Source organism: Arcticibacter sp., from assembly GCF_053551015.1.
Genome location: NZ_JBMQOB010000010.1, coordinates 1 through 55,573 on the forward strand (window position 1 = coordinate 1; position 55,573 = coordinate 55,573).

Sequence of the window (55,573 nt, forward strand, 5' to 3'; positions counted from 1 at the left end):
TACATTGAGCAGTAACACTCAGGCGAACATATTTCGGGGAAACAAGCCCGCGCTTTTCCGACAAGCTCATTTCCCCAAGACTTTTTTTAAGAAATCCACCTGTACCTGTAATTCCCCGATCTTTGAATATAGCTCCTTTTCTTTGCCTTCGTCCTTTTCGGTAGGCTTTTCTGCTCCGAAGGCCGCTGAAGCATTTTCTAAAAACTCCCGCTTCCAGGTGGTAATCTGCGTGGGATGTAACTGGTACTTTGCTGCTAGTTCCTGAAGCGTACTCCGCTCCCTTATCGCTTCCACGGCCACCTCCGCTTTGAAGCTCGCACTGAATTTACGTCTCTCTTTTTTCATGTTCAACTGTTAAATTTAAGAATTTAAGCAGTTGTCCAGCTTTCGGGGAGTACTATACAGACTATCCAACTAAAATTCATAAACAACTTCAATCTACACGGTAGTACCTTTCTTCGAGGTGATTTCTGATAGTTCGCAGGGGACTGTAGAAGCCTAGATTTCCAAACTATAATCAGGTCGTCCCTTCCCAAAGCTATGCCCTCTAAAAAGCTCTAAATCAAACTCCAGTTAATCAGAAAGATATTCAAGCAACTCTGCTGTAGCCGCAGTTTTATTAATCGTGCTCTTACTGCGCCAGCATTATAAATTCTATCCGGCTCAATTCAATTTGACCTGTTTCCATCCTCTAATAGTGCGGGAGTTTTGTCTTTGAAATTAAACTATTCCGGAGAACATCTTCTTTAACGTTCTTTATTAAAGCTACAGTCGAGTAATTTACCTAAACCGGCTATAGCGAGCCAATTCTGAATGTAGCAGTTCGTAAGACATCTCCGAGCAAACGTAACTACGCCTGACAAGGATGCCGCTACCCTTCAAAGCGGCTTCTCGTTGTTTCAGAAATTTCCCTGTATATTTCCAACGCTCTGCAACTGCTTCATCGTTGGTTCCTTCCCCTCACTTAAACGCCTCCCTATCTCATCAAACACCGAATAGAAATTAGCACCCTTCAACTTTGCAATCTCCCGCTGCCTTTGGAAAGCAGACATAATATCTGCACCATCCGCTAAACACTGATTGTACAAATTAGTAACAAAATCGAAAGCAGTAATCCATTGAGTATCCTCATCCACTCCAATTTTATCAAATACGTCGGGCATTTCAATCCGGATTTTACGGGTAAGCTCAGCTTCGAACTTACAATAGCTTTCATCAATATCAACCTTGTTATTGATGCAATAAATGATATGGTCTATTTTGTTGCGCTGTGCCTGACTTACAACATCACTCACAAATACACCCAGCTTTTTATAGTAATCGGAGCGGCGGGAAAAGATTCTCACATTTTCAGCAAGGTTTGTAAAATCGGCAGACTTTACTTTATTCTTCTTTTGCAATCGCTTCTTTAGGTCTTCTTTGGAAAGAGAATACTTTTTCATCACCTTAACGAAATCTGGTGCAGAGGTGAATGCTTTTATTTCAGTCGAGCCCTGAACTTGTTCCCATAGTTCTTTTCGCTTTGAGAACTCTCCATAGTCATCACTGCTAGAGTATTTCTTAATCAGCTCATTCATTAACTCCATTAGTGAGGTTAAGACGTCTTTCAGATCCTGTTCAATGCCCTCGCGGTTCCAAACTTTAATAAGGTCGAAGTCGTCTGAGCCCTTTGCTCCAGTGGTATGTGTAAATAATATTGAGAGCGTGTACGGAACCACCGCAGACCTCAATTGTCCTATCGCGTTTTTTCCCGCCCCATATATATGCTCCAGTGACTTAAAGAGTATGATTTTTGCTATTAGTTCTTCGTAAAAATCCCGATCAATCACAGGTCCCTTTCCAGCTTTTTCAGAACCAGATATCTTTTCTATAAAGGAACGGAATATTTTATCCCCTCCTTTTTTCACCATGTAAGGATGTTCATCCCACGACATATAATACTTCGCCAGCTCTTCTTTGGTATACCTCCGTTCTTTAGGATACTCATTGTTGATTCTGGTTTTCGCCTTGGGATTTTTTCTAATGAGAGTATTGAATTCACCCTTAAATCGCTCGAAATACCATTTCTTTCCTGACGGGGTCAGTATACTTTCCGACAGCGATTTTAATTTTATCAACTGCTCATTTCTGGATCGCAGATCAGCATTACTAACCTTTGATTGAGCATTAGAAAATTTACTTATATTGCTTATGAGTTCATTTAGTTTTTCTTCTTCGGCGTTCCGGGCGATATTTATTTTAGCCATAACCCTTATGCTTGAAATATCTAACCCTTCCTTTTGAGAAAAATAAATTGTGGCCGTGGTTTGCCCACCATTAACAATCTGAAAATCTGTTAAAGAGTTGATTTTAGTCACCTCTCCTACATTAACAGTTTTGGCCCCCACTGCGGTGATTGTTAACCCATTGTTATAAGCAATAAAATACTCAGGATTCTTTCTTATCGTTTCCTTTATTCCTTGGTTGACTCCTTTAAACTGCAAGAATGATCTAACATTCTTTTCAAGCATTCTGGTGCTGTAACGTCTATAAAGGTCTGAAAGAATGTTTGCCGGAAGCACACACAGATAAGACTCAAAATGCTGTTCATCTGCAGCTTTAATTGCCTGTATACCCTGCCCGAACAATCGTTCAAAGTCAATTTCGAGAACTTCTCTGTTCCCTTGAGATATTAGAACGTTGTACAGAAAGTTCAGATCAATAAGCCTCTTGAAGACACTTATTTCTTTTTTTCTGCCCGTGCGATCAGCGTTGGTAACAGTAACAGTGATGCTTTCATCTTCAAATTCCAATAGCTTGGGCTGCGGTTCCGATCCTCTTTTCTCAACGGTAGCCGTAGCCGAAATTAAAAATATTTCAATAACGTCAATCTGGGCCAGGCCGAGGGAGGAGGAGGAGATAAAATTTATAAGACTCTTCACGGTACTTGAGTCCTGTAGTTCGTCGTCAAGATGCTTCTTAATAGACTTCGATATAAATCTTGTAGCCTTCGAAAATTGACTGTCATAGTAGTTTCTATGAGAAATGAGCAGGTCTTCTGTGGAAGCATTAAGACGTAAAGACTCCTCATTAACGACAAACACTTGTAATCGTTCTTCAGACTCGTTAATCTTATACCCGTTAATCTTGACATTCTCCTGTTTAAGGAAGAAATAACAATCAGTATAATCGTCGGACTCTATAAGTTTGGCGTCACTTAATGAAGGTAAGCATATATTAATAAATCCAGATTCTGTGATATAGCCATCTTCGTCTTTTGCTTCATCAAAAAGATCATTCCGGTAAGTCAGAAATTCACTTATCTCCATTAGAAGGTTTCGTTTTTTGAAATAAATCGACTAATTAACTCCAGACTCAATGTATACGTTACCCCTGCTATTGCGGGAGCTATTTCAGCACGAATGAGTCTTGGAAAACGGCTGTCTGCACATCTATAATGCGTAACTTGCTGAGTTACGTAACGAATATTATCATATTCCTCCAGCAACCTCAGGCTCAAGCCTTTCTGGGAAAGCGTCTTAAGGAGTATTGTATAATCTCCCAACTTCGAAATAACATGATCCCGGATCTGTAACACTAAACTTTTGACAGAATCTCCGTTGGTCTGGTCAGCAGCTATTGTTACAACAACAAGATCAAGATCCTTTCCGGGTTCTTCCTGTAATTGATATTCACTGGATATTCTGATATGTCCCACTGTGCTCAAGCGGGTTTTTACTTCTGTATTTTTGAATTCACCAATGAAGTCATGTCCTGTATCATACGGACCTTTCCATGAACTTAAAACAGCGTTGGTCTCAGTTGAGCTAACACCTTTCAGCATCTGAAATAATACGAAAAGCTCTCCGAAGATACCTTTCAAAAGTTCTGCAGAAATAGTGGCACCATGGCTGTCCTGAAAAAATTCGCTCCACTTGTAATAAGTCTTAAGAAGCTCTGGCACATAAACTGAGGGTTTGGACAGCACACTAATTTTTGTATAAATAGAAAAAATCAAATCATCAAAAAGGTCTGTGTACTGACTATCTAGTAAAGTAAGAACAACCCATCTGCTTTCCGCAAAAAGCTCAAGCGACAAATTTTGCTTAACAGATGACTGGAAGTCTGGAAGATATTCTACTGGAAGTTTAAGAACAAGGCATCTCTTGGTGTCGGGATGCAGTCCAAGATATAGTTCTGGTATAGAGTCGCTATCAATTCTTATTGACCTGATTTTTTCGCCTGCCGTCAGACGCTCCCATTTATTAGCAATTTGTTCAATATTCATGAGAGCTAATCTTCGTTAGTTTCAAGCGATTCATCCCATTCTTCGCCTGCGACTTCTTCCAGATCATATCCGCCATGCACATATTCCCCCCCCGGATCAGGCGAAATTGGAGGGAAGCCAATCGCATAGCCGATCAATGGGACTTCCATGCTTATCCCCCACTCTTTAGCTTTGTTTAGTAGCTCTACATCATCTTCCTTTTTTCTGAAGACAGTCCTTGTATCCATCAAATAAACAACCAGTAGGCCTTGATTGTCTGTCATTGCCTCTCGATAGACTCTCTCAGGAACGGTTACCGAGACAGCTTTCTTTTTGTAATCAGAATACTTCTTAGATTTATAAAACGACTCGCGCTCGTCCCTGAATTCTTTCTCCGCTTCATTTCGAACAGCTTCACTAAGCAGAATATTAAAATCGCTACCTGAAGACACAATATTCGCAGATTTTCCAGATGCTGAGAAGATCCCCTTCTTTAAAAAAAGGCTCCGGTAAGCACCAGCCTTTTGTGGGCCGGATCGTACAGACAATTCTAGGTCAGCAGGAAGATGTGTTACTTCCCTCTTTAGCGACTCTCCTTCTCCTTTGGCTTTAATAGCTATTGTCCAGTTTTCCAACTTATTTTTTCCATTGCACAACTCTATGAACTTTATAATCGCGTTCATCTCGAATTCATCGAAGCTTGTGGGATTGTTAAGAAAAGAAATTAGTTCCGGTGCTTTTAAGTCTATAAGAAAGAACCCTCTGTCACTATCGTGCGTTATGTTGCTTTTTTGCAGTTCTATGAACCTTAGAAAACTCTCCCATGCGGAGTTTAGGACATCAGCATGCTTTACCTTAAATCTCGTGGATTGAACCAGCTGATCCTGATATGACCACTTTACAGTTTTCGTGTCTTTAAGGATAGCAGGCCTCGTTATCTTCAACGTTCCAGGATGCTTTCTAACCCTGAGCACAAAATCCTGCGGTGACCTGTTTAGCCGGTTCATCTTTTTAAACTCAGCTTCCAACTCCTCTATCGCACGGGTAGTAGAATCAAATTTTTCAATGGCATCGGCCGTAGTGAACACTTTGCAACAGTCAAGATAACCGGGTCTGTACCCAAACCATCTGCCCATTTGCAGCAAAGTATCCGAATAATTTGTATTTCTAATAAAATAGTTAATTGTTAGCCCCTCCAAAGTAAAACCTCTGGACAATCGGTTTCCACCCACTGCGATTACCTTCTTTCCGTTTCCTGAGCTATCTTTAACATACAATAACTTGTCCCGGGTATCACTATTTATCGCCTTTACCTCGATACCACTAACAGCCTGAACCAGGAGCGCTTTAATCTCCTCAAACCGCTTTGAAACCAAGAACTCATCCTGGTAACCATCCGGAAGGTAGGTACGAATATTTTGAACTATATGAGCGTAATATCGATTCCAAACTTTCTCCAATTTCCCATAAATCAGCTCCTTATTGTTTGGAAGATCGTTTTTTATATCATCTTCCAGCTTTGTCAGATAAACCCGTATAAGCTCCTTGGTTCTATTTTGCCACGTCATGAATCTTGACACATGAACTAGCATAGTATGATGAGGCATGATCATGCCTGAATCTGCCATTTCATCAGCCCGGCTTAGACGAAGAGCTATCGTTAAAACAAAACACTGAATTGCATCCTCCAGAGACTTGGGTAGCACGACGGGATACTCATCACCCTTGACGGCTGCCCTCTCTGATCCATCTTCTCTGCAGACTCTTGAAGGAAACTGGTCCTCTGCGTCTGTGATAAGTTCGATGAGGGGAATCTTTACACAGTCGTCAAGTACCGTTTCAAAGATCTGCTTCGCTCCTACATAGTTACTTGGTGGATTCAATAGTTCTATAAAGTCCTCTGGAAAGATGTGATCAACCTGAGTGAATTCTTTTTCAACCAGATCACCATTCAATTTATAGCTGACCGGCCATCTAACCGCACTCGGACCATTTCGATCCTGCAGAACATTTGCAAACGGGGTTGCTGTATAACCGAGATATGTTCTTCTTGAAAAAAGATCGAGAATCGCCCGAATATGCCCATTGATTTTACTTGCATACTCCGCTCCGGTCTTTCCCATATTGTTCAAAGATGCGTTGTCTGCTTCATCGTCAATTATCAAAAAAGGGATATTATGTTTTTCTTTATTTTCATTCAAATATTCGCTTAACCAGATCAGAAGGTTTTTTAATACACCTGTGTTCTTTTTACAAACGAGTATATTTTTATTATTAAGGGAGAAATCTGTTTCTTTAACCGACTTTTTGAAGTCTGATTTGTAAGACGTTATGGAGAATAACTGAGCGACACTCTGATCTCCTGATTCACCAAATTTCCTAACTTTTCCTACGCCTTTCTCTCCTTTAGTATCCCTTATCATATCTGTCACCCCTTCTCCAATAACGTCTTCCTCTATGCGTAGCTGGGTTTGACTTCTTAGATCCTCCATAATTCCCGAAAGAACAATGATCAAGCTATAGCCTGCATCAACTGCACGATTTATTACCGCATTGAAGTTCCCCGTCTTTCCGGATTGAACACTCCCAACAACCAAGCCCCTGACGTAAAATGGCTTATCAGATCTGGGGTCTCCGAGCTTCCCAAGAATATTCTCGCTAGATGTTCGAATTTCTTCAATAACTTTTTCTGACCGGCCCCTTTTTCTCAAAGAGGTTAGGTAACGATTTATATAATTGTCAGAAAGACTTTTTCGTCTTTCTTCAGTTAACCAAGTTCTAAAGCCCTTTTTTGTGAGGGCAGTAGATGGATCTATATCAATGGGATAAACGGATTGGTATTCCTTCACCGCCACTGAAAAAAGTCTTTCGCGAGTTATCTCGTCAAATTTGGATAACCCTGGCAATATGTTAAACAAAGCCAAAATTCCTGGTTTAATTTCTGAAAAGAAACTGTGGGTAATGGTTTCTCGTTCCTTTGCCTTTTCCTTTATAAAGGACTTAATGATCTCTATGCTTTCGGAATGGTTCATGTGGTCAGTTCAACATTTCGTTTATATTGTCAGGAATTGTATCTATTCTGTAGCCTAGTGCCGGCAGTATGGTCTCTTTAATATTTTGTTTACTGGTTCCGCTGGTTAGAAGTTGGCTGATTGTTGCTTGTAGAGCATCTGCGTCACCGGAAGAGGATAGACCGTTATCTACGTACGAATAATCATCATGCACATGCCGGATCTTATTGACCGTCGTGTTAATCATTCTAATTAGTACCTTCAGGATTTTTCGCGATTCAGCATCAATCTTGCTCTCAAGAACTTTGACCAGTGGGAACTCTGAGTTAACTTCCAACAGTGTTCCTTTATTTGAGGCGATCCTTTGAAAAAGCTGCGCTATCGTGTCAGCTTCCTTTGACGAGATTTTTCGAATACCTCTGTTGAAATATTCCTTTTCAGCCTCACCCTTCAGTTCTGATATATACTTCAGAAAGCCAAACCTGAGATCATACGGTATAGTAATCTGAGATTTTGCAACATTCAAGTGTAAAAGGTTATCGACCTTGTTACCAACCTCGACTTTTAATCTTGCAAGTTGAAGCCGGGGAGATTTGCGAATGATCCCATTCCACCCTCCAAACAAAATTACCCTGTCTGATCTGTAGATGTACATTCCCTCCATATCCATCAGACCTCTGCTTTTTGTAGTCCAGACATTGTTAGCTTCTTTGCTTTCTTCTATACTCCGTACTGGGAGCACGTACCCCTCAAGCTTGATCACATCCGATTTAAAGACTCTCTGTCTCGACTCAATTAGTCTGACATCTGAAATGGCCGTTGGGAAAGGATTGAATGGTTTTATAAGTGCATTATTAACTCTGATGAAAAGGGGATCTATTTCTCTTTCCATGAATCGGTGAAATACAAGCGACAAATATTCTGTGGTAGTCTCAGATATCTGATTTTTTAATGAATTGCTTCTATCCTGCAGGTCGAGATATTCTTCAAACTTGTATAATCCTTGCCAAACCACTATAGTACTCGGCCAAAAGTCGGCAAAGTGGTTTAGATATGCAGAACTTAGTTCTGTATAATCGTTGAGCAACTGTGCAATCTCCTCAGGCGAATTGATAATGATCTTCCACTTCTGTTTCTCCTTTAGATAAGAAACATCCCATGTGCGTGCAGAATACGCTTCTGAGCTCCCTGACCGTGACAATACTGTAAATCTCCTTGTTTGAGCAAAAGATGCAGTTTTTAGTCCAAGACCAAATCGACCCAAATCACTATCAATCCTTTGAGCCTCTAAGGAGGAACTAGGAAATTGCATACATCTCTTTAATCTTTCTTCGCTCATGCCATGACCGTTGTCGGCGAGAAATAGAGTGAAGGGGCTTTGGTCGGGATTGATAAGTATCTCGATCTTGTTAGCAGATGCTGAAATAGAATTATCAATCAGATCCGCCAGAGATGTTTCCAATGAATAACCCTGTTCAGCAATCGATTTAATCAGGTGTTCCGGGGATGGAGTTGCGTCTTCCGTCTTTGTGTCAAGATCTTTAGTGCTCATAAAGGTAAAGGTAATTGGTTAGCTTAACTGATCTCAGATTCCAGCTGCCGGGCTATAGCCGCCTCTTCTTTAATAAAAATCCCCCGGACAACACCAGCAATTTGAAATGCCAGATATGGCGGAACCGCGTTCCCCACCTGGTGGAACTGATCTGTCCTACTTCCACAAAAGAAGTAGTTGTCAGGGAAAGTTTGGATCCGTGCAGCTTCTCTAACCGTTAGACTTCTGCATTGAAGAGGATCATAGTGAATAAAATAGTGACCGTCTTTGCTGATATGACTTGTGACTGTTGTCGCGGGGGTATCTGGAAGCTGTACTCTGAACCGATCCGTAAAATTCCCCGATTCCACATTCTTATGGTCAGGCAAAAGCGTCTCATCAAATGACTTATAGTCGTTTAGTTTAGGAAACTTACCATTTTTTCTGGTGTATAAAGCTGCAAAGAGATAGCGCTTTAGGTCTTGGGTCAGGTGTGTTCTGGATACGTGATGAGTAATTCCAGGTAATCTACCGTCGGAATACCAGTTAAAAAGGGGATGCCCGGGTTCAATCGTAGGATCGCTTCCTTCTATAAATTCCTTGCCTACACTGTCAGGGTGCTTAACTATTGGAACATTAACTGGCAAATCCAGTTCCATTCTTAATTCCTGGCTCCAGATGCCAATTAGGTTACTCCAGTTCTCATACGTGTTTTCTTGCTTTACGTAATGTCTTTTCCTTTTTATAGATCCATCCTCTTTGTAGATGTCCTCACTATGGGAAAACGACTTACTGATTCCACTACGAACTTTCGGAAGAAGCCCTATAACAGATTTTAAACTAACCGGGATCTCTGGAGAAAGAATGTCTGGTGGACTTTCGATATCCTCCCTAACTCCAAGCAAGATTACCCGATGTCTTTTTTGAGGGATTCCGTATTGCTCGGAGCGAATCAGATAATCAGAGTGTTTTGAAACTGTTTCCGTAACAAGAGAATGAATTCTATAACGCGGAGAGTCGTGTTCACCGAAGACTGAACTCGGATCTCTCAGGTCCCGTAAAATCCATTCAAATATTCTTTCGCCGTTCAAACGAGCAGACAGAAGTCCCTCCACATTTTCCATCACAAAAACAGCGGGATGATGCTTCGCGATTATTCTCAGATATTGCTTGTAGAGATAAACTCTATGATCCTCTTCAAAAACTCCTCCAACCCGGGAACGTCCGGCATTGGAATATGCCTGGCAAGGTGGACCTCCAATTAACACCCAGTCTCTTTCACCTTCAAGGGCGAGTTCGATCCTGGAGTCGACTTCCTCCTCCGGAGTAACGCCCAGAGTCGCTTTCCATGCTTCCTTAGTTGCTTCTTTGAATTCCTCTGGATACCTGTTGTAAAGATCAGTTAGAGATATTTTGCCAGCTAAAAAATCATAATATTCATCAGGCAGTTGCCTGTGCGGAAACTGTCTTACAAACGAGCGAAGAGTTAAGGTTTGGTGAGCGAGATCATCCTTTTCAATTGAGAGCTTTATTTTAAAAAGACGCTCGCCATTCTCCTGTACGAGAGAACTAAATCCTTCAGCTAACCCTCCTGGCCCCGCAAACAAATCAATTACAGAAAAAGACATCTTAAATATGTAAGTGCCTAAGATAAGAAGTTTATAACGTTAACTCAAACAGTGGGCTACTTACCAAATTAAAGAATCAGTCTAGAGTAAATTATTCAGAGTGGCTACGCATTTTTCGATAGTTGAATCAAGATACTCACTTCTCAACTCACATTCCCACAGTATGATTGAAAGCCATCCCTGATCTTTTAACGCCTGAATAGCCTTTTCATCATTCAGGTTATTTCTACTGATCTTATTTAACCACCATTCAGTACGCGTTTTAGGAACTACAAAATATTTACAGCTTTTATGGCCATGCCAGAAGCAGCCGTTAACAAAGATCACAGTTTTATACTTAGTTAACACAATATCTGGCTTCCCTGGTAAATGTTTGACGTTGATTCGGAAACGGAATCCTCTTTTGTGTAAGTGTTTCCGAACCAAAACTTCAGGTTTTGTGTTCTTACTTCGTATTCGGGACATGTTGTAACTCCGAGTCTCCTTTGTATGCACATCAGCCATAGAGCTATAAATCTTGCTTTGATCTGCAGCACCTTCAATAATGTAAATATAGCACCTCCCACTGTCTGCAGTCTATTTGAATATGAGGGTTCTCATCTCTAATCTAAGATTATTTCCCGATATCTACATATGAGCTTTTGGCAAAATTCACAATATACATGTTAGCAGTTCGCGGAATTTAGTTTGGAAAAGTTTCTTTACTGCTAAATTCCCTTTCAAGAGAGGACATGATCAAATGCATTAACTGAAACGTTCCAAATGATAAGAAGAAGCAATTGAAATAATACTACGCCAACGTGAAGAAAATATAACGCCTTCGCTGAAACTCAACTAACATGCTTTCCGATACCTGAACACTCCGCGAGAAAAGGTTCAGTATAGTTTTCAGGTCAATAAAAAAGGACTCAGATCTTCAAATCGTAAGTCCTCATTTTCGTCGGGATGGCGGGATTCGAACCCACGACCTCCAGCACCCCATGCTGGCGCGATACCGGGCTACGCTACATCCCGAATCAGGCAGTTAAACGCACCTGCTTTCTTTTCTCTAGCAAAAATACAATCTCCCCTCAAATTTCCAAGAAAATTCCACCAAATCCTCCCCTGCCCAACACACCCTTGTATAACAAACCCCTGTAAAACACCAGTAAACAAAGCAAACTTTCAGAAATAATTTTGCGTTCCCCCTCCCTTTCCCCATCTTTAAATCGTGCTTTAATGAGGGCCCTGACAGCCCCGTACCAACGTCGTACCAACGTCGTACCAGCTTCGATAAAACACGTCGAAATTACGTAGCTGGTCGGTCCCTGATACGAGCCTGTTAAGACCTTGTTTAAAGCACGATCAAAACCAGTATAAATTAAATTACTAACTAAATCTTATTGAAATGGCAACGTACAAAAATGGCCTCCACGGCCCGTTCAGCGGAAAGGTCGGACCAACAATCGGCAGCAAATGGCGCGACATTGACTACTTCAAATCGCGAAGTTCAAAACCTGCCAAAGCACCAACAGCAAAGCAGTTGGCCTTACGCGCGAGATTCAAAACCGTCAACACTTTTCTGAACATGGTAAATGCAGCCGTTCAGATGGCCTTCATTCACAATCCGGGCAGAATGACCGGCAGAAATGCTGCACAATCACACATTTTAACGAAAGCATGGAAAGCAACTCCTGATGGTGGTGATATCGATTACCCTAATGTTCTGATCAGCTTCGGCGATCTCGCACCGGTTAAAGATACGGCAATAGAGGTTATGCCGGATGGAATCAGGATCACTTGGAACAAAAAAGAGGCAAATTCAGAACAAATGATTATTTGCCTGATCGATGAGCAGGAAGAATTGTGGTTTAATAACATCGCTGAAGTCAACAGACATGCGGGTGAATACACCTTAAACCTGGGCAATTACAAAGGACCATTTAACTTCCACGTCTATATAGGCACGGTAAGCAATGACAGAAAACGGGCGTCCAATAGCCTCTATCTCGGCTGCATACAATATCCGCGAGGCTAGTGCTCCTGATCAAACAGGCGGGGATCCTCGGCGAGGATCTCCATCTTCGGGTTCCCGATATAATCGGCATACCATCTGATGGCCTCAATCACTAATAGTGGGTCGTCGCCGTCATAGTCTGAGGTCTCAAAAGCCAGGAGTTCGCCGTTGTCATTTGCATAAAACTGGAGCTCCCCTTCTTCGGGGTCGAATTTGACTTTTCCCAAGCAGTAAACCCTGATCCTCAGCGATCCGTCCCGGTGTCTGATAATATCCTGACAAGCGTTATTAGGGTCTTTTACCAATAGAAAAACTGTCTGATCCATGTTATAATAATGACGAAAATGGGGTGTATGTTTTAAAAATAATCAGGAATGCTGACGTATCACCTGCTGCAACTGCGTGCTGGTTAATACGCCCGATTGCCTCCACTTGATCTCGCCGTTCTTGAACAGGATCAATGTAGGTACTCCCTGCACGTTATACGCTTGCGCGGCCGCAGGGTTCCTATCAACATCAATTTTTATTATGGTAACTGCATCATCCAGCGAGCCCTTCAATTCGGTCAGTATGGGCGACATCATTTTGCATGGACCGCACCATTCAGCGAAAAAGTCGACCAGCGTCGGCTTATCTGAATGTATGATATCTGAGAAGCTTGGTCTTGTGCTCATATGCGTATTTTCTTATACAACACTCCTTGCTGAATCTGGTTTAAAATAAATCTTTAAAAATTAATCTTTAAGCCATCATAAGCTAACTTGATGCCCCCTGGAAGCTCGGAACTTACTATTGCATGTTTTCCTAAAACATGGCTGATATGGGTAAGATAGGTCTTTTCTGCCCCTATTTCCTGGGCCAGCACAATGGCTTCTTCAAGCGTAAAGTGTGAAATGTGTGAAGTTTTTTGTAGCGCATTTAGCACCAGAATCTTCGATCCTTTTAACTTGGCCTTCTCCTCCGGGGATATGGTTTTACCGTCGGTGATATAGCTGAAGTCGCCGAAACGGAATCCCAGAATGGGTAGTTTATAATGTAGAACCTCGATGGGTTGCACATCTACACCGGCTGCTGTAAAGGGATGATCTTTATCGATGTCATGCAGTTCGAGAAGGGGAACCCCAAAATGTCTCTTCTCTGCGAAGGCGTAGTGGAAGTCGCGTTTTAAGGCTTCCTGCACGCGTGGATGGGCATAGATGTCCATTGCCCTCCCTTGCCTGAAATTAAAGGCTCTTACATCGTCCAGGCCGGCTATATGGTCTTTGTGTTCGTGGGTAAAGATAACTGCGTCGAGTGTCCGTACTTTCTCCCGCAGCATCTGATAACGAAAGTCGGGACCGGTGTCTACTACCAGGCGCTTCCCTTCATGCTCTACCATGATGGAGCTGCGGAGCCGCTTGTCTTTCGGGTCTGCCGACGTACAAACGGGGCAGTCACAACCGATTACCGGCACGCCTTGAGAAGTTCCTGTTCCTAAAAATGTAACGGTCACAGCTGCAGAGTTGATTGTTTCAAAGTATAAAGAAACTGTTTTTGTTTCTCATTCAAAGAATTTTCATCAACTTCAATTTCCTGCAGAAGTCCGGCGAGTACGTTTATTTTGCTTTCGAGCGTGGAGAAGCGGTTTACGACGACGACTTTATTCTTATCCAGAATGCAGGCCGCCGTCTTAAAATTTCCTTTTTCATAGCGCACCTTGTATTCCAGTTCTTTTAACAAGAGCTCTAGTTTCTCCAGGGTGTGCTGTGTATATGTAAGTGGCATTAATGAATGTATTTATCGCAAATCTACGACTTCTACTCCGGGGTATTGCGAAGTCTGAAACGCAAAAATGGATGGGGAAACCTTGGCTGGCGTAAGTGACTTGATCACATAGCTATAGCGGTTGCCGTTTTTGTCGAACACCATCGTTTTGGCGATCTGACTGGTGGCTTTATCGATCGTCAGCCTGATCTTAAAGAAGTTGTTTCCTTCTGTTGTAGGGGTCAGGTCGATCACGTGGAAAACTTTGCCGCTCTGTTTGATATCGGGTAGGGCAATGTATTTGTAGCCTTTCTCGTAAATGGTGAATACGCGGGCCGGGTTGAGCGAATTGGCGCTGTTATCCACATCACTTACATTCACTTCATTGTCCTGCTTCAGATAGGTCCACTGGGTCTTACCATCGCTCATCAGCTCCTGTGATGGGGTGATGATCTTGTATTTATTGGCTTTCGACTGGGTGTACAGGGTTCCGGATTCGGAATGCTTCATCTTACTTTTCGGGTTCTCGATGGTATAGGTGAAGTCGGCCTTAATCACCGGATAGGAAGCATATTTCTTACTCACGGCGGCCAGAATGCCTTTGGCTTTCGGGTCGGTCTGTGCGATACTCAGACCGCACAGTACGAATAATATCAAGCTGGTTAAGAATGTTCTTTTCATGTGGTATGTGTGTTTATACCCCTTATAGACTTTAAAAACGGCAAATGGTTTATCTATTTATCCAGATTATCGAGGAACTGCTCCAGGGCATAGTCGTCCGGCAGGAGTACTTCCCTGGCCTTACTTCCCTCAAACGGTCCTACTACTCCGGCTGCTTCCAGCTGGTCGATAATCCGCCCTGCGCGGTTGTAGCCGAGCTTCAGCTTGCGCTGGATCAGGGAGGTTGAGCCTTGCTGGTGCATCACGATGAGCCTGGCTGCGTCTTCAAACAACGGGTCGCGGTTGCTGGCGTCGAAGTCCTTCATTCCGCCTGCTTCTCCGTTCTCGTCCACGTACTCCGGCAGCATCCATGCGGATGAATAACCGCGTTGTTCGCCGATATAATCGGAGATCCGTTCTACTTCAGGGGTATCTACGAATGCGCACTGCAACCTGATCAGCTCACTTCCGGTAGCCAGGAGCATATCCCCTCTACCGATCAGCTGATCTGCACCTCCTGAGTCGAGGATGGTACGGGAGTCGATCTTCGAAAGTACCCTGAACGCTAAACGGGCTGGGAAGTTGGCCTTGATGGTACCGGTAATGATATTCACCGACGGACGCTGGGTGGCAATCACCAGGTGGATACCTACCGCACGGGCAAGCTGTGCGAGTCGCGCGATCGGGGTTTCCACTTCTTTACCAGCCGTCATCATCAGGTCGGCAAACTCGTCAATGATCAGCACGATGAACGGAAGGAAACGGTGTCCTTCTTCGGGGTTCAGCTTGCGGTTTACAAACTTCTGGTTGTATTCTTTCAGGTTACGTACCTGTGCGTTCTTTAGCAGGTCGTAACGCAGGTCCATCTCAATACACAGAGAGTTGAGGGTGTTGATCACCTTCTTGGTATCGGTGATGATGGCATCTTCTTCTCCGGGCAGCTTGGCCAGGAAGTGTCTCTCGATCTTACGGAACAGCGTAAGCTCCACCTTCTTCGGATCGACCAGCACAAACTTCAGCTGTGATGGGTGCATTTTGTAGAGCAGCGATACGAGGATGGAGTTGATACCGACGGACTTACCCTGACCGGTGGCTCCTGCTACCAGCAAGTGAGGCATTTTAGCCAGGTCGGCGATATAGACTTCGTTGGAAATGGTCTTTCCTAATGCAATAGGAAGGTCCATGGTGGTGTTCTGGAACTTCTCGGTGTTCATGATGGAGCGCATGGCTACCATCTCCGGATTGCGGTTAGGCACTTCGATACCAATCGTTCCTTTACCCGGCATCGGTGCAATGATACGGATCCCAAGTGCGGCTAAGCTTAGCGCGATATCGTCTTCCAGGTTCTTGATCTTGGAAATTCGGACGCCTGGTGCGGGAATGATCTCGTACAGGGTAACGGTGGGACCGATAGTGGCCTTGATCTTGTCGATCTCGATATTGTAATGGTTGAGGGTCTCAACGATCTTATTCTTATTGGCTTCGAGCTCGTTGGCGTCTACCTGGATCTTGTTGGACTTATAATTCTCCAGCAGGTCGAGCGGCGGATAGGAATAGGACGACAGATCGAGCTTCGGATCGTACTGTCCGAACTGCTCCACCAGGTGTTCTGCTGTTTTCTCTTCTTCGCTGCGGGTAACGGTAAAAGCAGGCTGCGCCTTCTCCTCCATCGGCTTTGGCTCTTCGTTGCGCTCCACATTCATCGGAATGGATGTAGCGGCGGCAGCAGTTGCAGCTGCAATGGCAGCAGGTGCCTCATCCATTGGTAGTGGTGTGGATACGGACTCGAACGGAATAACGGTCTTCGGCACAATAGGCTCGGGACGTGTTGGTTCCTGGTATTCTATCGGGGCGCTTACGCGTTCCTGCTTCAGCGGAGGGAGAGGTCTTTCGTCCTCTTCTACCTGCTGTTCGCGGTTGAAGCGGCTTCGCTTGTTGTCGAGAGGGAACTCCACGGGTTCACTTCTGTAATCGTCTTCGATCTCCAGATCGTCTGGAACCGGTGGTACGGGCAGTGATATCTTCTTCTTTCTTTCGGGGATTTTGAAGTCTATATTATAGGCAATGATCAGAGCGGTCAGTGCTGAAAATCCGAGGAGTCCGGCTATTCCGGCATTTCCGATCTGTCCCTGTAGAAGGCGATTGGTCCAGAATCCGAACTCGCCTTCAAGAAAGTGCGGGTAGTCGGATGTAAAGGCATGGAAAAATCCCAGGGTGATCGAGATAAAGATCAGCAGGAAGAATGAATAGGCGAGCGACTTGCCCAGCGGAAGGATCTTTACTTTAAACAGTAAGCGGTAGCCGATGATAAACAGGATACCGATAAAGATAAAGGAGGCTACGCCAAACCATTGATAAATAAACTGGTGTGACAGGAGCGCACCGAGGCGGCCCAGCCAGTTTTCTACCGGGAGTTCCTGAGGTCCTTCGCTAGGTGCTTGCTCGGGTGGATTGAAGAAGTTCTTCCAGCCACCATTAGCGCCTGAAACATAACTTTGGTCGTCCTGCCAGGTGAAGAGGTAGGATGTGAAAGCGATCAGGAAATAGATGGATAAGATGAGAAAGAACAGTCCCGCGATCTTCACCATTCTCCCATTGTTGAACGTAAAGGTCGGCAACGCTTCTGTTTTTTCCCTGATTAAGCGTCCTTTTCCGGCTGCTTTAGGCTTATCTTCTCCCCTGAATGAATTTGATCTGAACTGATTTCCTTTTACCGGCATCTGAAAGCGGTTTTGTACCGTTCAAATATATGAAAGATATTTTTTTCGAGCCTAAAAATCCCAGATGCGGATGCGGAGTTCAGATGCAGATTAATAAATGGAGATAACCACCTTAGATAGACACGAATGCCAACGCATTTTTTGAACTTAAAAATCCCAGATGCGGGTACGGATGCGCTTCATGTAGGTTCTGATGCCGAGCACAAAAGCGGCCAGGAAATAAAAGATCAATGGAAAACCTACAGCGAGAAACGAGGAATAGATAAAGAATAAGCGGATCTTGGAGATAGACATATCGAACCTTTCGCCTAGGTAAGTGGAAACTCCGAAAGAATATCGCTCAAAAAAGGCTAGGACGCGTTGTATCATTTTAAGCGGAATTTATAATTCTTGCTCCGACTGCACAATTTACGCATTTTTTCTGATCACAGTATTTTTTTTTCAATTGCAGCAATGCCTGGGAGCGGTCGGCACTCCCGGATTTCACACCTATTTCTCTATAACGCAGCACGATACGATTTATTTCAACCGGAAGGCTTTCGAGCAGGCTAATGGAGCGTGAAATAAATTGACTATTATCTGTGTAGCGCCCATAGCTGTACAAAGCCACGGAAACGGTATTGATCAGGATGTTGTTGACGGAGTCTTTTCCGAGCTGTGCTGCCATCCGGGCGCACTCTCTTCCGGGCTTATTGTGGGTCTCCCAATAGCTGCTCATGCTGATGCCTTCAAAGAGCTTGCTGAGTTCCGCCGCATTCCCGGCTTCGAGCGTTTTGGAGAAGAGGTGTACTGAGCGGTGTACCAGCGAGGCGAACTGGGCGAGCCTTACCGCGGGGAAGTTCTGCGGGCGGAGCCGGAGATGCTTCCAGAGGTATTGCTCAATGGATTTTAGGGCGTATTTATGACGGAGATAGCGGTATTCTTCCTGCAAGCTTTGGATGTATCCGTCGGCCGCAGCCTCCTCAAGGAAACCGGCCTGTCCGAACAGCAATGCTTCGAGCTGAAACAGGCTGTCCCGGTGTTTGTCGAGTATGCGCATCGGCAAGGATCTGGCCAGCAGCTCGAATGGTAAGGCGTTTAGTTTGAAGCCGAAGGTTCTGCAGAGCAGGATATAGAAGGTTTCAGACCAGTCGCCCTGGTTGTGCTTCAGAAGCTCGAGCACCTGGGCCGACTTCTCCTCCAACCTTTCCACCAGCATGCGATCCAGACAGTTCTGGATATGAATAGAGTCCACATGCGGCAGCTGCTTTTCGCAGGGAATCCAGTTCATATTTTCGATAAGCTGGCGATAACGCTCCTTGATATTTTCGGGAATGTAGGGTTTGATGATGAGCATGGAAGGTTCGGTACCGTCGGCCCTGAGTACGCGAAGGTCATTTTCGTACACCACGTGAAGGATCACATTATTATAGGCCTTGTCGGTAGAATGGCCATGGCGCTCCCAGTCGGACGCCCGGATATGGATCTCGGCACTGCCGGCCCAGGTAGTACTGCCGATACGGACTTTGACATCTGCAAAGTCCGGACCTGCATGACTGTTGTAAAAGCCGGGTGAAATGATCTCCACCGGCTCGTTTCTGGAGGTTACGAGGGCTTTTTGGTTGAACAGCCTGAACCTCCAGATAAAATTGATAAGGTCTTCATTCATTGTGCATTCAGCTATATACTAGCAGAATACGCACAACTTACATCGATTCAAGTATCAGCTTCATTTCGTTTTGAACGTTCCGTGCTTCTGCCGCTGCCGCTTCAGCAAAATCCTTTCCAGATGATGCATATATCACTGCACGTGATGAGTTGATGAGTAATCCGCAATCTTTATTCATTCCGTATTTACATACATCCTGCAGGTTTCCGCCCTGCGCGCCAACGCCGGGAACAAGCAGGAAGTGGTCTGGTGCGTGTTTACGTATGCTCAGGAAGGACTCCCCCCTTGTTGCACCCACAACGAACATGATGTTCTCGTTGGTACCCCAGTCGGCCGCCTTCTGAATAACCCGCTCAAACAGCATGGTCTCTTCGTCTGCAGGCAGGAACTGAAAGTCCTTGCTGCCTTCATTGGAAGTAAGTGCCAGGATGATCGCCCATTTATTTTCAAACTTCAGGAAAGGCTTCACGGAGTCTGTACCCATATAAGGTGCTACAGTGACCGAGTCGAAGCTCATTCCGGATGATTCGGCATTAAAAAAGGCCTTCGCATACATTTCAGAGGTGTTTCCGATGTCGCCGCGTTTGGCATCGGCAATACTAAAGGTGTCTTTGGGCAGGTAGTTCCAGGTTCGGATCAGGCTTTCCCATCCTGCAAGTCCACGGCTTTCATAGAATGCCGTATTGATCTTATAGGATACGCAATACTCTTTTGTTGCATCAATGATCTGTTTATTAAACTCGAAAACAGGATCTTCTGCGTCAAGAAGGTGTTCAGGGATTTTGGTAATGTCTGTGTCCAGGCCGATACAAAGGAAGGATTTTTTGGTCCGTATCTGCTCAATTAGCTCTTTACGATTCATAGTAATAATAAGCTTCAAAGTAACCAAAACATTAAAGGGCATTAAAATTTTTTTTCATATTTTTTGCTTTTTACGATTTAATGGCTTAGAATTGTGCTTTATCTCAAAAAAGCAGTCCCCTCTTTATTCAAAGAAAACTCATCAGCCTTATTTTTGCACATGATTTTCTTATTACGAGTGTGGATTAAACTCTTACAAAAAGAATCCTATAATATTTCAATTGAATGGAAATTACTGAATTGAACGACAAGCTTGTGTCCGAGCTTCGTGAGATTGCCAAATCCTTTGGTGTTGAAGGCGCCGATGCCTTAAGAAAACAAGAACTTATCACTAAAATAAAGGCACATCAATCACAAAGTACTGCTGCTGGCGAGGCTTCCGCATCAATTGATTCAAGTGCTGCAAACGGTGCTGCCGTTGACGGTGAAAAGCCGAAGAAACGCACCAGAACAATAAAAACCAAGACGGATTCAGTGAAAGCTGCTGCAGCAAGTGCTGCACAGGAAACACTTTTCTCTGCCCCGGAATCAGAATCAGAAGCAAACCCTACAGAAAATACCGCAGAAGCGGCAGCTGCACCTGTTGCAGATGCTACTGAAGCTCCAGAAACTGCACCTGCAGAAGCGGCTCCGGCTGCAGCACAGGAAGCTGCTCCGGCTCAGCCTGGTCAGCGACCAAGAAGACAGATCACCATTAAGACTGACAGGGCAATCACCCTTCCCGGCGATCAACAGCCTAGAAAGCGTGAAGAATCTCCTGTTAACGGGGAGGCTCCTGCAGCTGAACGTGCTCCGAAATTCGAGAAACGTTTCAACACGCCTACCGGCAGAACCGTTGAAGCGCGTCCTGTAGAAAGACCACAGGAACAGCGACTTTCTGATCAGAATGCGGCCGTAAATCTGGATTTTGACAATGTGATTGTGAACGAAGGCGTTCTGGAGATCATGCCTGATGGCTATGGCTTCCTGCGTTCTTCTGACTATAACTACCTGACTTCGCCTGATGATATCTATGTATCACAGTCGCAGATCAAACTTTTCGGACTGAAGACCGGTGATACCGTACGCGGAAGCATCCGTCCTCCGAAAGAAGGTGAAAAATATTTCCCGCTGGTACGTGTGGAAGCGATCAATGGTCGTATTCCTGCTGAAGTACGGGATCGTGTACCGTTTGACTTCCTGACACCGCTTTTCCCTTCAGAAAAGCTGAACCTGTTCATGGATACCAGTCATAACTCTACCCGGATCATCGATATGTTCACACCGATTGGTAAAGGACAGCGTGGTTTGATCGTGGCACAGCCTAAGACCGGTAAGACGATCTTATTAAAGGATGTGGCTAACGCGATTGCAAAGAACCACCCTGAAGTTTATCTGATCATCCTGTTGATCGATGAGCGTCCGGAAGAGGTAACCGATATGGCAAGAAGCGTACGTGCTGAGGTGGTATCATCTACTTTTGATGAGCCAGCTGAGCGTCACGTAAAGATTGCCAACATCGTTTTGGAAAAAGCGAAGAGAATGGTTGAATGCGGACATGATGTGGTGATCCTACTCGACTCGATCACACGTCTGGCACGTGCTTATAACACGGTTGCTCCTGCTTCCGGAAAGATCCTTTCGGGTGGTGTGGACGCGAATGCGCTTCACAAGCCTAAGCGTTTCTTCGGTGCGGCACGTAATATTGAGGATGGTGGTTCACTGACTATCCTGGCTACTGCGCTGATCGATACCGGTTCGAAAATGGACGAGGTAATCTTCGAAGAGTTCAAGGGTACAGGTAACATGGAGCTTCAGCTTGACCGTAAGCTGGCGAACAAACGGATCTATCCTGCGATCGATCTTACTGCATCCAGCACACGTCGTGATGATCTTCTTCATGACAGGGAGAACCTGCAAAGGATCTGGATACTTCGTAACCACCTGGCGGATATGAATTCGCAGGAGTCTATGGAGTTCCTGCTGAGCCAAATGAGAGGTACTAAATCGAATGAGGAATTTTTAGTTTCGATGAATAGCTAATTCAAATTAGTATACATGAAAAAACATATACCTAACGCCATCACATGTCTGAACTTATTCAGCGGGTGCATAGGCGTTACGTTTGCTTTCAGTAATGATCTGACCTTAGCTGTATATTTTATCGTTATTGCTGCACTGTTCGACTTTATTGACGGAATGATTGCGCGGGTTCTGCACGTGTATTCTCCTATGGGAAAAGAGCTGGATTCACTGGCGGATATGATCAGCTTCGGCTTGCTGCCGGCTGCAATTGTCTATCAGTTGTTCCTGCAGGCACCACAAGTGGGAGAAATGAGCGAGTACCTGAAGTTTTCGGCTTTCTTTATAGCGATGTTCTCAGCGCTTCGACTGGCTAAGTTCAATATTGATCCACGTCAGAGCGATCACTTTATCGGCTTACCGGTTCCGGCGAATGCGCTGCTGGTGGGTTCGCTCCCGATGATCATTTCGGCGGGAAGCGGGGCTCTGGATGCTTATATCCTGAATCCTTTCTTCCTCTTTGTGTTCAGTATCGGTACGGGATTCCTTCTCGTGATGGAAGTACCGCTGATCTCGCTGAAGTTTAAGAACTTCAGGCTGCAGGAGAATCTGTACCGCTATATCTTGCTGGGTTCTTCGATCCTGCTGATATTGCTGCTCAAATTCGTAGCGATACCGATCATTATCTTTATTTATATCGTGCTATCGATCATCCAGTTTACGCGGATGAGATAAGGTTTACAGGGATCTATTTTAAAAAATAGATCCCTGTTTTAATTATAGCTTAGAGGCAAGTTCTATACGTGCTTCCTTCAGGCCTTCATAAATCTGCATACAGGTTTGGTTGATTGCTTCAAAGTCGCCCGGAATCGTCTCCAGATTCACCTGTCCCCTGGCATTCGCCTCAATCCCTGCCATCTTCACGCGAAGGTCTTCTGCTCCGACAAATGCAAGCGTAGGTTTGATCTTGTGGGCCACATCACCGGTAAGCTTCCAGTTTTGCTGCTGTATGGCTCCGCCCAGCTCTTCGAAATATCCGGGAGTCTGCTCCAGGAAGATATCGATCATATCGATTACAAATTCTGCGTTTCCTCCGGCAATATCGTTTAAGTAAGTTAAATCGACTTTGAATTCCTTGCTCATGGTGTTCTTATTATAGATGACAGGTTTAAACTTTTTCAACAATTAGTGTGTCTTGCAAATGGCTATACAGCTCGCCGACAGTTTGCCCCAGCACGGGATGTACCAGTGTAGGCGCCAGCTCCATAAGCGGCTCGAGAACGAAGCGCCGCTCCTGAAGCAAGGGGTGTGGGATGATCAGGTTAGGTTCTGACACCTGATCGCTGTCGTAAAACAGGATATCGATATCTATCGTTCTTGAACCCCACTTCTCCTCTCGGGTGCGTTTCAGCTCTGCTTCGATTTGCTGCAGATGGCGCAGCAGATCCTGGGGGGCGAGTGCGGTTTGTACCTGAAGCACCTGGTTGAGGTATTCGGGAAGTTCTGTGCGTCCCCACGATGCCGTGCGGTAAACGGATGATCTTTGCAGAACCTCGCCAACCTGGTTTTCAATAGCCAGGAGGGCCTTTTCCAGATAGTACATCCTGTCGCCGAGGTTGCTGCCCAGTACTAAGTAGACTGCATGCATAAAACTTTGTTTGGCTGTAACGTTTCAAATATATTCATATCTAATTGCATATACTTGTATTACTATTAAGTTTTAATATCTATGAGAAGCTTTTTTAAGTTCGTTTTCGCTTCAATGCTGGGTTTCATCTTGTCATTTGTTGTGTTGGGCATCGTGATGGTCCTGCTAGTTGTAGGCATCGTGTCGGCATCCAAAGACCAGGAAGTACCCCTGGAAGCCGGCTCGATCATGCATTTTTCGCTCGAGCATCCGGTGACGGAGCGTACAGTCAGGAGCCCGTTTGACAATCTCGATGTTGCGGGACTGGAATCAAACAAAAACATTGGACTGAATGATATCCTTGCAGCACTGAAGCGTGCGAAGGAAGATGATAACATCAAAGGCATTTATCTGGATCTGTCGAGCATCCAGGCGGGAATGGCGACTGTAGAAGAGATCCGGAACGGCCTGCTGGATTTCAAGAAATCAAAGAAATTCATCATCGCCTATAGCGAGGTTTATACACAAAAGGCCTATTACCTGGCTTCTGTAGCCGATAAGATCTATATCAATCCGGAAGGCGTTCTGGAGTTTACCGGTATGAGCTCACAGTCGGTCTTCTTCAAAGGAGCCTTGGAAAAGCTGGGTATTGAACCGCAGATCATTAAAGTGGGAACGTTCAAAAGTGCGGTAGAGCCTTTCATCCTGGATAAAATGAGTGATGCGAACCGCAAACAGGTGGCTTCTTACCTGGGATCAATCTATGATCACCTGCTGACGAATGTCTCTGCATCCCGGAAGATCTCCAAGGATTCTCTGTTTGCTATTGCCAACCAGCTGAAGGTGCAGCAGGCTACCGATGCCGTGACCTATAAGCTTGCTGATGGCGTGCGCTATAAGGATGAGGTGATTGACGAGCTTAAAAAGCGGACAGATGTAGATAAAAAGGACGACATTAAATCAGTCACGCTGATGAGCTATATCAAAGGCAACCGCCCGGCAGATGGTGATATGGACTCGCGCATTGCCCTTGTTTATGCATCGGGCAGCATTGCGGGTGGAGAAGGTGATGATGAAAGTATCGGCTCTGAACGGATATCAAGAACTTTGCGCAAGGTGCGTACCGACAAAAAGGTGAAGGCTGTGGTTTTCCGGATCAACTCTCCGGGTGGCAGTGCACTGGCATCGGATGTGATCTGGCGCGAGGTGGCGCTGACCCGCAAGGTAAAGCCGGTCATTGTTTCCATGGGTGATGTGGCTGCTTCCGGCGGTTATTATATTGCCTGTGCTGCCGACTCCATCTTCGCTCAGCCGAATACCATTACGGGTTCTATCGGCGTGTTTGGCATCATTCCGAACATGCAGAACTTCTTCAATAATAAGCTGGGAATCACCTTTGATCAGGTGAAGACTGCCGAGCACGCTGATTTAGGTACACTTACCCGTCCGCTTACTGATGGAGAGCGACTGATCATTCAGAACGAGGTGAACCGCATCTACGGAACGTTCACTAAGCGTGTGGCCGACGGACGTAAACGCACTCAGGTTTATGTGGACAGCATTGGTCAGGGTCGCGTATGGAGCGGACGTGAGGCTCTGAAAAATGGCCTGGTTGACCGTCTTGGAAATATCCAGGATGCGGTGAACTCAGCGGCTAAAATGGCGAAGGCTAAAAACTATAAGCTGGTAGAATACCCTGAGGTTAAAGACGGTTTCAATTCGCTCTTCAGCAGTAGTGAGGACAAGTTGAAAGAGCACTTTGCCAAACTTCAGCTAGGCGAAAGCTACAGCTACTACATGCAACTGAAGACGATACTCGAAGGAACAGGCGTACAGGCAAGAATGCCTTATAACATCGACATTCGATAAGCTGGATCTTTTCAGCTATCGTGGAAGCGGAGCAGGCCTGGCCTACTCCGCTTCTTTTTTGAACATGTTTTTGATTTTGCTTACGAAACCCTTTTCTTTTTTCTCTTTGCGCTCACCGCCGATGAGGTAGGCATAAGGCTTTAGCGGCTCGACATTGTCGCATATAATTTTGGCTATACCCAGGAGCGGGATCGCGAGTACCATTCCGGGAATTCCCCAAAGCATTTCGCCAAGTACCAGGACGATGATGGTGAACAAGGGATTGATGTTGACCTCCGCTCCTACCACCAGGGGCTCAATGATGTAGCTCTGAATGAACTGAACGACAAAATAAGTGGCGAGAACCCCCAGTACCATATTGCCGCCACCTCCCTGGGAGATCGCCATCAGTACGGTGAAGCCTGTACCTGTCAGATTCCCTACAAAAGGAACGATCTCCAGCAGGCCGCAGAGCACGGCGAAAAAGATGGCGCCTTCTATCCCCACAATGGAGAAGCCAATCCCGTACATCACCCAGAGCATGACGACCATCATGGAAAGGCCTGAAAGATATTGGAAAGCGACTTTCGCCGACTCGTTGATCACTCTTTCGGTACGCTGCATGTGCTCGACAGGAACCAGCATGAGGATGAACTTCTTCAAGCGGCTGCGGTAGAATACGAACAGAAATGTATAGACGGTAACGAGCACGAAATCCACAGCGAGGCCCATCAGGGTGGTGATCACACCGGCCATCTGATCTGTTGTGGCAGCTTGCTGTTTGTCGATGATTTCGCTTTGTTTCTGCCGGGAGATGCCGACCGTATTGCTGATATAGCCTTCGATCTTGTCGCGGAGGTTGCCCAGATGGTGCTGCATCTGCGAGAAGTCTTTGGCCAAATCCGACAGCTGCCAGGCGAAGATGAGCACGAGTCCCCCGATAACCGTCAGCAAGATCAGGATGCAGAGTGCGGCGGAGACACCGCGGTGGAGACCCTTCGACTCGATGCGCCGGCAAAAGGGCAGAATCAGTGTGGCAATAATCCCTCCGAAGCTAAGGGGGATGAGAAATTCGGCAGCGAAGAAAAGGCCTCCGAACAATAAAAAAAGAAATGCAAGAACCTTAATGGAGTCGGAAAGAGAAACGTGAGCCATGCGTGTGAGTAGATGGTGTTTATGTAGAACAGAAAACGCAGGCCAGGGTTTTGAATAGTCTTTGCGAACATATTTTCCTATTTTTGACCGATGGAAAACAAGCCCATATCGCGCATTCTGCGGCTGCTGGCTCAGCTGCAGGAACTTCACGGAGAAAACTCTTTTAAGACCAAAAGCATTGCCAATGCGGCCCTCGCCATCGGGAAGCTCCCGTTTGATGTGGCTTCAAGGAGCCTTGCGGAGTTATCTGCTGTTCAGGTGATCGGCAAGAGCGTTGCGGCGAAAGTGAGGGAGCTGGTGGAAACGGGTACCATGAAGGAGCTGGATACACTGCTGGAACAAACCCCTCCGGGGATAGTGGAAATCATGAGCATCAAGGGTCTTGGCCCCAAGAAGGTGCTGGTGATCTGGAAAGAGCTCGGCATTGAAAACACCGGAGAGCTGTTCTATGCCTGTAACGAGAACCGTCTGATTGAAGCGAAGGGCTTCGGACTGAAGACTCAGGAAGACATCAAAAAAGCAATTGAATTTAAGATGGCCAGCAATGGCCGCTTTCTATATGCCCATGTACAGGGCTTTGCCGCAGGCCTGATGGAGGAGCTGCGGAAGCTCGCCGGTACGGAACTGCTATCTTTCACGGGAGCGTTCAGGCGCAAGGCGGAGATCGTTGACGGTCTGGATATTCTGGTGGGTGCAGCGGTTTCGGAAGCTGTTCTTGCCTGGCTGGAAGCTTCGGAGGATCTCCAGGTGCTGGAACATACTGCCGGGAGTATTACGGCGGAAAATGGTTCAGGTGTAAAGATCTATATCCGTTTCTGCGAGCCGGAGGCTTATTTCAGGGAGCTGGTTTTGCAGACCGGAAGCACGGAACATCTGGAAGAGCTGTCGGCCCGCATAAAGGATTTGCCTGCGGCGGTGGAGTCGGAAGAAGCCTATTATCAGGCTGCAGGCCTGCCGTTTATTGAGCCGGAACTGCGTGAGGGGGTGTTTGAGTTCGGACTTGCAGAGCAGAACGCTTTACCTGAGTTGATCCGCTATGAGGACCTCCGGGGTACGCTGCATAACCACAGTACCTGGAGTGATGGGGCGAATACGCTGGAGGAGATGGCGCGGTTCTGCAAGGATGAGCTGAAGATTGAATACCTGGGCATCTGTGATCACTCGAAATCGGCGTTCTATGCGAAGGGCTTGAGTGAGGCACGTGTCCTGGCTCAGCATGCGGAGATTGATGCGCTGAATGCGCAGCTTGCTCCTTTTAAGATTTTCAAGGGCATCGAATCGGACATTCTGTTTGATGGATCGCTGGACTATCCCCTGGAGATCCTGGCGACTTTCGACTTCGTGGTAGCATCCATTCACTCGGTGTTTAAAATGTCGGAGGAGAAGGCGACGAGCCGACTGATTACGGCTATCGAAAACCCTTATACGACGATACTGGGGCATCCGACAGGACGCCTGCTACTGAGCAGAAGTGGTTACCCGGTCGACATCCGCAAGGTGATTGATGCCTGCGCGGCAAATGGGGTGGTCATTGAGATCAACGCGAACCCACTGCGACTGGATATTGACTGGCGCTGGCATCAGTATGCTATCGGGAAAGGCGTGATGCTCTCGGTCAATCCGGATGCACACAGCGTGCGGGGCTTCAGCGACATCCATTATGGCATTCTGGCCGCGCGCAAAGGTGGCGTAGCGAAGGAGAATTGCCTGAATGCTTTAAGCTTACATGACATCACTATGCTCTTTGAGGGCAGAAGATCAAAAATAAAAGGATGAAAATACTCATCATACGATTTAGTTCAATAGGTGACATTGTGCTGACCACTCCAGTAATCCGTTGCCTGAAAGAGCAGCTTGCGGGGGTTGAGGTACATTATATTACCAAGAAGGCATTTGAGAGCGTCTTGAAGTTCAACCCCTATATTGATAAGCTGCATCTGCTGGATGGGTCGATTGGGGAACAGATAGGCACGCTGAAGGCCGAGAAGTTCGACTTTGTGGTGGACCTCCATCATAATCTGCGGACTTTGCGCATCAAGCGTGCGCTGGGTGTACGCTCGGCATCTTTCGATAAGCTGAACATCGCCAAATTCCTGCTGGTCAACTTCATGATCAACCGGATGCCTGATGTGCATATCGTGGACCGTTATATGGAGACTGTAGCCTCGCTTGGGGTGAAAAACGATGGAAAGGGTCTGGACTACTTTCTGGGCGATGATTATTCGCTGGAGCAAATGCTCCCGGAAAGCCATCAGGATTATACAGGCTTTGTTATTGGTGCGCAGCATGCTACAAAAAGGCTTCCGCTGGAGAAGATCATCCGGATCTGCGAGCAGACAGATGGTCCGATTGTGTTGCTGGGCGGCAAGGAGGATAAGACCGTTGGAGATGAAGTAGTCAGGGCTGCTGGTCCGCGGGTGTTAAACTGCTGCGGCAGTTTCGCGCTGAACGAGTCGGCTTTTCTGGTGAAGATGGCCCGGAAGATCATCAGTCACGACACGGGTCTGATGCATATTGCGGCTGCTTTTAAGAAGAAGATTGTGTCTGTATGGGGGAATACGGTGCCTGAGTTCGGCATGTATCCTTATCAGGCGGAGGAACACTTTGTGGCGGAGGTAAAGGGACTCCCCTGTCGCCCCTGCTCGAAGATCGGGCATAAAAAGTGCCCCCGTGGTCATTTCAAGTGCATGAATAATCAGGACGACAGAAAAATTGCGTCTGTTTTAAACAATTGGTAAGGGATATCCATTAATACGGTGACGGAACACCGGCATCTGCCAGTGCTATACATACATGAAAAAACTGCTGATTATACGCCATGCTAAATCTGACTGGAGCATGCCGGGACTGACTGACTTTGATCGTACACTGAATTCCCGCGGCTTGCGGAATGCTCCGGAGATGGCCATCCGCTTAAAAGAACGAGGTCTGATTCCGGAGGCCGTGGTAGCGAGTCCCGCTGTACGCGCCAGGACAACAGCTGAAATATTTTGTACCGCGTGGGATTATGCAGTCTCTGATATTCTGTTCAAAGACGAGATCTATGAGGCCTCTCCTTCTGCGCTGTTGCGTGTAATCAATGAGCTCGACGACCGCTATGACTCGGTCGCGCTTTTTGGGCACAACCCCGGTTTAACGGAGATCATCGTGGATTTGTGTAACAGCGATCTCTATAATCTGCCCACCTGCGGTGTGGTACAGATTGCCTTTCCTTTTGAGAGCTGGGCCATGGTAAGCAGGCAAACGGGCGAGCAGCTGTTGTTTGACTATCCGAAGAACGAGGAACCTGAGTTTTAGCGCAGACGGTACCTTTTGCCTGGCAGGGCAATAATGAGATCCTGCATTTCCATATTCAGAAGAAGCATCGTGAGCTTGGTTTGTGGTATTTCAACGGCTGCCTGGAGCTGGTCGAATGAGGAGGACCCGTATTCGTGCAGGTATTCTGCAATGGCTTTTTCTTCTCCGTAAAGGCTCAGCGGAAGGCTCAGCTGGGCATCTGCCTGTTGGTTGCCAGCCGCCGGGTTCCAATCAAGCAGGTACTCAATATCTTTGACTCCGGTAACCAGATGTGCCCTGTTGGACTTGATCAGGAAGTTGCAGCCTGCTGAATAGCTGTCGTTAACGCGACCGGGGAAAGCCATGACATCGCGATCATAAGAGTTGGCGATTTCGGCGGTAATGAGGGCCCCTCCTTTCAGTCCCGCTTCCACAACGATCGTGGCATCAGCCAGTCCGGCTACAATGCGGTTCCTCTTAGGGAAGTTCTCTTTATCAGGTTTGGTCTGGGATGGAAACTCGGTAAGGAGTCCGCCCGTACTGAGCATGCTCTCTGCTATGGCGCGATGCTGAGCGGGATAAATGCGGTCGAGCCCATGCCCTACTACACCCACTGTGGGTACTCCCGATTTGATGCAAGCCTTATGGGCGGCGACGTCGATTCCGTAGGCGAGTCCGCTGACCACCAGCACCTGCTGTGCTTTCAAGCCTTCTACAAGCTGCTGAGTGAGATCCCTGCCGTATTCTGTTGCATTGCGCGTGCCTACGATGCTGATGATCTTGTCGCTGTTGAGATCAGCCTCCCCCTTGTAGTACAGGAGAACGGGAGCATCATGGCATTGACGCAGTCGCTCAGGATACTCCGGAGAGTTGTAGAAAAGCGTTTTGATCTTGTAGCGTTCAACGAATTGAAGTTCGTCTTCTGCACGCTGCATGAAGGTTCTGGCTAAGATGGCTTCGGCGGTTTTGGGACCTATTCCGGGGACTTGCAGCAGGTCTCTGCGGGAAGCGTTGAAGATGCCTGGGGCGTCACGGAAATGCTCGATGAGAAGTCGGGAAGTAACGACCCCAACACCCGGAATGAGCGTTAGGGCTATTTCGTATAAAGAGGACATAAGGCTTTATTGGGCCTTGAAAGATACTACAAATTTGGTGTCAAAAAAGTCTTCTTCAAAGAATTTTGAAAGGGGTGTAAGCGTAACATCTTTCAGCTTTGATTCGGCAATTTCCTGCTCCAGATCGCCTCCTTTCAGGTACAAAACGCCGTTTGGAAGTGTATTGAGCGACTCCTTCTCGAACTTGCCTTTTACCCAGGGATAAAAGTCTTTCAACTGGGTTACGGCACGGGAAACCACAAAGTGGAATTTCTCATCGATCTGCTCGGCACGTGCATGTGTAGCCTGCAGATTCGTTAATCCGATAGCCGAGGATACTTCTTTCACTACTTTGATCTTTTTCCCGATCGAGTCGACCAGATGGAAGGAAGTTTCGGGGAAAAGTATCGCCAGCGGGACTCCGGGAAAGCCGCCTCCGGTGCCCACATCCAGCACCTTCTCGCCGGGCAGGAAGGAGATCACTTTGGCAATACCAAGGGAGTGCAGGATATGGCGAAGGTACAGGCTCTCAATGTCTTTACGGGAAATTACATTGATTTGTGCGTTCCACGTGGCATATAAACTTTCCAGCTGTGCAAACTGGTGTTTCTGTTCTTCGCTGATGTGGGGAAAGTAGTGTGTAATTAGTTCAGAAGTCACTTGAAGGATTTTTTTTCCGGCGATTCAGTACGTTGGCCAGGAGATCTCTTGCTCTGAACAGCTGTGCTTTGACAGTGCCCAGGGGAAGATCAAGCTGGGTAGAGATCTCTTCATAAGACATCTCTTCGAAATACCGGAGATTGATTAAAATTTTGTATCGGTTGGGCAGCTTATCGATGATGAGCTGCAGGGTTTCTTTTTGCTGTTTTTTGATGGATTTCTCTTCAGGGTTCAGCACATCTGACCTTACATCAAAAGTACGCTCCTCCCCTTCTTTGTCCTCCATCGCGTTCATGGAAACCACATTAAGTCGCTTTTTACGGATAAAATCAATGCAGTTATTGGTAGCAATACGAAAGAGCCAGGTACTGAAGGTGAAGTCGGGCTTGTACTTTTCGATGTTCTCAAAGGCCTTTCCGAAGGTTTCGATCGTCAGGTCGTTGGCGTCGTCGCGGTTGTTTACCATCTTCAGGGTCATGAAGAAGATCGAATCACGGTAACGCTGCATCAGTTCAGCATAGGCTTTCTGATCGCCACCTCTGGCGCGCTGAACCTGATTGAAATCGTTCACAGCGTTTATTGAAAAATTCGGGTTTACTTCCATTGCACCTTCTTCCTGAATGTTGCCACTATTGCCAGTACACATATAAAGATATTAAAAAACAAATCCAATACCGGGAACCACCATATCACATTTTTGCAATTTAATTTCCTCATGGCCGGTGTGTAGACGATGAGTTGCAGGGTGAGACGGATGAGGTATACTGCCGGTACGATCCACCATTGAGCATGTAGCGCAATCATAATGCCAAGGAGCACATAAAAAAGCACCGCAGTGCCCGTTTGAAGTGAAAGGACGCGTTTATCGCTGCCCTTATACGCTTTACCTGCCCCCATGTGACGAACCTTCTGGCGCCATAAAGCGGCCCAGCTTTTCTTGGGTTCAGACCAGACATGGCTATCGGGATGGATCTGGATCCGGGTGTTCTCAGGTGTTGCATTTTCATTCACAAAGAGATCGTCATCACCAGACAGGATGTGCATGTGTGAAGCAAAGCCCTTTGACTGGAAAAAAAGCGACCTGGTATAGCTAAGGTTGCGCCCAACGCCCATGTATGGGTTGCCTGCAAGGGCGAACGTCAGGTAGTTAAGGGCGGTGCTGAATGATTCGTAGCGGATGAAGGCATTCAGAAATCCCCTTCCGCGCTCATAGGGTGAGTAGCCCAGCACGATGGACGTTCCGGGGGTATACTGCTCCTGCATGCGCCGGATCCAGTTGACAGAAGCGGGACGGCAGTCGGCATCTGTAAAGAGCAGATGCTCATTTTTTGCGGCCTTCACCCCGATAGTGACGGCGAATTTCTTGCCGTGTTTAAAGCGCTCATGTTCGGTCAGGGTGACGACTTTCAGATGGGGATAGCGGGACGAAAAACCACGCAGGAGAAGTTCAGAGTCGTCGGACGAACAGTCGTTTACCACCACCACTTCGTAGTCAGGATAGTCCTGCTCCAGGATGAGACTCAAGTTCTTTTCCAGGTTCTTCTCTTCGTTCCGGGCACAGATAATGACGGATACGGGGCGGGTAATTTCCTCGGCCGGCTCCATGATCTTGTAGACTCCCAAGCGGCCGTGCACGATGGTAATAAAGTATAGCTGAATGATGAGGACTACCTGGAGTAGAATAAAAACAGGTACAAAGATATAATCTGCCAAGGCGCGCGTTCGTTTATAGGTTGCAAAGTTAAAAGTAAAGTTGGAACCTCAATCAATTTCTTACCTTTGCACGTTAAATGAAATTTAAATTAGAGGCTAAAGATCAGCATTCACAGGCAAGGGCCGGTGAGATCACGACCGATCACGGTAATATAAAAACACCTATTTTCATGCCTGTGGGTACCGCAGGGACGGTTAAAGCCGTTCATCAGCGAGAGCTCAGAGACGATATCAAAGCTCAGATCATCCTGGGAAATACCTACCATTTGTACCTCAGACCGGGGCTTGAAACGTTGGAGAAGGCAGGCGGACTGCATAAATTCAATGGCTGGGAGCGCCCGATCCTGACGGATAGCGGTGGTTATCAGGTTTATTCCCTGTCTGACGTACGTAAAATTAAGGAAGAGGGGGTGACATTCCGCTCCCATATTGATGGCTCGAAGCATCTGTTCACACCTGAAGCCGCTATGGACATTCAGCGGGTGATCGGCGGGGATATCATCATGGCCTTCGACGAGTGTACGCCTTACCCATGCGACTATAATTATGCGAAGCGCTCGATTGAGATGACGCACAGGTGGCTGAAACGCTGCTGTGACCGATTCGACTCAACAGAACCTAAATACGGCTATTCGCAGACCTTATTCCCTATTGTTCAGGGATCTGTGTACAAGGATCTCCGTGTACGTTCAGCTGAGGCTATCGCTTCCTTTGAGCGCGAAGGAAATGCAATAGGCGGCCTTTCTGTAGGAGAACCGGCGGAAGAAATGTATGCAATGACGGAGCTGGTGTGCAATATTTTGCCTCAGGAAAAACCTCGTTACCTGATGGGTGTTGGTACTCCGGTGAATATCCTGGAAAACATCGCCCTTGGTGTGGATATGTTTGACTGTGTGATGCCTACCCGGAACGCCCGGAACGGCATGCTTTTCACAAAGAATGGTATCATCAACATGCGTAATGAGAAGTGGAAGAACGATTTCTCGCCTATTGAGGCAGACAGCGATCTTTTTGCCGATCAGGTTTATACAAAAGCCTATCTCCGCCACCTGATTTCTTCTAAAGAGATCCTGGGAGCCCAGATAGCCACCTTGCATAACCTCCATTTCTATATCTGGCTGGTGGGCGAGGCTCGTGAAAAGATTATTTCAGGCGAGTTTTACGACTGGAAAAAGAAGATGGTTGTACAGTTAGCTCAACGTTTGTAGTACGAAATGAACAGATTCATCAAGATCATTGATTGGTATATTATCAAGAAGTACCTGGGTACGTTTTTATTTACCTGTGCTATCTTCACGGTAGTGATCGTGATCTTTGATGTGTCGGAAAAGCTGGACGATTTCCTGAAGCGGAATGCGCCTTTGTCGGAGATCATCTTCGAATATTACGCCGGCTTTGTGCCCTTCTATCTGAACTTCCTCTGGCCGCTGATTAACTTTATCGCGGTGATATTCTTCACGGCGAAGATGGCTGATCAGACAGAGATCGTGCCGATTCTGAGCGGCGGTGTGAGCTTTAAAAGGTTCCTTTGGCCGTACTTCCTATCCTCGTTCATCCTGTTCTCGATAAGCCTTTTTGCCAACCTTCTTGTCATCCCGCACACGAATAAGCTGATGATAAGATTTGAGAATATTTACATCAAACCGGCGAACAACGAGTCGAAGTCGGAGACGCATATGCAGATCGACAAGAACACGCTGGTCTTCATCAAAAACTTCGATAATGTGCAGAAAGTAGGCTATACCTTCATTCTGGAGAAGTTCAAGGGAGATGAGCTGGTGGAGAAGATGATGGCCGACCGGATTGTATGGGATTCAGTGAAGTCTAAATGGAGTATCGAGAACTATACGGTGCGCGAGATCAAGGGATTAAAAGAGACCATGACCTCCGGCCTGAAAAAGGATACCACTCTGGATATGAGACCGGTAGACTTCGTTGTTTACGATAATATCTATTCGGCCATGGCCACTTCAGAACTCGATAACCGGATCGAAAAAGAGAAGATCCGCGGAACCGGAGTCATGCAGCTGCTGCAACTGGAGAAGTACAAACGCTATGTGAACCCGCTTGCAGCCTTCGTTTTAACCCTCATGGGAGTCTCTCTGTCGTCACGTAAGGTACGTGGCGGTATCGGATTGCCTCTGGGGATTGGAATCTTCCTGAGCTTTACCTATATCCTCTTTATACAATTCTCCACTATGTTCTCCCTGAAGGGCGGACTCCCTCCCCTTGTTGCAGTCTTTATACCGAACATCCTTTTCGGTGCCCTGGGTGTTTATCTCATGATTAAGGCACCTAAATAAACACATGTCATTTTCTTCTCGTAATCGTAATCTTTTAATCCTTCACGGAACGGTATTGGTGTGGGGTTTTACCGGCATTCTCGGCTCCCTGATCAGCATCCCCAGCGTACCTCTGGTATGGTACCGCGTGCTCATTGCCTTCATCACTTTGTATGTCTATTTCAAGGCAACGAAGACCTCTCTTGCGCTGCCCAGGGAGGCGCTTATCAAGCTGTTTTTAACAGGTGCTCTGGTGGGCGGTCACTGGATATTATTCTTCCAGTCTATCAAGAGTTCGACCATTTCTGTGGGCCTGGTTTGCCTGTCTTCCCTGACCCTTTTTACGGCGATTTTAGAGCCTCTGATCGGGCGTAAAAAAATCTCCGGACTGGAGATCTTAACGGGTGTTTTTATCATCTGTGGAATCGTCATGATCTTCAAATTTGAGAGCCAGTACACGCTTGGAATTTCCCTCGGATTAGGCAGTGCATTTCTGGCCAGTTTGTTCTCGATTATCAACTCCAGACAGGTACAAAAACACCCTGCGAGTCTGATCAGTTTCTACGAAATGATCGGTGCTTTTATCTGGCTTTCGATCTATATGTTTGCAACCGGAGGCTTTGATTCGGGACTTAAACTCGTAGCTTCCGACTTCATTTATCTGATGCTTTTAGGTACTGTCTGCACCTCTCTGGCCTATGTGGCTGGGGTCTCTGTAATGCGGGAATTATCCGCTTTCCGCGTAGCCCTGATCACCAATCTGGAGCCTGTCTACGGCATCGTTCTGGCCTTCATTTTCTTTGGGAGCCGGGAGCACATGACACTGGGATTCTATGCCGGAGCAACCATGATTATGGGAGCTATATTTCTCTACCCCTATCTGCGAAATAAGATCGAGAAGCGCCGCTTAGAGAAGACCATACCACTGGTATAAGCTCGTAAATAAATACACTATGAAGGCCCGTTTCGACGGGCCTTTTTTGTTGGATATCTTTTCTAAACGGGGGTTTGAACGCTGGGATGATAGAAGACTATTCCGATTCAGGCCGCCTTTGCAATTGATCAACCTCTTTGGAAGGCTAGGAGCCTGGGTCACTCTGGAAAGCGAATCTGCGTCTTCGGGCAGCAGTAAGATCGCACGTGAGCGCCAATATGTCACCTACCACTAAACACCTCCTCCGGGCTTATTGCTCTCTTTTCTCTCCAGTTGATCTTCTGTGGTCCCTTGAACCCAGGATGAATACGTCCACTTACCAGATCATTAAAGAGCGCCCAGAGAGAGCGCTCAGTTCTTTCGTGCTCCCTTCAGAACGCAAACTGCGTCGAGTAAAACACAAGGAAAGTTGCGGAATCTTAAGGGCCATTGCTCTCCCGAGACCCCACCTGATGCATCGCGAGACCGACCGTATGGCATGGGCTAAAATCTGTTACAAGGACCCAAGCTGGAGCGAATAGGAGAGGGCTGAAGGAGCATCATTAAGATTAGAGTAAATTCGGCGGAATTGTAGAAAATAATGCGTAAATTGAGTTCATATTAGAATTTATCGGGCGATAATGTATTACAATAATACCATGATATTGAGTTACTTTACCACACCTGATTAATTTAAATATTTATATAATAATTTGATATTCAGGAGATTTAAACTAAAATATTTAGCAAGTGCCAAAAACAAGCCCTTTTTTTACGTATATAAGTATAAATATCACCTTAATTCTCATTTTGTACTCAAGTATTTGTTCAGATTCATTATTTGCTCAGGTTTACAGCTCAGACCAGAACCCACCTTCCCTGCGCTGGCGACAGATTAACACAAAAAACTTTCAGCTGATCTACCCCTTAGAGCTCGAGCAGGAGGCTCAGCGAATCACCTCAGTCCTTGAATCTATCGTCACCCGTGAGCGCCGGAGCATCCAGGTGAAGCCTAAGAAAATCTCTATCATTCTGCAGAACCAGGGTGTCACCTCCAATGGCTTTGTGGAGCTCGCTCCACGTCGGTCGGAGTTCTACACCACCCCTTCTCAGAGCTTCGACTTTCAGAGCTGGCTGAACAGCCTGGCTATACACGAGATGCGCCACGTGGTTCAGTTTGACAAACTGACAGGCCGCCTTAATGCCCCTTTCTTTGAGCAATTGGCCCTGGCGGTATTTGGGATTACATTACCGCCCTGGTTCTTCGAGGGAGACGCTGTGGTAACAGAAACCGCACTCACCGATGCAGGCCGGGGACGGATTCCGGAATGGAGCATTGCCTTAAGAGCAAATACACTAAGTAACCGGAAGTTCTCCTACTCCAAGAACTACCTGGGCTCGGTTAAAGACTTCACTCCCGGCTACTACCAGCTTGGCTTTTTCATGACCAGCAAGCTGAGGAAAGATTATGGCAAGGACGTTATGGAGCAGCTGTTTTCCCGGATGACCTCGCAGCCTTTCAGACCCTATAATCTGAGCAACTCGGTGAAGAAACTGACGGGCATGAGCACCCGTCAACTGCATGACTCGACCATCAGTGAACTGCGTCGTTTATGGCAGAACCAGGTGGACCTTTCGGAGGCTCATGACTACCCTTCCCTGAACAAGAGGAGGAACACCATTCCCGAAAATTACCTGATGCCGCAGACTCTTCCGAACGGCGATATCCTCGCCATGAAACAGAGCAAGGCAAGCACCCCACGCATCGTCCGGATCGATGGTTCCGGAAGAGAAAAAAAGGTGGTTGAGATAGGCTATCAGGAGCTCCCCTGGTTCAGTTATGGAGGGGGTAAAATCACCTGGGATGAGCACCGTTTTGAAGGCCGATTTCATCAGCGGTCATACAACGTCATCAACGTGTTCGACACCCTGACCCGAAGGTCCCGGCAGATTACAAAAAAGACCCGGCTCTTCGCTCCTTCCCTCTCTCCTGACGGCAACAAAATACTGGCGGTTTCTATCTCCTATTCCAATGAGATTTCCCTTGTGGAAATCGACGCAAGAAGCGGCAGAGAGCTGAGACAATTTAAGTCGCCGAACAACGATATGCTGCAGATGCCGGCCTACCGGCCGGACGCTGAAAAGGCAGTCGTTGTAGCCGTAAATGATTCGGGAAAAACGCTCCTGGAACTGGACCTTCAGTCGGGGAACTTTGCCCCTCTCCTACCCTACCAGAAGCAGGAAATATTAAGACCGGTGTACGCGGAAGGCTCGATTTTCTTCAAGGCTCATTACAACGGCATCGACAATCTGTATCGTCTTGATCTGTCGGACAGGAGAATTTTCCAGGTAAGCTCAGCAAAACTGGGCGCGTTTAATCCCTTCTACGACACGATCTCCGAAAAAATGACCTTCAATACGTACACGCGTCTTGGATACGATATAGCCGCTCTAAATGCGGATTCTTTAGCAGGCGTACCTTTGGAGAACATCGGCAACCATTTTGTTGATTACGGAAAAGCTGCCTACGAGCAGGAAGGAGGACGCAGTTTATTATACGATATTATCTACAAGACTTATCCATCGACAAGGTATAAAGAGTGGCAAAACCTCTTCAATTTCCATAGTGTGATTCCGACGCTGGAGGACAATCCATTCTTTAACGACAGCAACTTCGGACTGGAAATTCAATCCGACAATCTGCTCAACACGATGAGCTTTTACACAGGTTATCAATTCAACAATGCACTAAGGAAAAGCGAGTATTCGGCAGGCTTCGCTTACAAGCGCTTCTTCCCGATTCTAAGCGTTCATTATATCAACCGGCCGCGCCTGATTTATCGCCGGGCGGTCAGCAATAATGTGACCACCTACACACCTGTGACCTGGCGGGAAAATGAGGTGAAGGCGGAGGTGAGCGTGCCGCTGAGCTTTAACCGTTTTAACCACACCTATGGTGTAACGTTCAAGACTGGTACGAGCCTGACGAACCGTTATGATTTTGAGAACAGGATGCCATCACTTCTTAGCAGGCTCGACTTCCCGATGCACTACCAGCTGGCACTTTCGCACAACAGCAGAAGAAGTGCGCGGGACCTTGTACCCCGATGGGGACAGAACGTCACCCTCACCTACCGGCACTTTCCATTTGAAGATCGCGTAGAAGGTCAGCTCTTCGTTTTCCGGAGCACCTTGTATTTCCCGGGCCTTCTGCGAAACCATTCCTTTGCAGCGAGCTTCAACTTCCAGGACGGAGAGGGTAATTACCAAAATTCTGTAGACATCCCCCGGGTATCGGGATACAGCTTCCTGAAACCGCTTGGCAACACGCACAACACACTGCTGCTGAATTATCGAATGCCTGTATTCTATCCCGACTGGGAGCTTGGCCCGCTTGCCTATATCAAAAGGGTAAAACTAGGACTGTTTGCCGATTTCGAGAACGTCGGCCAGGGGAGAACCTTTTCTCCGCGGTCCTTTGGCGCGGAGCTTCGCGGCGATATGAACCTGCTCCGTTTTTATCTTCCGAACTTTGATATTGGCGGAAAAGTCGTATTTTTAAATGAGAAACCCAGTCGGAAGCCGATCTTCGAGACTATTGCAACCTATAGCTTCTAATTATGAGAATAAAAACATTCTTCATCATCCTGATCACTGCCCTGGTGACCATTGTTCTGATGAACAATACAGAAGAAATAGACATGTGGCTGTTCGGCACGACCCGCATATCGAAACTCATCATCCTGGCAGTGGTATTTGTACTTGGCTTCATAGTAGGAGCTCTGGTCATGCGTCCGCGAAAGAAGAAAGTACTGGAAGAGGATGAAGACGAGTATCCTGAAGAGGATGCACAGAATCTTCCCGTCAATACCTACAAGACCAAGCTGAGCGACGAAGACCGCGATTATATCAGCTAAGCATTCTTATATTGCATTTAACCGGGCAAAGGCCTACCTTTGCAACAGCTTTGGTTCCCTGTCCATTGACAGAGATTAAAAGGGAATCTGGTGTAAATCCAGAACTGTCCCGCAGCTGTAAGCTCCTTAATCCAATGCCCCCTCAGTCACTGTAAGCATAGCGAACGGGAAGACAGGCAAAGGAGGAGCAAGTCAGAAGACCTGCCGTAGCATAATGATTCATAGCTTTCGTGGATTGAGGCTGGAATGAGATCTAACTGTTTGGCTATATTTCATTCTGCACTCCACTGCAATCAACGTGCAAGATGACGACAACAATAGCCGGACCTGCTCCGCCAAAGTCTTTTCTCAAATTCCTGCTGACGCTGGTTATCCTGTACAGTTGGGGAGATACCTATGCTCAGGAGAAAAGAGGAACAGGATCAACTGTCGTTCATACCGATACCCTTCACCAGGTTCAGATTAATGCGCGCTTTCTCGTAGCCCCTGAAAAATCAGCAGTACCACATCAAAGTTTAAAGGGCGAGCAACTCGAAAGGTTGAACAGCCTGAACGTTGCCGATGCACTGAGGTTCTTTTCGGGACTGCAGGTAAAAGACTATGGAGGCATTGGGGGGTTGAAAACAGTCGACGTGAGAAGCATGGGATCAAGCCATACTTCAGTATTCTACGACGGCGTGCAATTGGGCAATGCGATGAACGGACAGACAGACCTGAGTAAGTTTTCTCTGGACAACCTCGACGAGCTTCATTTATATACTTTCCAGAAGAGTGACATTTTTCAACCGGCCAGAGCATTTGCCGCCGGCAGTTCACTATACCTGGAGTCGAAGGTCCCAAGCTTTCGCGAGGGAAAACAGACGAATGCAGGTGTACGATTCCGGACAGGCTCATTTGGATTGATCAACCCTTCCGCTGTGTTGCAGCAAAAGATTTCAAAGAATATTTCAGCAAGTTTGAATGCCGAATGGCAGCAGTCGGACGGGGACTACAAGTTCAGGTATACCAATGGCGTTTATGACACCACGGCCGTTCGGCAGAATGGCGATATGGATGCACTACGCCTGGAGGCAGGATTTTATGGCATGACTCGCGACAGCAGCCAATGGACACTGAAAGGCTACCATTACCGCTCGGAACGTGGACTCCCCCGGGCCATTGTCAGCAATAATTTCGAGTCAGATGACCGACTATGGGACAGGAACAGCTTCGTACAAGCTTCATGGAAGTCGCCCCTAAACCGTCGGTTCCAGAGCATGGCAAACGCCAAGTATGCCTATGACTATACCCGATACCTGGATCCGGACCACTACAAAATGGAAGGCCCGCTGGACAACCACTACCGCCAGAAGGAGCTTTACCTTTCCCTGGCGAACAAATACCGTCTTAACCAATATTGGAACGTGGGCCTATCGGCAGACTGGATCCACAACAAGCTGGACGCAGACCTCGAATTCTTCGCCTATCCCACTCGCAATACGAAGCTGGTAGCAGCTTCGTCGTCGCTGGATCTAAAAACATTCCATCTTCAGGCAAGCTTATTAGGTACATATGTATCCGAAACAGTGGAGGCATACGAGTCGGCCAGCAATTTCCACCGATACAACCCGGCGATCAGCGCTTCCTGGCAGCCGTTCAGGAAACAGCCACTGCTGATCAATGCCTTCTATAAGGAGACCTTCAGGATGCCCACTTTCAACGATCTGTATTATAGCATGATCGGCAACACAGCACTACAGCCGGAACGTGTCGCGCAATACAATGCAGGATTAGCTTATCAGCAAAACCTGCAGGGACAAATCTGGAAGAGTGTGTCTGTTCAGGCGAATGCCTATTACAATCACGTAAAGGATAAGATTGTGGCTATACCCGCTGAGAACTTGTTCCGGTGGACCATGGTCAACCTGGGAGAAGTGGATATCAGAGGCGTGGAGAGCAATGTTCGCTCCGATCTTCAGCTATCCAACGCACTGATGCTGCACCTGGGATTAAATTATACTTACCAAAGGGCTGTGGATGTGACTTCCGGGGCGTCGAACTACAATCATCAGATCCCCTATACCCCGCTTCACAGCGGCTCATTGACCCTCGGAGCAGACTACAGGAAATTAACGCTGAACTACAGCTACGTATATTGTGGGGAGCGGTACAGCCAGAAGACAAATATTCCTGTTAACTATATTGAACCCTGGTACACGCATGACATCTCGTGTGCGCAGATTCTTGAGGTATCAGGAAGGAAATTCAAGATCGGCGGAGAGCTGAACAACATCTTCAACCAGTACCGCGACATTGTACTGAACTTCCCGATGCCGGGTCGTTCTTTCCGATTTACCTTTAGCACTAACATCTGACATGAAAAAAACACTATATAGCCTGGGTCTCCTGCTGCTTACTCTAACGGCATGCAGAAAAGATGCAGCAGTTGTGCCTGAAGAGGTCGAGCAGGTAAGCTCTCCTTCTGATGCGACGAGCTTCTTCCTGCTCAATGAAGGCAATATGAACATGAACAAAGCTTCGCTTGACCGTTTCGATGCTGCTACAGGAGCTTACCGGCGCAATATTTTTGAGGCAAGCAATCCGGATGTAATCAGAGGTCTGGGGGATGTAGGAAATGACATCAAAGCTTATGGCAGCAAGCTATACGTGGTGGTCAACATATCCAACAAAGTGGAGGTGCTCGACCTTCGCACCGCCCGGAGGATCAGCAAAATCGATATTCCCAACTGCCGCTACGTTTCATTTGATGCCGGCAAGGCTTATGTAAGTTCATACGAAGGAGCCGTGGGGAACACCAATAAGGCCGAAGGGTCTATCGTCAGGATTGATACCGCAACCCTGAGTATTGAAGCGCGGACAAAGGTGGGCAGACAGCCTGAGGAGATCGCCATTGTTGGGAGAAAGCTTTATGTAGCTAATTCCGGAGGCTACAATCCGACCAATTACGAAAGAAGCGTGTCTGTTGTCGACCTCAACAGCTTTCAGGAAATTAAGCGCATTGATGTAGCGGATAACCTGCACCGGGTGCGGGCTGATCAGTATGGGGATGTCTATGTGAGTTCCAGGGGAGACTATTATGGAACACCTTCTAACCTCTTCGTCATCGACACCCGCACAGATCAGGTGAAGAAGGTCTTTGATGTATCAACCAGCAACATCTGGATAGACGGCGATCTGGGCTATGTTTACAGCCTCGAGTGGGACTATACCAAACAACGCAACACAGTCAATTACTCGATTATCAATGTGCGCGATGAGACGCTGGTTGAGGGCAGTTTCATCAAGGACGGAACCGAAAAGAATATTACCAAACCTTTCGGGATCGCGGTCGACCCAAAGACAAAGGACATATACGTGAGTGACGCGAAGGACTACCTGAGTCCCGGCACCTTATACTGCTTCGACAAGAACGGCATTAAAAAATGGTCGGTAATAACCGGAGATATCCCTGCTCACATCGCCTTCATCGGCATGAACAAATAAAAGTCCTTCCGGCACCAGCGATTTTTAAGACAACGAAAATGAAAAACAACAAATATACTGCACTCTTCATCTGCCTGGCAGCAGCGCTCGTTTCATGCAAAAAGAACGACGAGCCTGCCGGTACCAGCCGATACGTCCATACAGTACTCGAATACAAGCCCGCTCCGGGACAGTTCATTAACGAGCAGAACGCAGGGACCCCACAGGCGGCACAGGCTTTGATTGGCGGCACCTCCTCTCTCCTGTCTCTCGGATCTTTCGGCGGTTATGTGATTGTCGGCTTTGACCACTCCATCGAGAATGCTGAAGGAGCAGATATCGGTATTTACGGAAATCCGAATACAGGTGCCGGAACAGAATGGTCTGAGCCGGGGATTGTTTTCGTCATGGAAGATAAGAACGGCAACGGGCTTCCCGATGACGGGGAGTGGTATGAGCTGGCGGGGAGTGAACATACGAACCCGGCAACCATAAAAAACTATCGCATCACCTATTACAATCCGAAGAACAAAACCGATGACCTGACCTGGAAGGACAGCCGCGGAAAACAGGGAAGAGTTCTCCGTAATACTTTTCATCCGCAGGAGTACTATCCTTTGTGGCTCCCTGATCAGGATTCAGTAAGCTTCACCGGAACGCTCCTACCCCCTTCGCTGCGCTCAGAAGGACTCAATACCAATCCACCGTTTGCCTGGGGCTATGCGGACAGCGGTTCAGAGGAGTTCCTGGGATTCAGATCTGAATACGGACGCGGCTATAACGCTTTCGATATATCATGGGCGATAGATAAGACGGGCAAGCGTGTGGACCTGAAGCGTGTGGACTTTGTACGTATCATGACCGCACAGAATAGTAACGGAAGCACCGGAAGCGAAGCAGATGGAGGCAGACAGGTGGGCGAGATCTCCACCGAGGTATCCGGCGTAGTGGACCTTCACATACCTAACAACGAATAATAAAACCAGCAATATGACAAACAACTACTTAAAAAAACTAGCCTTTGCAGTGGCTCTACTCGTGGTAGGCCTGTCTGCATGCAAGAAAGACTCCCTGGAAACGAGCTCTAATCCGGAAACCGCCGGCGTATACCTTTTGTACGAGGGGAGCTATGGAGCGAACAACAGCGGCATTGACTATTACGATCTTAAGACCGGAATAGTCACCCACGACTATTTCAATAAGGTGAATAATCATAGCCTGGGGGAAACCGCCAATCAACTAAAACAATATGGTAATAAGATCTACTGTATTGTTTCGGGATCTACGAACGGCAACAATTCTTATCTGGAGGTTCTTGATCCTTCCAATTTGAAGTCCCTTAGAAGAATTCCTTTTCATAAAGATAAGGATACTTACCTCCCGAGGGCTATTGCTTTTTCTGGAAGCAAGGCTTACGTAGCTTGCCAGGATGGCTATATCAGAAGGATTGACACGGCATCACTGACTATAGACAAAGAACTGAAGGCTGGAGGCACACTCGAGGGCATCGCGATCGCGAATCAGAAGATCTATGCTTCCAATTCGGACTGGTTCTGGGCCGGAAAAGGGTCCACCCTGTCAGTCGTCGACTTGAAAAACTTCAGCAAGTTGAAGGAGATCGAAGTCGGCTCTAACCCCACAAGTGTAGAGGTAGCGCCCGATGGCAACCTGTTTGTTACGGCGCCGGGTATCGGCGGTGGAACGCCCATATTTAAGAAGGTTGATACCCGCACAGACGTGGTGACCTCTGCTCAGAAGTTCGAAACCACTCTTTTTGCTGTGGGAGAAAAAACGGGTTATGCAGCGATAGGGCCGTATGGATCAACCCAGGTCAAGGTATTCAACCTGAGCACCGGCGAACAGGGAAGTAATTTCATCACCGATAACACGGGCATAACGAATGCTAAAGGCATAACAGTCAATTCGCTTAATGGCGACGTTCTGATATCTGATTCGGGCTCCTATCTTGCTACTGAAGGCATGGCTTATTGCTTCAAGTCTGATGGAACGCTATCCTACAAATTTAAGACCGGACAAGGTCCTCAGTATGCGGTGTTTGTTTATAAATAAGCTTTAACTAAATCCCTTTAGATCTGCTTCTTTGCTTATCAGGCATTTAGAAAGCCTGTTGTCTGATGGAGCGACAGCCGGAAGGTCAAACTAAAATGCATTATCATTCCCGGGACTTACTGAGGAGTGGTCAAAAAAAGAGTCGGCTGACGAAATTCGTCAGCCGACTCTTTTTTATTACCGCCGAAGTATCCAGGTCAATGCCCATTGCCGGGATACCGGTGCTTGTCTTAATTATCTTAAAGCTGATACTTGAACTTACGTCCTTGCTTGGCGCCCTGAATCCTTCCTGCCTTGTGTAAAGACGAGAGTTTAACCATAACAGCCTTCAGCAGTTTCTCAGGATCTTTCTCCGGTTCCATCTCCTGAAGCTTAGCGATGATGTCTGTGTTGAACAGGGGCCCATTATTAGCCAGGATGTAGGCAATCTTGCCATCGAGCTTCAAATTGGAAGAATACTCTTCCGGCGCGACTAGCGCCTTTGCAGAATTGCTCTTGCTTGCTTTGCTTGCGCGGCCCGCCTTAGCAGGGCGGACAAGTTCTTCAGTCATACGTTCTTCAGCCTCATCTATAGAGCTGCCGGTAAAGACATCTAATGCTGACTGAGCTTTCTTAAGTTCGTTCTGTAATTTAGTGATTCTTTCTTTCAGGAAGCTGATTACATCCTGTTCTGTCACATTTGCCATCGGTGTGTGCGATTTAGTTATATACGTTCCATTTTAAACGAAACATAAACTAAATAGTTTCATTCAGCGTGTGGAATGTGACTTATCAGGCACACTTACTCAATAAATCTCACACATAATTCTATTAAGTAAACAGAATCACGGGATTGATTATCAACAGAGACTTAGATATTACAAAGAAAGTTAGGAGAGTATCGGTTTCTTCCCTAATTAAACGAAAAAAAATGATGACTAAAATTGATAAACCTGAAACTCTTCAGTAAAGTTTAACTGGTCTGGCACTGATTCAAATATTCCGTATACAGCGGAGCCACTTCCACTCATCGCTGCATAAAGGGCGCCGTTTTCGTAAAGACTCGCCTTTACGCCTCTTATTAAAGTATGCGTTTTAAAAATGGACTCTTCAAAATCATTTTTGATTGTTCCTTTCCATTGTGAAACCGGCTTTTGAATTAATTCAATAAGCGGATATTCAGATGATTGCGGTTTCACCCCACGATATGCCTCTCCGGTTGATACGTGCACGGGAGGCATCACCAGCACGATTTTGTATGCAGAAAGATCCAGGTCGACAGACTGGAACTCATCACCCTTCCCACTTGCAAATACGGGCTTATTCTCAATAAAGAACGCACAGTCGGCTCCAAGTCTGCGGGCATAGCCTTCCATTTCCTCCGTACTTAATCCGAGACTGAACTTTTCGTTAAGCAACTTAATAAAGAATGCAGCATCCGAAGAACCCCCTCCCAGCCCTGCTCCTATCGGAATTTGTTTATGTAAGTGGATACTTAAAGGCGGCAGCTCAAAATCTCTGCTCATCAGCTCATAGGCTCTCAGACACAGGTTCTCATTCGCATGGCCCGGAATAACAATCCCCGAAGAATTGAAACTTAAGCTTTCTGCTTCCACAACTTCTATCGAGTCGTGAAGGGGTATAGGGTAGAAAACTGTTTCCAGATTATGATAGCCGTCGGACCGGCGACTAAGAACATTCAGTCCGATATTGATTTTCGCATTAGGAAACAGTATCATAGTGGATATCTTTGCTGTTAGGCTGGTAAAAATACATTTATTTCCTAAATTCGCATGGCTCGGTCCGGCCTCAATACAGTCAACAGCCGGACACAGATAGAGATTGAGAGATGAAGCAATATATTGAGTTGATGAAACATGTGCTTGAAAACGGCACACAAAAACATGATCGTACAGGGACAGGAACCATAAGTGTCTTTGGACACCAAATGCGCTTTAATCTGCAGGAGGGATTTCCGTTGGTCAGCACGAAGAAGGTACACCTCCGGTCTATCATTCATGAACTCATCTGGTTCCTGAAAGGCGACACGAACATCAGCTACCTGAAAGAAAACAATGTAAGCATTTGGGATGAATGGGCCGACGAGCAAGGAGAACTGGGCCCTGTATACGGACATCAATGGAGATCATGGCCTACACCTGATGGCGGACATATCGACCAGATTACTGATGTAATCAATCAGATCAAGAATAATCCTGACTCCAGACGACTGATCGTTTCTGCCTGGAATGTCGCAGAAATTTCGAAGATGGCGCTTCCTCCCTGCCATTGCTTTTTCCAGTTTTATGTTGCCGATGGCAAGCTAAGCTGTCAGCTTTATCAAAGAAGCGCAGATATTTTTCTGGGAGTACCTTTCAATATTGCCTCGTATGCCCTGCTCACGATGATGATCGCACAAGTATGCGGACTGGAAGCGGGAGATTTCATCCACACCCTGGGTGATGCACATTTATATAATAACCATCTTGAACAAACCAGGCTTCAGATAAGCAGAGAACCAAAACCTTTGCCGAAAATGGTTCTTAATCCCGAAATAAAGGATATATTCGACTTCACATACGAAGATTTTAAACTTGAAAATTACGACCCACACCCGCATATCAAAGCACCGGTAGCCGTCTGATATACATTTCATCCGTAAACCTTATGAGCTTAAGCATTATCGTCGCAATTGACGAGAACTACAGCATTGGAAAGAACAATCAGCTTCCCTGGCATCTTCCTGCCGATCTGAAGTATTTCAAAACGGTTACTTCAGGCCACACCATTATCATGGGCAGAAAAACTTATGAAAGCATGGGGAAAGCGCTGCCTAACCGGCGCAATATCGTGGTGAGCAGACAAAAGGATCTGCATCTTGCCGATGCGGAGCTTGTTCACTCTTTAGAAGAAGCGACAAAGCTCTGTGATGCCAGCGAAGAAGCTTTCATCATTGGCGGATCAGAGATCTTCAAACAGGCGCTTCCATTAATCTCATGCATGTATATTACCCGCATACAACATCAGTTTGATGCAGATACTTACCTGGAGGGAATTAACTGGGAAGAATGGGAAGAGGTGTCGCGGGATGACAGGGAGCCTGACGAGAAAAACCCTTATACATATTCTTTTTTAAAATACCAAAAAGTCTCCTGAAAAACGCAGAGTTTTCTGAATTAAAGAATTTTATAAATTAAAAATTTATTTAGATTTGCCGTCTTATTCAGAATTGCTTACTATAAACCTTCTGAGTAGAAGTATTACAACACAGTACAAAATTTACACTATATACAATTAACAGAAATGCAAGGTAAAGGTTTGATTAAGTTTGCCGCTATCGCATTGACGATTGGATGTTTATATTCCTTATCGTTTACGTGGGTGGCTAAAAAGGTGGAAAATGACGCTCGCGAATACGCGAAGGGAGATCCCGAAAGAGAAAGAGCGTATCTGGACTCAATGGCAACAGAACCGGTTTACAACCTGGGCTTCGCCAAGTTCAACTACCAATACGTTAAAGAACGTGAAATTCCACTAGGTCTGGACCTTGCGGGCGGTATGAACGTCACTATGGAAATTTCCATGGTAGAGCTGATCAAGAACCTGGCTAACCACAATCCTGATGCGACATTCGCAACTGCGCTGAAGAATGCAGAAGGAAGACTGACTACAAGCCAGAAAGACATCGTAACCCTTTTTGGCGAAGAATACGAGAAGCTTAGCCCTAACGGAAAGCTGGCTCCTTTATTTGCAACCCGTGAGAACGCTGCACTGGTAAAGATCGATGCGAGCAACAAAGATGTGTTGAACTTCCTGCGCAGCCAGGCAACCAGTGCGGTTGAAAGATCATTCAACATCCTGCGTACACGTATCGACAAGTTTGGTGTAACATCTCCAAACATTCAGATGCAGCAAGGTACTAACCGGATCCTGATCGAACTTCCAGGTGTATCAGATGCTCAGCGTGTAAGAAAGCTCCTTCAGGGATCTGCACAGCTGGAGTTCTGGGAAACTTATGATAACCGTGAAATATTCGGCTTAATCGAAAGCATTAACAAAACGATAGCGGCAACTCAAAGCACTAAAGATACTGCATCTGCTAAAACTGCTACTGCTGCAAAAGTAGATTCAGCAGCAGGTAAGCTGGCACAACTTGGTGCAAGAAAAGACTCAGCAGGATCTGACACATCTGACCTAGCTGGTGCACAAGCGGCTCAAGCACGTCAGAACCCTCTTTTTGCTGTCCTTGCACCTGCAACTTACCAGGCTGAGAACGGGCAACCCGCTCTTCGTCCGGGACCGGTTGTTGGTTATGCGGCACAAAAAGACACTGCAAAAGTAAATGCTTACCTGAGCTCTCCTGCTGCACAGGCACTGATGCCTCGCAACCTGAAACTTCTTTGGGGAGTGAAACCTATCAGCGCAGAAAGCAAAGTTCTTGAGCTATATGCACTGAGAACTTCCGGCTTCAATGGGGAAGCTGCTATGGCAGGTGACGTAATCACTGACGCCCGCTCTGATGTGGATCAGAATAACAACCCTGAAGTGGTCATGATCATGAACGCTGAAGGATCACGTAAATGGAGACAGGTAACTGCAGCCGCAGCAGCTGATCCTAACAACAAGAAGAGCATTGCTATCGTACTCGATAACTATGTTTACTCTGCACCTACTGTTCAAAACGAAATCTCTGGTGGTATTTCATCCATCACCGGACAATTTACAGCTAACGATACAAAGGACCTTGCAAACGTACTTAAAGCCGGACGCTTACCTGCTCCAGCAAAGATTGTTAGTGAATATGTTGTAGGACCATCATTAGGACTTGAATCAATCAACAAAGGACTTGTTTCGTCTATCGTTGGTGTGATCGTTATCCTGTTGTTCATGGGTCTCTATTACAGCAAAGGCGGATGGGTTGCTAACGTAGCCCTTTTGGTTAACTTATTCTTCCTGATGGGCGTTATGGCCTCTTTAGGAGCTGTATTAACCTTGCCTGGTATTGCCGGTATCGTACTTTCCCTTGCTATGGCGATCGATGCAAACGTACTGATCTATGAGCGTGTGAGAGAAGAGATCTCCAACGGTAAATCCCTGAGACTTGCTGTATCTGAGGGTTTCAGCAAAGCGATGTCCTCCATCCTCGACTCCAACATTACCACTTTCTTAACAGGTGTAATCTTATACGTTTTCGGTAGTGGTCCGATTCTGGGCTTTGCAACTACCTTGATGCTGGGTATTTTAACCTCCCTGTTCTCTGCGATCTTCATCACCCGTATTATCCTCGAGTGGATGCTTGACAGAAAGCAGAACATCAGCTTCTCCATCAAGGCGACTGAAAACCTATTCAAAGATTCCAAGTTCGACTTTATCGCCGGAAGAAAGAAATTCTATGCAATCTCCAGCATCATCATTATTGCGGGTCTTGTGTCCATGTTCACCAGAGGCTTCAGCCTGGGTGTTGACTTCAAAGGAGGACGTTCTTACTTCGTAGAATTTGACAAACCGGTTCAGACTGATGATATAAGAGAAGTATTGTTAACTGAGTTCGGTGCAGCTCCTGAAGTGAAGACTTACGGCTCAAGCAACGAAGTGAAGATCACCACCTCTTTCATGATTGAAAAACAATCTGAAGAGACGGAAGCAATCGTGAGCAAGAAGCTGCGTGACGGACTTTCTAAAATCAGTCCTAACTACGAAATCAAGGATGCTCAGACGGTAGGTCCAACTATCGCCAATGACATCAAGGTATCGGCTGTATACTCCGTTATATTCTCCATCCTGGTAATCTTCATCTACATTTTCGTGAGATTCAGAAGATGGGAGTTCGGTGTATCTGCGATCGTTGCCCTGGCGCATGACGTGCTCGTTCTCCTCTCCATATTCACCCTGTTCAACGGAATCTTACCATTCTCTCTGGATATCGACCAATCATTCATCGCGGCAATTCTAACCGTAATGGGATACTCCATCAATGATACGGTGGTCATCTTTGACAGGATCAGGGAGTACGTGAATGAAGGAAAAGGAAAAGGTCAGAGTGTACCAACGGTGATCAATAACGCGCTTAACAGCACCCTGAGCCGTACGGTTGTAACAGGTATCTGCGTAATCGCCGTATTGATCATCATCTTCATCTTCGGTGGAGAAATCCTGAGAGGATTCTCTTTCGCGATGCTGATCGGTGTGATCTTCGGAACCTATTCTTCACTATTCGTAGCAACACCTTTTGTTGTTGAGCTTATCCGTGAAAAGGAGTTCAAAGACAAAAAAGAAACAAAGGCTGAAGTACATCATCCATAGTCAATTCAGTCAACATCATATCAACGGCATCCACACACAAGTGGATGCCGTTTTTTTATGCCAACATTTTCAGCCAAATAGGGTTAATAATACCATATATCTACACATCATATGGATTCAAGTAATTCTACTACCAATTTTCCGCGTGTGGTTATCATAGGCGGAGGCTTTGGAGGCATTCAGCTCAGTAAGAAGCTGAGAGACAAAGAGGTGCAGGTACTTATGCTCGACAGGCATAACTATCATACGTTCCAGCCTTTGCTCTATCAGGTAGCTACCGGGGGACTCGAAGCCGACTCGATTGCATTTCCTCTTCGCAAAATATTCAAAGGTCAGAAGAACTTCCTCTTCAGAAATGCCGAAGTGAAATCCATCATCCCCGAACGTAAAGTAGTCGACACATCAATAGGTGAATTCCCATACGATTACCTGGTTATTGCCACAGGATCGGATTCGAACTTTTTTGGTTCCAGAGAGCTGGAACATTACACCATGCCGATGAAGACCATTCCGGAGTCTTTGAACCTCAGAAGCATGATCTTGCAGAATCTTGAAGAATCGTTGATCGAGAAAGACCCCGTAAAGAAATCAGCTCTTCTAAATTTTGTTATCACAGGGGGTGGTCCTACCGGAGTGGAACTTGCCGGCTCTATAGCCGAATTAAAGCGCCACGTGCTTAAAAAAGATTACCCCGAGCTGAATATGGACGAGATGAATATCTACCTCGTAGAAGGCTCGCCTGTGCTTCTGGGGCCCATGTCCAAGCAATCTCAGGAACATGCCCGTCAATTTCTCGAAGAACTCGGAGTCGTTGTGTTAACAGATACCCGCGTGTCTTCTTATGACGGAGATAAAATCGTTCTTTCCAATAATCAGGAAATCGCAACCAAGAATGTACTATGGTCTGCAGGTGTGAAGGGAGAGTATCCTGAGGGTATTCCAGCCGATCGTATTGTCAGAGGCGGGCGTATCAAAGTAGATCATTACAACCGGGTAATTGGCTACGATGACATATTCGCTATCGGCGACGTTGCGTCTATGTCTACTGAAGATTATCCTAACGGACATCCCGGAGTTGCTCCTGTAGCTATGCAGCAGGGTCAGCTACTGGCTAAAAACCTCATCAAACTCGTCAACAACGAAGAACCTGAGCCTTTCGAATACAAAGACAAAGGATCTATGGCCACCGTAGGTAGAAACCGTGCGGTAGTGGATCTGGGTAAAATCCGCTTCCAGGGCGTATTCGCCTGGTTCGTCTGGATGTTTGTCCACTTGATGAGCTTAGTCGGCTTCAGAAACAAGCTGGTGGTGCTGGTAAACTGGGTCTGGAGCTATTTCAGTTACGACCGCGGAACCCGATTAATTATCCGGCCATTCAACCGGGAATCAATGACCGAGGACACTGCCAACAAATAGGCATAATGCCCAGGGCAGTCGAGACGGCTTCCACGAAGGGGCTATAAATAAAAAAGAGGCTGATATCCTACGGGATACAGCCTCTTCTTCATAAAAAAGAATAATATTACAATTTGCTGTTTACGTCTAAGCAGTTCAGATCTTCAAAAGCCTGAGAAAGACGTTTTACAAAAGTTTCCTCTCCTTTACGTAACCAAACACGTGGATCGTAGTATTTTTTATTTGGAGAATCCGGACCGTCAGGGCTACCAATCTGAGCCTGCAGGTAACCTTCTTTTGCCTGGTAGTAATCCTTAATACCTTCCCAGAATGCCCACTGCATATCGGTATCGATATTCATCTTTACAGCACCATAAGAGATCGCTTCTCTGATTTCCTCCTGAGAAGAACCTGAACCACCATGGAACACGAAGTTAATCGGCTTCTCAGCTTCCAGACCAAGTTCTTTTCTTAAATACTCCTGAGAGTTTCTAAGGATCTTTGGCTCCAGTTTCACGTTTCCTGGCTTATAAACCCCGTGAACGTTACCAAACGCCGCAGCGATGGTAAATCTGTGGCTGATGCTGCTAAGTTCTTTATAAGAATAAGCTACCTCTTCAGGCTGCGTATATAAACGTGAGCTATCCACGTCTGTGTTATCCACACCGTCTTCTTCTCCACCAGTTACGCCCAGCTCAATTTCTAAAGTCATACCTAAGGCTTTCATGCGCTCAAGGTACCTTTTGCTTATTTCGATGTTCTCTTCGATCGGCTCCTCAGAAAGATCGATCATGTGAGAAGAGAATAATGGTTTACCTGTTTGCTTGTGGAATCTCTCACCATGAGACAACATACCGTCAATCCATGGAAGGAATTTCATCGCAGCATGATCTGTATGCAGAATCACCGCAACACCATAGTGCTCAGCAAGCAAATGTACGTGCTTTGCTGCCGATACTGCACCCAGGATGCATGCGTCAAGCTTGGAATTATCAAGCGATTTACCAGCGAAGAACTGTGCTCCCCCATTAGACAGCTGAATGATTACGGGAGAATTGACAGCTTTTGCTGTTTCCATAACCGCGTTAATGGAGTTCGTACCGATCACATTTACAGCAGGTAAAGCAAACTGGTGTTTCTTTGCCTGCTCGAATAGTTCCTGAACAGCGTCGCCATACAATACGCCCTTATAATTTTTCAGATTCATACTAAATTGTTTTATTTTGGATTTCCGAAATTAAGAATTATAAATAATTCCTAAATGATTTGGATCATAAAATTTAACGCTTTGGCGTCATTATCGAAGTTCTTTTCTTAAAATTTCGTTTCTTTGCAAGCTTATTCCATTAAGACATGGCTTGGTTCAAAAGAGATAAAAAAGGAATTATAACATCTACTGAAGATAAAAAGGAGGCACCTGATGGCATTTGGAATAAATGTCCCAAGTGTAAGAAACCCCTTCATTATGCTGACCAGGTAGAAAATAAGTACGTGTGTCACTACTGCAACTACCATCTGCGTATAGGCTCGGCCGAATACTTCTCCGTGCTGTTCGATAACAACGAATTCACTGAGCTTTCTCCTAACCTGATGTCGGGAGACCCCCTTAACTTCACCGATACAAAGAAATATACAGACCGCATTAAAGACAGCAACGCTAAAACAGGTCTTAAAGACGCTATCCGTGCCGCTCATGGCAAGGTAAACGGTCAAGACCTCGTCATCGCCAGTATGGACTTTAATGTCATCGGTGGTTCTATGGGTACCGTGGTTGGTGAGAAGATCGGCAGATCGATCGCCTATTGCATTGAACGCCGCATCCCCTTCATGATGA

General features: G+C 46.4%; 48 protein-coding genes, 1 tRNA gene and 1 riboswitch. Of the genes, 22 read left to right on the plus strand and 27 right to left on the minus strand.

Going from position 1 to position 55,573, the window contains the following annotated elements; genetic code table 11:
- Window positions 1–66: 66 nt before the first annotated feature.
- The 8 genes from ACO1NU_RS06890 to ACO1NU_RS06925 all read right to left on the minus strand — a co-directional run bounded on the left by ACO1NU_RS06890 (window position 67) and on the right by ACO1NU_RS06925 (window position 11,430).
- The gene (locus ACO1NU_RS06890; protein ID WP_448817739.1) at window positions 67–345 is read right to left on the minus strand and encodes a transposase; all 279 of its coding nucleotides are present in this window, start codon (window positions 343–345) and stop codon (window positions 67–69) included.
- A gap of 554 nt (window positions 346–899) precedes the next feature.
- Window positions 900–3,308 (minus strand): AIPR family protein, encoded by a 2,409-nt coding sequence (locus tag ACO1NU_RS06895; protein WP_448817740.1) that lies wholly within the window; start codon window positions 3,306–3,308, stop codon window positions 900–902.
- Window positions 3,308–4,267, minus strand: a complete 960-nt coding sequence (locus ACO1NU_RS06900; RefSeq protein ID WP_448817741.1) for a PD-(D/E)XK motif protein — start codon at window positions 4,265–4,267, stop codon at window positions 3,308–3,310. Before ACO1NU_RS06900 ends, ACO1NU_RS06895 begins: the two co-directional genes overlap by 1 nt.
- A gap of 5 nt (window positions 4,268–4,272) precedes the next feature.
- Window positions 4,273–7,278 (minus strand): Z1 domain-containing protein, encoded by a 3,006-nt coding sequence (locus tag ACO1NU_RS06905; protein WP_448817742.1) that lies wholly within the window; start codon window positions 7,276–7,278, stop codon window positions 4,273–4,275.
- A gap of 4 nt (window positions 7,279–7,282) precedes the next feature.
- A complete protein-coding gene (locus ACO1NU_RS06910; protein ID WP_448817743.1) occupies window positions 7,283–8,809 on the minus strand; it encodes an ATP-binding protein in 1,527 nt (508 codons plus the stop codon).
- 23 nt (window positions 8,810–8,832) lie between these two features.
- Window positions 8,833–10,416, minus strand: coding sequence for a DNA cytosine methyltransferase (locus ACO1NU_RS06915; RefSeq protein ID WP_448817744.1), 1,584 nt, complete (start codon window positions 10,414–10,416; stop codon window positions 8,833–8,835).
- A gap of 81 nt (window positions 10,417–10,497) precedes the next feature.
- Window positions 10,498–10,920: a very short patch repair endonuclease gene (locus tag ACO1NU_RS06920; RefSeq protein ID WP_448817745.1), complete on the minus strand. Its 423-nt coding sequence runs from the start codon at window positions 10,918–10,920 to the stop codon at window positions 10,498–10,500.
- A 436-nt stretch (window positions 10,921–11,356) separates the two neighbouring features.
- Window positions 11,357–11,430: transfer RNA gene (locus tag ACO1NU_RS06925), tRNA-Pro, on the minus strand.
- A gap of 373 nt (window positions 11,431–11,803) precedes the next feature.
- Between ACO1NU_RS06925 and ACO1NU_RS06930 the strand changes: the two genes are divergently transcribed.
- Entirely contained in the window at window positions 11,804–12,433 is a 630-nt protein-coding gene (locus tag ACO1NU_RS06930) for a DUF6266 family protein (RefSeq protein ID WP_448817746.1), read from the plus strand.
- Here ACO1NU_RS06930 and ACO1NU_RS06935 read toward each other — a convergent pair.
- From ACO1NU_RS06935 to pyrF, 9 genes are all read right to left on the minus strand, one after another.
- Window positions 12,430–12,738 (minus strand): hypothetical protein, encoded by a 309-nt coding sequence (locus ACO1NU_RS06935; RefSeq protein WP_448817747.1) that lies wholly within the window; start codon window positions 12,736–12,738, stop codon window positions 12,430–12,432. The two genes, ACO1NU_RS06930 and ACO1NU_RS06935, sit on opposite strands and share 4 nt — an antisense overlap.
- A 42-nt stretch (window positions 12,739–12,780) precedes the next feature.
- Window positions 12,781–13,086, minus strand: a complete 306-nt coding sequence (gene trxA, locus ACO1NU_RS06940; RefSeq protein ID WP_448817748.1) for a thioredoxin — start codon at window positions 13,084–13,086, stop codon at window positions 12,781–12,783.
- Window positions 13,087–13,139: 53 nt separating this feature from the next.
- On the minus strand, window positions 13,140–13,904 hold the full coding sequence (locus tag ACO1NU_RS06945) for an MBL fold metallo-hydrolase (RefSeq protein ID WP_448817749.1): 765 nt from the start codon (window positions 13,902–13,904) through the stop codon (window positions 13,140–13,142).
- Window positions 13,901–14,176: a hypothetical protein gene (locus ACO1NU_RS06950; RefSeq protein ID WP_448817750.1), complete on the minus strand. Its 276-nt coding sequence runs from the start codon at window positions 14,174–14,176 to the stop codon at window positions 13,901–13,903. The genes ACO1NU_RS06945 and ACO1NU_RS06950 overlap by 4 nt, the downstream gene beginning before the upstream one ends.
- 12 nt (window positions 14,177–14,188) lie before the next feature.
- Window positions 14,189–14,836 carry a LolA family protein gene (locus ACO1NU_RS06955; RefSeq protein WP_448817751.1) on the minus strand — a complete coding sequence of 216 codons (648 nt, stop codon included), beginning with the start codon at window positions 14,834–14,836 and terminating at the stop codon, window positions 14,189–14,191.
- Between the two features lie 53 nt (window positions 14,837–14,889).
- Window positions 14,890–17,535 (minus strand): DNA translocase FtsK 4TM domain-containing protein, encoded by a 2,646-nt coding sequence (locus tag ACO1NU_RS06960; protein WP_448817752.1) that lies wholly within the window; start codon window positions 17,533–17,535, stop codon window positions 14,890–14,892.
- Window positions 17,536–17,682: 147 nt separating this feature from the next.
- A complete protein-coding gene (locus ACO1NU_RS06965; RefSeq protein WP_106290924.1) occupies window positions 17,683–17,904 on the minus strand; it encodes a PspC family transcriptional regulator in 222 nt (73 codons plus the stop codon).
- Between the two features lies 1 nt (window position 17,905).
- Complete coding sequence (locus tag ACO1NU_RS06970) at window positions 17,906–19,183, minus strand: DUF2851 family protein (protein WP_448817753.1); 1,278 nt, start codon at window positions 19,181–19,183, stop codon at window positions 17,906–17,908.
- A 37-nt stretch (window positions 19,184–19,220) separates the two neighbouring features.
- Window positions 19,221–20,045 (minus strand): orotidine-5'-phosphate decarboxylase, encoded by an 825-nt coding sequence (pyrF, locus tag ACO1NU_RS06975; RefSeq protein WP_448817754.1) that lies wholly within the window; start codon window positions 20,043–20,045, stop codon window positions 19,221–19,223.
- A gap of 224 nt (window positions 20,046–20,269) precedes the next feature.
- Here pyrF and rho point away from each other — a divergent pair, with 224 nt between their 5' ends.
- Both rho and pssA read left to right on the plus strand, forming a co-directional pair.
- Complete coding sequence (rho, locus tag ACO1NU_RS06980; RefSeq protein WP_448817755.1) at window positions 20,270–22,066, plus strand: transcription termination factor Rho; 1,797 nt, start codon at window positions 20,270–20,272, stop codon at window positions 22,064–22,066.
- A gap of 15 nt (window positions 22,067–22,081) precedes the next feature.
- Entirely contained in the window at window positions 22,082–22,780 is a 699-nt protein-coding gene (gene pssA / locus ACO1NU_RS06985; RefSeq protein WP_448817756.1) for a CDP-diacylglycerol--serine O-phosphatidyltransferase, read from the plus strand.
- 42 nt (window positions 22,781–22,822) lie between these two features.
- Here the strand turns inward: pssA and ACO1NU_RS06990 are convergent, their stop codons facing one another.
- Both ACO1NU_RS06990 and folK read right to left on the minus strand, forming a co-directional pair.
- The gene (locus tag ACO1NU_RS06990) at window positions 22,823–23,227 is read right to left on the minus strand and encodes an Hpt domain-containing protein (RefSeq protein ID WP_448817757.1); all 405 of its coding nucleotides are present in this window, start codon (window positions 23,225–23,227) and stop codon (window positions 22,823–22,825) included.
- A complete protein-coding gene (gene folK / locus ACO1NU_RS06995) occupies window positions 23,214–23,693 on the minus strand; it encodes a 2-amino-4-hydroxy-6-hydroxymethyldihydropteridine diphosphokinase (protein ID WP_448817758.1) in 480 nt (159 codons plus the stop codon). Before folK ends, ACO1NU_RS06990 begins: the two co-directional genes overlap by 14 nt.
- An 81-nt stretch (window positions 23,694–23,774) precedes the next feature.
- Between folK and sppA the strand changes: the two genes are divergently transcribed.
- Window positions 23,775–25,541 carry a signal peptide peptidase SppA gene (gene sppA, locus ACO1NU_RS07000; RefSeq protein ID WP_448817759.1) on the plus strand — a complete coding sequence of 589 codons (1,767 nt, stop codon included), beginning with the start codon at window positions 23,775–23,777 and terminating at the stop codon, window positions 25,539–25,541.
- A gap of 42 nt (window positions 25,542–25,583) precedes the next feature.
- On the opposite strand, the gene ACO1NU_RS07005 is transcribed toward sppA, so the two are convergent.
- The gene (locus ACO1NU_RS07005; protein WP_448817760.1) at window positions 25,584–26,675 is read right to left on the minus strand and encodes an AI-2E family transporter; all 1,092 of its coding nucleotides are present in this window, start codon (window positions 26,673–26,675) and stop codon (window positions 25,584–25,586) included.
- 90 nt (window positions 26,676–26,765) lie between these two features.
- Here ACO1NU_RS07005 and ACO1NU_RS07010 point away from each other — a divergent pair, with 90 nt between their 5' ends.
- Genes ACO1NU_RS07010 through ACO1NU_RS07020 form a run of 3 tightly spaced genes read left to right on the plus strand, consistent with a single transcriptional unit; the run spans window position 26,766 to window position 29,972 of the window.
- Window positions 26,766–28,451, plus strand: coding sequence for a helix-hairpin-helix domain-containing protein (locus tag ACO1NU_RS07010; protein ID WP_448817761.1), 1,686 nt, complete (start codon window positions 26,766–26,768; stop codon window positions 28,449–28,451).
- Complete coding sequence (locus ACO1NU_RS07015; protein WP_448817762.1) at window positions 28,448–29,413, plus strand: glycosyltransferase family 9 protein; 966 nt, start codon at window positions 28,448–28,450, stop codon at window positions 29,411–29,413. Before ACO1NU_RS07010 ends, ACO1NU_RS07015 begins: the two co-directional genes overlap by 4 nt.
- 55 nt (window positions 29,414–29,468) lie before the next feature.
- The gene (locus tag ACO1NU_RS07020; protein ID WP_448817763.1) at window positions 29,469–29,972 is read left to right on the plus strand and encodes a SixA phosphatase family protein; all 504 of its coding nucleotides are present in this window, start codon (window positions 29,469–29,471) and stop codon (window positions 29,970–29,972) included.
- Here ACO1NU_RS07020 and dprA read toward each other — a convergent pair.
- Genes dprA through ACO1NU_RS07040 form a run of 4 tightly spaced genes read right to left on the minus strand, consistent with a single transcriptional unit; the run spans window position 29,969 to window position 33,418 of the window.
- The gene (gene dprA, locus ACO1NU_RS07025) at window positions 29,969–31,066 is read right to left on the minus strand and encodes a DNA-processing protein DprA (protein WP_448817764.1); all 1,098 of its coding nucleotides are present in this window, start codon (window positions 31,064–31,066) and stop codon (window positions 29,969–29,971) included. The genes ACO1NU_RS07020 and dprA overlap by 4 nt on opposite strands.
- Window positions 31,067–31,072: 6 nt before the next feature.
- On the minus strand, window positions 31,073–31,705 hold the full coding sequence (gene rsmG, locus ACO1NU_RS07030) for a 16S rRNA (guanine(527)-N(7))-methyltransferase RsmG (RefSeq protein WP_448817765.1): 633 nt from the start codon (window positions 31,703–31,705) through the stop codon (window positions 31,073–31,075).
- Window positions 31,695–32,351 carry an RNA polymerase sigma factor gene (locus ACO1NU_RS07035; RefSeq protein WP_448817766.1) on the minus strand — a complete coding sequence of 219 codons (657 nt, stop codon included), beginning with the start codon at window positions 32,349–32,351 and terminating at the stop codon, window positions 31,695–31,697. The genes rsmG and ACO1NU_RS07035 overlap by 11 nt, the downstream gene beginning before the upstream one ends.
- On the minus strand, window positions 32,300–33,418 hold the full coding sequence (locus ACO1NU_RS07040) for a glycosyltransferase (RefSeq protein WP_448817767.1): 1,119 nt from the start codon (window positions 33,416–33,418) through the stop codon (window positions 32,300–32,302). The genes ACO1NU_RS07035 and ACO1NU_RS07040 overlap by 52 nt, the downstream gene beginning before the upstream one ends.
- Window positions 33,419–33,495: 77 nt before the next feature.
- Between ACO1NU_RS07040 and tgt the strand changes: the two genes are divergently transcribed.
- The 10 genes from tgt to ACO1NU_RS07090 all read left to right on the plus strand — a co-directional run bounded on the left by tgt (window position 33,496) and on the right by ACO1NU_RS07090 (window position 46,062).
- Window positions 33,496–34,626: a tRNA guanosine(34) transglycosylase Tgt gene (gene tgt / locus ACO1NU_RS07045; protein WP_448817768.1), complete on the plus strand. Its 1,131-nt coding sequence runs from the start codon at window positions 33,496–33,498 to the stop codon at window positions 34,624–34,626.
- Between the two features lie 6 nt (window positions 34,627–34,632).
- Window positions 34,633–35,721 carry an LptF/LptG family permease gene (locus ACO1NU_RS07050; RefSeq protein ID WP_448817769.1) on the plus strand — a complete coding sequence of 363 codons (1,089 nt, stop codon included), beginning with the start codon at window positions 34,633–34,635 and terminating at the stop codon, window positions 35,719–35,721.
- 4 nt (window positions 35,722–35,725) lie between these two features.
- Entirely contained in the window at window positions 35,726–36,634 is a 909-nt protein-coding gene (locus ACO1NU_RS07055) for a DMT family transporter (protein WP_448817770.1), read from the plus strand.
- A gap of 19 nt (window positions 36,635–36,653) precedes the next feature.
- Window positions 36,654–36,869: a hypothetical protein gene (locus tag ACO1NU_RS07060; RefSeq protein ID WP_448817771.1), complete on the plus strand. Its 216-nt coding sequence runs from the start codon at window positions 36,654–36,656 to the stop codon at window positions 36,867–36,869.
- 554 nt (window positions 36,870–37,423) lie between these two features.
- Complete coding sequence (locus ACO1NU_RS07065) at window positions 37,424–40,231, plus strand: hypothetical protein (protein WP_448817772.1); 2,808 nt, start codon at window positions 37,424–37,426, stop codon at window positions 40,229–40,231.
- Between the two features lie 2 nt (window positions 40,232–40,233).
- On the plus strand, window positions 40,234–40,530 hold the full coding sequence (locus ACO1NU_RS07070; protein WP_448817773.1) for a hypothetical protein: 297 nt from the start codon (window positions 40,234–40,236) through the stop codon (window positions 40,528–40,530).
- Between the two features lie 34 nt (window positions 40,531–40,564).
- Window positions 40,565–40,753: riboswitch (cobalamin riboswitch) on the plus strand.
- Between the two features lie 82 nt (window positions 40,754–40,835).
- Window positions 40,836–42,884, plus strand: a complete 2,049-nt coding sequence (locus tag ACO1NU_RS07075; RefSeq protein WP_448817774.1) for a TonB-dependent receptor plug domain-containing protein — start codon at window positions 40,836–40,838, stop codon at window positions 42,882–42,884.
- 1 nt (window position 42,885) lies between these two features.
- Entirely contained in the window at window positions 42,886–44,013 is a 1,128-nt protein-coding gene (locus ACO1NU_RS07080) for a YncE family protein (RefSeq protein WP_448817775.1), read from the plus strand.
- Window positions 44,014–44,051: 38 nt separating this feature from the next.
- On the plus strand, window positions 44,052–44,969 hold the full coding sequence (locus ACO1NU_RS07085; protein WP_448817776.1) for a PKD domain-containing protein: 918 nt from the start codon (window positions 44,052–44,054) through the stop codon (window positions 44,967–44,969).
- A gap of 13 nt (window positions 44,970–44,982) precedes the next feature.
- The gene (locus tag ACO1NU_RS07090; RefSeq protein ID WP_448817777.1) at window positions 44,983–46,062 is read left to right on the plus strand and encodes a YncE family protein; all 1,080 of its coding nucleotides are present in this window, start codon (window positions 44,983–44,985) and stop codon (window positions 46,060–46,062) included.
- 239 nt (window positions 46,063–46,301) lie between these two features.
- Here the strand turns inward: ACO1NU_RS07090 and ACO1NU_RS07095 are convergent, their stop codons facing one another.
- Window positions 46,302–46,748, minus strand: coding sequence for a hypothetical protein (locus tag ACO1NU_RS07095; RefSeq protein WP_448817778.1), 447 nt, complete (start codon window positions 46,746–46,748; stop codon window positions 46,302–46,304).
- Window positions 46,749–46,979: 231 nt separating this feature from the next.
- Entirely contained in the window at window positions 46,980–47,780 is an 801-nt protein-coding gene (gene ispE / locus ACO1NU_RS07100) for a 4-(cytidine 5'-diphospho)-2-C-methyl-D-erythritol kinase (protein ID WP_448817779.1), read from the minus strand.
- Window positions 47,781–47,890: 110 nt separating this feature from the next.
- Here ispE and ACO1NU_RS07105 point away from each other — a divergent pair, with 110 nt between their 5' ends.
- From ACO1NU_RS07105 to ACO1NU_RS07120, 4 genes are all read left to right on the plus strand, one after another.
- Window positions 47,891–48,685 (plus strand): thymidylate synthase, encoded by a 795-nt coding sequence (locus tag ACO1NU_RS07105; protein ID WP_448817780.1) that lies wholly within the window; start codon window positions 47,891–47,893, stop codon window positions 48,683–48,685.
- A gap of 23 nt (window positions 48,686–48,708) precedes the next feature.
- Window positions 48,709–49,197, plus strand: a complete 489-nt coding sequence (locus ACO1NU_RS07110) for a dihydrofolate reductase (RefSeq protein ID WP_448817781.1) — start codon at window positions 48,709–48,711, stop codon at window positions 49,195–49,197.
- 147 nt (window positions 49,198–49,344) lie between these two features.
- Window positions 49,345–52,344, plus strand: coding sequence for a protein translocase subunit SecDF (gene secDF, locus ACO1NU_RS07115; RefSeq protein WP_448817782.1), 3,000 nt, complete (start codon window positions 49,345–49,347; stop codon window positions 52,342–52,344).
- A gap of 111 nt (window positions 52,345–52,455) precedes the next feature.
- The gene (locus tag ACO1NU_RS07120) at window positions 52,456–53,760 is read left to right on the plus strand and encodes an NAD(P)/FAD-dependent oxidoreductase (protein ID WP_448817783.1); all 1,305 of its coding nucleotides are present in this window, start codon (window positions 52,456–52,458) and stop codon (window positions 53,758–53,760) included.
- Between the two features lie 106 nt (window positions 53,761–53,866).
- Here the strand turns inward: ACO1NU_RS07120 and fbaA are convergent, their stop codons facing one another.
- Window positions 53,867–54,946: a class II fructose-bisphosphate aldolase gene (gene fbaA, locus ACO1NU_RS07125; RefSeq protein WP_448817784.1), complete on the minus strand. Its 1,080-nt coding sequence runs from the start codon at window positions 54,944–54,946 to the stop codon at window positions 53,867–53,869.
- A 146-nt stretch (window positions 54,947–55,092) separates the two neighbouring features.
- Here fbaA and ACO1NU_RS07130 point away from each other — a divergent pair.
- Window positions 55,093–55,573: carboxyl transferase domain-containing protein (locus ACO1NU_RS07130; RefSeq protein ID WP_448817785.1), on the plus strand; the 481-nt coding region annotated here is incomplete at its 3' end.

Coding starts and splice junctions, on each gene's coding strand:
- ACO1NU_RS07010 (WP_448817761.1), top strand. CDS start 26,766: ATGGAAAACAAGCCCATATCGCGCATTCTGCGGCTGCTGGCTCAGCTG.
- pyrF (WP_448817754.1), bottom strand. CDS start 20,045: ATGAATCGTAAAGAGCTAATTGAGCAGATACGGACCAAAAAATCCTTC.
- tgt (WP_448817768.1), top strand. CDS start 33,496: ATGAAATTTAAATTAGAGGCTAAAGATCAGCATTCACAGGCAAGGGCC.
- ACO1NU_RS07050 (WP_448817769.1), top strand. CDS start 34,633: ATGAACAGATTCATCAAGATCATTGATTGGTATATTATCAAGAAGTAC.
- ACO1NU_RS07080 (WP_448817775.1), top strand. CDS start 42,886: ATGAAAAAAACACTATATAGCCTGGGTCTCCTGCTGCTTACTCTAACG.
- ACO1NU_RS06895 (WP_448817740.1), bottom strand. CDS start 3,308: ATGGAGATAAGTGAATTTCTGACTTACCGGAATGATCTTTTTGATGAA.
- ACO1NU_RS06930 (WP_448817746.1), top strand. CDS start 11,804: ATGGCAACGTACAAAAATGGCCTCCACGGCCCGTTCAGCGGAAAGGTC.
- ACO1NU_RS07060 (WP_448817771.1), top strand. CDS start 36,654: ATGAAGGCCCGTTTCGACGGGCCTTTTTTGTTGGATATCTTTTCTAAA.
- dprA (WP_448817764.1), bottom strand. CDS start 31,066: ATGTCCTCTTTATACGAAATAGCCCTAACGCTCATTCCGGGTGTTGGG.
- pssA (WP_448817756.1), top strand. CDS start 22,082: ATGAAAAAACATATACCTAACGCCATCACATGTCTGAACTTATTCAGC.
- ACO1NU_RS06960 (WP_448817752.1), bottom strand. CDS start 17,535: ATGCCGGTAAAAGGAAATCAGTTCAGATCAAATTCATTCAGGGGAGAA.
- ACO1NU_RS07090 (WP_448817777.1), top strand. CDS start 44,983: ATGACAAACAACTACTTAAAAAAACTAGCCTTTGCAGTGGCTCTACTC.
- fbaA (WP_448817784.1), bottom strand. CDS start 54,946: ATGAATCTGAAAAATTATAAGGGCGTATTGTATGGCGACGCTGTTCAG.
- ACO1NU_RS06890 (WP_448817739.1), bottom strand. CDS start 345: ATGAAAAAAGAGAGACGTAAATTCAGTGCGAGCTTCAAAGCGGAGGTG.
- ispE (WP_448817779.1), bottom strand. CDS start 47,780: ATGATACTGTTTCCTAATGCGAAAATCAATATCGGACTGAATGTTCTT.
- rho (WP_448817755.1), top strand. CDS start 20,270: ATGGAAATTACTGAATTGAACGACAAGCTTGTGTCCGAGCTTCGTGAG.
- ACO1NU_RS07095 (WP_448817778.1), bottom strand. CDS start 46,748: ATGGCAAATGTGACAGAACAGGATGTAATCAGCTTCCTGAAAGAAAGA.
- ACO1NU_RS07005 (WP_448817760.1), bottom strand. CDS start 26,675: ATGGCTCACGTTTCTCTTTCCGACTCCATTAAGGTTCTTGCATTTCTT.
- ACO1NU_RS07015 (WP_448817762.1), top strand. CDS start 28,448: ATGAAAATACTCATCATACGATTTAGTTCAATAGGTGACATTGTGCTG.
- ACO1NU_RS06965 (WP_106290924.1), bottom strand. CDS start 17,904: ATGATACAACGCGTCCTAGCCTTTTTTGAGCGATATTCTTTCGGAGTT.
- sppA (WP_448817759.1), top strand. CDS start 23,775: ATGAGAAGCTTTTTTAAGTTCGTTTTCGCTTCAATGCTGGGTTTCATC.
- ACO1NU_RS06915 (WP_448817744.1), bottom strand. CDS start 10,416: ATGTCTTTTTCTGTAATTGATTTGTTTGCGGGGCCAGGAGGGTTAGCT.
- ACO1NU_RS06955 (WP_448817751.1), bottom strand. CDS start 14,836: ATGAAAAGAACATTCTTAACCAGCTTGATATTATTCGTACTGTGCGGT.
- ACO1NU_RS06970 (WP_448817753.1), bottom strand. CDS start 19,183: ATGAATGAAGACCTTATCAATTTTATCTGGAGGTTCAGGCTGTTCAAC.
- secDF (WP_448817782.1), top strand. CDS start 49,345: ATGCAAGGTAAAGGTTTGATTAAGTTTGCCGCTATCGCATTGACGATT.
- ACO1NU_RS07105 (WP_448817780.1), top strand. CDS start 47,891: ATGAAGCAATATATTGAGTTGATGAAACATGTGCTTGAAAACGGCACA.
- ACO1NU_RS06910 (WP_448817743.1), bottom strand. CDS start 8,809: ATGAGCACTAAAGATCTTGACACAAAGACGGAAGACGCAACTCCATCC.
- ACO1NU_RS07085 (WP_448817776.1), top strand. CDS start 44,052: ATGAAAAACAACAAATATACTGCACTCTTCATCTGCCTGGCAGCAGCG.
- ACO1NU_RS07070 (WP_448817773.1), top strand. CDS start 40,234: ATGAGAATAAAAACATTCTTCATCATCCTGATCACTGCCCTGGTGACC.
- ACO1NU_RS06905 (WP_448817742.1), bottom strand. CDS start 7,278: ATGAACCATTCCGAAAGCATAGAGATCATTAAGTCCTTTATAAAGGAA.
- ACO1NU_RS07020 (WP_448817763.1), top strand. CDS start 29,469: ATGAAAAAACTGCTGATTATACGCCATGCTAAATCTGACTGGAGCATG.
- ACO1NU_RS06950 (WP_448817750.1), bottom strand. CDS start 14,176: ATGCCACTTACATATACACAGCACACCCTGGAGAAACTAGAGCTCTTG.
- ACO1NU_RS07075 (WP_448817774.1), top strand. CDS start 40,836: ATGACGACAACAATAGCCGGACCTGCTCCGCCAAAGTCTTTTCTCAAA.
- ACO1NU_RS06935 (WP_448817747.1), bottom strand. CDS start 12,738: ATGGATCAGACAGTTTTTCTATTGGTAAAAGACCCTAATAACGCTTGT.
- ACO1NU_RS07035 (WP_448817766.1), bottom strand. CDS start 32,351: ATGTGTACTGGCAATAGTGGCAACATTCAGGAAGAAGGTGCAATGGAA.
- folK (WP_448817758.1), bottom strand. CDS start 23,693: ATGCATGCAGTCTACTTAGTACTGGGCAGCAACCTCGGCGACAGGATG.
- ACO1NU_RS07110 (WP_448817781.1), top strand. CDS start 48,709: ATGAGCTTAAGCATTATCGTCGCAATTGACGAGAACTACAGCATTGGA.
- ACO1NU_RS06920 (WP_448817745.1), bottom strand. CDS start 10,920: ATGGCTGATGTGCATACAAAGGAGACTCGGAGTTACAACATGTCCCGA.
- ACO1NU_RS06900 (WP_448817741.1), bottom strand. CDS start 4,267: ATGAATATTGAACAAATTGCTAATAAATGGGAGCGTCTGACGGCAGGC.
- ACO1NU_RS07120 (WP_448817783.1), top strand. CDS start 52,456: ATGGATTCAAGTAATTCTACTACCAATTTTCCGCGTGTGGTTATCATA.
- trxA (WP_448817748.1), bottom strand. CDS start 13,086: ATGAGCACAAGACCAAGCTTCTCAGATATCATACATTCAGATAAGCCG.
- ACO1NU_RS07055 (WP_448817770.1), top strand. CDS start 35,726: ATGTCATTTTCTTCTCGTAATCGTAATCTTTTAATCCTTCACGGAACG.